46 protein-coding genes are annotated in these 51,586 nt (G+C 67.2%); 25 read left to right on the top strand and 21 right to left on the bottom strand.

The annotated features are described in order from the left end of the window. Window positions 1-339 precede the first annotated feature (339 nt). Window positions 340-735 carry a DUF488 domain-containing protein gene (locus AB4061_RS22185; RefSeq protein ID WP_441637537.1) on the top strand — a complete coding sequence of 132 codons (396 nt, stop codon included), beginning with the start codon at window positions 340-342 and terminating at the stop codon, window positions 733-735. Window positions 736-860: 125 nt separating this feature from the next. Here AB4061_RS22185 and AB4061_RS22180 read toward each other — a convergent pair whose 3' ends face one another. Together AB4061_RS22180 and AB4061_RS22175 are read right to left on the bottom strand one after the other, a co-directional pair. Then, window positions 861-1,031, bottom strand: a complete 171-nt coding sequence (locus AB4061_RS22180; RefSeq protein WP_441637535.1) for a hypothetical protein — start codon at window positions 1,029-1,031, stop codon at window positions 861-863. A gap of 222 nt (window positions 1,032-1,253) precedes the next feature. Beyond that, window positions 1,254-1,970, bottom strand: a complete 717-nt coding sequence (locus AB4061_RS22175; protein WP_441637533.1) for a GntR family transcriptional regulator — start codon at window positions 1,968-1,970, stop codon at window positions 1,254-1,256. 304 nt (window positions 1,971-2,274) lie between these two features. Here AB4061_RS22175 and AB4061_RS22170 point away from each other — a divergent pair, with 304 nt between their 5' ends. The 3 genes from AB4061_RS22170 to AB4061_RS22160 all read left to right on the top strand — a co-directional run bounded on the left by AB4061_RS22170 (window position 2,275) and on the right by AB4061_RS22160 (window position 6,544). Beyond that, complete coding sequence (locus AB4061_RS22170) at window positions 2,275-3,522, top strand: nucleoside recognition domain-containing protein (protein ID WP_441637531.1); 1,248 nt, start codon at window positions 2,275-2,277, stop codon at window positions 3,520-3,522. 552 nt (window positions 3,523-4,074) lie between these two features. After that, on the top strand, window positions 4,075-6,174 hold the full coding sequence (locus AB4061_RS22165) for an FUSC family protein (RefSeq protein WP_441637529.1): 2,100 nt from the start codon (window positions 4,075-4,077) through the stop codon (window positions 6,172-6,174). A 91-nt stretch (window positions 6,175-6,265) separates the two neighbouring features. Further along, entirely contained in the window at window positions 6,266-6,544 is a 279-nt protein-coding gene (locus AB4061_RS22160; RefSeq protein WP_183032748.1) for a DUF1488 domain-containing protein, read from the top strand. 4 nt (window positions 6,545-6,548) lie between these two features. Here the strand turns inward: AB4061_RS22160 and AB4061_RS22155 are convergent, their stop codons facing one another. Next, complete coding sequence (locus tag AB4061_RS22155; protein WP_441637551.1) at window positions 6,549-7,019, bottom strand: universal stress protein; 471 nt, start codon at window positions 7,017-7,019, stop codon at window positions 6,549-6,551. Window positions 7,020-7,085: 66 nt separating this feature from the next. Further along, window positions 7,086-7,928: a L,D-transpeptidase gene (locus AB4061_RS22150; RefSeq protein WP_441637527.1), complete on the bottom strand. Its 843-nt coding sequence runs from the start codon at window positions 7,926-7,928 to the stop codon at window positions 7,086-7,088. A gap of 290 nt (window positions 7,929-8,218) precedes the next feature. Here AB4061_RS22150 and AB4061_RS22145 point away from each other — a divergent pair, with 290 nt between their 5' ends. Together AB4061_RS22145 and AB4061_RS22140 are read left to right on the top strand one after the other, a co-directional pair. Further along, window positions 8,219-9,013 (top strand): DUF1835 domain-containing protein, encoded by a 795-nt coding sequence (locus tag AB4061_RS22145; protein WP_441637525.1) that lies wholly within the window; start codon window positions 8,219-8,221, stop codon window positions 9,011-9,013. 23 nt (window positions 9,014-9,036) lie between these two features. Beyond that, window positions 9,037-9,675 carry a TetR/AcrR family transcriptional regulator gene (locus tag AB4061_RS22140; protein WP_441637523.1) on the top strand — a complete coding sequence of 213 codons (639 nt, stop codon included), beginning with the start codon at window positions 9,037-9,039 and terminating at the stop codon, window positions 9,673-9,675. A 49-nt stretch (window positions 9,676-9,724) separates the two neighbouring features. On the opposite strand, the gene kefC is transcribed toward AB4061_RS22140, so the two are convergent. Both kefC and kefF read right to left on the bottom strand, forming a co-directional pair. Beyond that, window positions 9,725-11,539 carry a glutathione-regulated potassium-efflux system protein KefC gene (gene kefC, locus AB4061_RS22135; RefSeq protein ID WP_441637521.1) on the bottom strand — a complete coding sequence of 605 codons (1,815 nt, stop codon included), beginning with the start codon at window positions 11,537-11,539 and terminating at the stop codon, window positions 9,725-9,727. 10 nt (window positions 11,540-11,549) lie between these two features. After that, the gene (gene kefF, locus AB4061_RS22130; protein ID WP_441637519.1) at window positions 11,550-12,131 is read right to left on the bottom strand and encodes a glutathione-regulated potassium-efflux system oxidoreductase KefF; all 582 of its coding nucleotides are present in this window, start codon (window positions 12,129-12,131) and stop codon (window positions 11,550-11,552) included. Between the two features lie 417 nt (window positions 12,132-12,548). Between kefF and AB4061_RS22125 the strand changes: the two genes are divergently transcribed. Further along, window positions 12,549-13,247, top strand: a complete 699-nt coding sequence (locus tag AB4061_RS22125; protein WP_441637517.1) for a GNAT family N-acetyltransferase — start codon at window positions 12,549-12,551, stop codon at window positions 13,245-13,247. Window positions 13,248-13,328: 81 nt separating this feature from the next. Here the strand turns inward: AB4061_RS22125 and AB4061_RS22120 are convergent, their stop codons facing one another. The 3 genes from AB4061_RS22120 to AB4061_RS22110 form a co-directional block, all read right to left on the bottom strand. Further along, window positions 13,329-13,820 (bottom strand): Lrp/AsnC family transcriptional regulator, encoded by a 492-nt coding sequence (locus tag AB4061_RS22120; protein ID WP_043352404.1) that lies wholly within the window; start codon window positions 13,818-13,820, stop codon window positions 13,329-13,331. Between the two features lie 411 nt (window positions 13,821-14,231). Beyond that, complete coding sequence (locus AB4061_RS22115; RefSeq protein WP_441637514.1) at window positions 14,232-14,789, bottom strand: EF-hand domain-containing protein; 558 nt, start codon at window positions 14,787-14,789, stop codon at window positions 14,232-14,234. Window positions 14,790-14,951: 162 nt separating this feature from the next. Then, window positions 14,952-15,563 carry a type II secretion system protein N gene (locus tag AB4061_RS22110; protein WP_441637512.1) on the bottom strand — a complete coding sequence of 204 codons (612 nt, stop codon included), beginning with the start codon at window positions 15,561-15,563 and terminating at the stop codon, window positions 14,952-14,954. A 226-nt stretch (window positions 15,564-15,789) separates the two neighbouring features. On the opposite strand from AB4061_RS22110, the gene gspG reads away from it, so the two are divergent. The 11 genes from gspG (at window position 15,790) to gspF (ending at window position 27,522) form a co-directional block, all read left to right on the top strand. Further along, a complete protein-coding gene (gene gspG, locus AB4061_RS22105) occupies window positions 15,790-16,257 on the top strand; it encodes a type II secretion system major pseudopilin GspG (RefSeq protein ID WP_441637549.1) in 468 nt (155 codons plus the stop codon). Between the two features lie 36 nt (window positions 16,258-16,293). Next, a complete protein-coding gene (locus AB4061_RS22100) occupies window positions 16,294-16,788 on the top strand; it encodes a GspH/FimT family pseudopilin (protein ID WP_441637510.1) in 495 nt (164 codons plus the stop codon). Beyond that, entirely contained in the window at window positions 16,785-17,213 is a 429-nt protein-coding gene (gene gspI / locus AB4061_RS22095; protein WP_441637508.1) for a type II secretion system minor pseudopilin GspI, read from the top strand. The genes AB4061_RS22100 and gspI overlap by 4 nt, the downstream gene beginning before the upstream one ends. Before the next feature lie 67 nt (window positions 17,214-17,280). Continuing rightward, the gene (locus tag AB4061_RS22090; protein WP_441637507.1) at window positions 17,281-17,952 is read left to right on the top strand and encodes a PulJ/GspJ family protein; all 672 of its coding nucleotides are present in this window, start codon (window positions 17,281-17,283) and stop codon (window positions 17,950-17,952) included. After that, window positions 17,949-18,980 (top strand): type II secretion system minor pseudopilin GspK, encoded by a 1,032-nt coding sequence (gspK, locus tag AB4061_RS22085; protein ID WP_441637505.1) that lies wholly within the window; start codon window positions 17,949-17,951, stop codon window positions 18,978-18,980. The genes AB4061_RS22090 and gspK overlap by 4 nt, the downstream gene beginning before the upstream one ends. A gap of 391 nt (window positions 18,981-19,371) precedes the next feature. Further along, window positions 19,372-20,775, top strand: coding sequence for a type II secretion system protein GspL (gene gspL / locus AB4061_RS22080; RefSeq protein ID WP_441637503.1), 1,404 nt, complete (start codon window positions 19,372-19,374; stop codon window positions 20,773-20,775). Window positions 20,776-20,798: 23 nt separating this feature from the next. Then, complete coding sequence (locus AB4061_RS22075) at window positions 20,799-21,416, top strand: type II secretion system protein M (RefSeq protein WP_441637547.1); 618 nt, start codon at window positions 20,799-20,801, stop codon at window positions 21,414-21,416. Next, the gene (gene gspN, locus AB4061_RS22070) at window positions 21,416-22,255 is read left to right on the top strand and encodes a type II secretion system protein N (protein ID WP_441637501.1); all 840 of its coding nucleotides are present in this window, start codon (window positions 21,416-21,418) and stop codon (window positions 22,253-22,255) included. The genes AB4061_RS22075 and gspN overlap by 1 nt, the downstream gene beginning before the upstream one ends. 53 nt (window positions 22,256-22,308) lie before the next feature. Next, window positions 22,309-24,741 (top strand): type II secretion system secretin GspD, encoded by a 2,433-nt coding sequence (gene gspD / locus AB4061_RS22065; protein ID WP_441637499.1) that lies wholly within the window; start codon window positions 22,309-22,311, stop codon window positions 24,739-24,741. An 8-nt stretch (window positions 24,742-24,749) separates the two neighbouring features. Continuing rightward, the gene (gene gspE / locus AB4061_RS22060; RefSeq protein ID WP_441637497.1) at window positions 24,750-26,288 is read left to right on the top strand and encodes a type II secretion system ATPase GspE; all 1,539 of its coding nucleotides are present in this window, start codon (window positions 24,750-24,752) and stop codon (window positions 26,286-26,288) included. A gap of 16 nt (window positions 26,289-26,304) precedes the next feature. Then, the gene (gene gspF, locus AB4061_RS22055) at window positions 26,305-27,522 is read left to right on the top strand and encodes a type II secretion system inner membrane protein GspF (RefSeq protein ID WP_043350441.1); all 1,218 of its coding nucleotides are present in this window, start codon (window positions 26,305-26,307) and stop codon (window positions 27,520-27,522) included. Between the two features lie 96 nt (window positions 27,523-27,618). Here gspF and AB4061_RS22050 read toward each other — a convergent pair whose 3' ends face one another. Then, window positions 27,619-29,505 (bottom strand): NYN domain-containing protein, encoded by a 1,887-nt coding sequence (locus AB4061_RS22050; protein ID WP_441637495.1) that lies wholly within the window; start codon window positions 29,503-29,505, stop codon window positions 27,619-27,621. Between the two features lie 327 nt (window positions 29,506-29,832). Between AB4061_RS22050 and AB4061_RS22045 the strand changes: the two genes are divergently transcribed. Next, entirely contained in the window at window positions 29,833-33,426 is a 3,594-nt protein-coding gene (locus tag AB4061_RS22045; RefSeq protein WP_441637493.1) for an indolepyruvate ferredoxin oxidoreductase family protein, read from the top strand. 612 nt (window positions 33,427-34,038) lie between these two features. Here the strand turns inward: AB4061_RS22045 and AB4061_RS22040 are convergent. The 7 genes from AB4061_RS22040 to AB4061_RS22010 form a co-directional block, all read right to left on the bottom strand. Continuing rightward, a complete protein-coding gene (locus tag AB4061_RS22040; protein WP_441637491.1) occupies window positions 34,039-35,049 on the bottom strand; it encodes a M35 family metallo-endopeptidase in 1,011 nt (336 codons plus the stop codon). Between the two features lie 63 nt (window positions 35,050-35,112). Beyond that, window positions 35,113-35,745, bottom strand: a complete 633-nt coding sequence (locus AB4061_RS22035; RefSeq protein WP_441637489.1) for a hypothetical protein — start codon at window positions 35,743-35,745, stop codon at window positions 35,113-35,115. A gap of 225 nt (window positions 35,746-35,970) precedes the next feature. After that, the gene (locus tag AB4061_RS22030; protein ID WP_441637487.1) at window positions 35,971-36,405 is read right to left on the bottom strand and encodes a hypothetical protein; all 435 of its coding nucleotides are present in this window, start codon (window positions 36,403-36,405) and stop codon (window positions 35,971-35,973) included. After that, window positions 36,402-37,019, bottom strand: a complete 618-nt coding sequence (locus AB4061_RS22025; protein WP_441637485.1) for a DUF4166 domain-containing protein — start codon at window positions 37,017-37,019, stop codon at window positions 36,402-36,404. Before AB4061_RS22025 ends, AB4061_RS22030 begins: the two co-directional genes overlap by 4 nt. Next, the gene (locus AB4061_RS22020; RefSeq protein ID WP_441637483.1) at window positions 37,010-38,521 is read right to left on the bottom strand and encodes a TIGR01777 family oxidoreductase; all 1,512 of its coding nucleotides are present in this window, start codon (window positions 38,519-38,521) and stop codon (window positions 37,010-37,012) included. Before AB4061_RS22020 ends, AB4061_RS22025 begins: the two co-directional genes overlap by 10 nt. Before the next feature lie 93 nt (window positions 38,522-38,614). Further along, on the bottom strand, window positions 38,615-39,163 hold the full coding sequence (locus AB4061_RS22015) for a GbsR/MarR family transcriptional regulator (protein WP_150991189.1): 549 nt from the start codon (window positions 39,161-39,163) through the stop codon (window positions 38,615-38,617). Between the two features lie 78 nt (window positions 39,164-39,241). Then, complete coding sequence (locus AB4061_RS22010; RefSeq protein ID WP_043350459.1) at window positions 39,242-39,856, bottom strand: HD domain-containing protein; 615 nt, start codon at window positions 39,854-39,856, stop codon at window positions 39,242-39,244. 159 nt (window positions 39,857-40,015) lie between these two features. Here AB4061_RS22010 and AB4061_RS22005 point away from each other — a divergent pair, with 159 nt between their 5' ends. The 4 genes from AB4061_RS22005 (at window position 40,016) to AB4061_RS21990 (ending at window position 43,642) form a co-directional block, all read left to right on the top strand. After that, window positions 40,016-40,435 (top strand): GNAT family acetyltransferase, encoded by a 420-nt coding sequence (locus AB4061_RS22005; RefSeq protein WP_441637481.1) that lies wholly within the window; start codon window positions 40,016-40,018, stop codon window positions 40,433-40,435. Window positions 40,436-40,462: 27 nt separating this feature from the next. Then, window positions 40,463-40,876 carry a VOC family protein gene (locus AB4061_RS22000; RefSeq protein WP_441637479.1) on the top strand — a complete coding sequence of 138 codons (414 nt, stop codon included), beginning with the start codon at window positions 40,463-40,465 and terminating at the stop codon, window positions 40,874-40,876. Then, a complete protein-coding gene (locus AB4061_RS21995; RefSeq protein ID WP_441637545.1) occupies window positions 40,873-42,264 on the top strand; it encodes an MFS transporter in 1,392 nt (463 codons plus the stop codon). The genes AB4061_RS22000 and AB4061_RS21995 overlap by 4 nt, the downstream gene beginning before the upstream one ends. Before the next feature lie 145 nt (window positions 42,265-42,409). Beyond that, window positions 42,410-43,642, top strand: a complete 1,233-nt coding sequence (locus AB4061_RS21990; RefSeq protein WP_441637477.1) for an MFS transporter — start codon at window positions 42,410-42,412, stop codon at window positions 43,640-43,642. A gap of 16 nt (window positions 43,643-43,658) precedes the next feature. Here the strand turns inward: AB4061_RS21990 and AB4061_RS21985 are convergent, their stop codons facing one another. Further along, window positions 43,659-44,561, bottom strand: coding sequence for a DODA-type extradiol aromatic ring-opening family dioxygenase (locus AB4061_RS21985; protein ID WP_441637475.1), 903 nt, complete (start codon window positions 44,559-44,561; stop codon window positions 43,659-43,661). Window positions 44,562-44,872: 311 nt separating this feature from the next. Here AB4061_RS21985 and AB4061_RS21980 point away from each other — a divergent pair, with 311 nt between their 5' ends. Both AB4061_RS21980 and AB4061_RS21975 read left to right on the top strand, forming a co-directional pair. Continuing rightward, a complete protein-coding gene (locus AB4061_RS21980) occupies window positions 44,873-45,226 on the top strand; it encodes a hypothetical protein (RefSeq protein ID WP_441637473.1) in 354 nt (117 codons plus the stop codon). Between the two features lie 218 nt (window positions 45,227-45,444). Further along, complete coding sequence (locus tag AB4061_RS21975) at window positions 45,445-46,761, top strand: MFS transporter (protein WP_441637471.1); 1,317 nt, start codon at window positions 45,445-45,447, stop codon at window positions 46,759-46,761. 63 nt (window positions 46,762-46,824) lie between these two features. Here AB4061_RS21975 and AB4061_RS21970 read toward each other — a convergent pair whose 3' ends face one another. From AB4061_RS21970 to AB4061_RS21960, 3 genes are all read right to left on the bottom strand, one after another. Then, entirely contained in the window at window positions 46,825-48,144 is a 1,320-nt protein-coding gene (locus AB4061_RS21970; protein ID WP_441637543.1) for a DUF3999 domain-containing protein, read from the bottom strand. Window positions 48,145-48,188: 44 nt separating this feature from the next. Further along, window positions 48,189-51,044, bottom strand: coding sequence for a DUF2339 domain-containing protein (locus AB4061_RS21965; RefSeq protein ID WP_441637469.1), 2,856 nt, complete (start codon window positions 51,042-51,044; stop codon window positions 48,189-48,191). A 170-nt stretch (window positions 51,045-51,214) separates the two neighbouring features. After that, window positions 51,215-51,568 carry a DUF2314 domain-containing protein gene (locus tag AB4061_RS21960; protein ID WP_150991201.1) on the bottom strand — a complete coding sequence of 118 codons (354 nt, stop codon included), beginning with the start codon at window positions 51,566-51,568 and terminating at the stop codon, window positions 51,215-51,217. Between the last annotated feature and the right edge of the window lie 18 nt (window positions 51,569-51,586).

The following is a 51,586-nucleotide window of genomic DNA, read 5'->3' as shown; positions in this document are numbered from 1 at the left end:
GGTTTTTTTCCTTCAGCTCGCTGCGCCATGCGCGCCGCCAACCACCCCTGCCGACCCCGCAACCCTTGTCCCGTCTGCTTTGCAGCGGTGTTTCGTGTTGCGAGGGGGCGAATCATAGGGGACCCCCTCGGCCTTGGCAAGCGTTTTCTGAAATGATTCTGGCATCGACAGAAAAGCGCCGCAAAAGACCCGTGAAGACTGGCCGGCACCACCAAGCCACGGCACTAGCCCCCAGCCACCTGACTGCGGCAAACTATGGCCGCCGGACAGGCCCGGGCGGCACACGACAGGGTCCGCCGCTGCGCCCGCGGATCACTCTATATAGAAGGAGGAACTTGCATGACCATCCGCATCGTGAAACTGGGTTCGCCCCGACTGCCCGACGAGGGAATCCGCATCGGCACCGTACGCAGGCCGCCCCGGGGCGTGCCGAAAGCCGAGTTTGCCAAGCGGGACTACTACGACGTGTGGTTTCCGAACCTCTCGCCCTCCGCCGAACTGGTTGCACAGGCCTTGGACATACAGGCTGGAGGGGACGAAAAGGCATGGCGGGCATTCGAGCGGCACTTTCGTGCGGAAATGGCACGCCCGGAAGCCAGCAGGACACTGGATCTGCTGGCCGCGATGTCACAGCAAACGAATTTCTCGATTGGCTGTTATTGCGAACACGAGGAAAGATGCCACCGCTCTATATTGCGCGCCCTGCTGGCGGCGCGCGGGGCCGCGCTATCTTAGAGGCCATATCCAAAAGATGCTGGCGTCGTTGCGCTGCCTTGGCCGATCCACTTGTACTGTCTGCGGCCGCGCGCCTAGCCAGAACCGCTTCGCTTCATTCTGAAACGGCCTCTTAGGCCGTGCGCTCAAACCGGCTTTTGGCCCCGCACGCACTGGCGGCGGAACAAGGGGCGCAGGCTGGGCCAGCGGATAGGCAGGAGCGGGGTGCAATGGCGCACAGCGTCGCGCTCGGCATAGTGGGCCAGCAGTTGCTCGCCAACCGACTGCCGGAAATAGGTGGGCGTCGGGTAGTCCATGGTCAATCCCTATTGTGGTTCATCAGGATTGACAGTATACCGAATTTTGGTGCACCGCGTCATGTCGAGGCTCGCAAACGCCCCATTCCGGGGCGTTGGGTAGCTGCAAGAGCGCCCCGAAATGCCAATGGAATCAACGAAAAGCAGCGCCACAGGAGCGACAGGTGCTGACTTGACCCGGTGCGGGATCGCTTTCGTATATCGAATACTATCTACCAGCACTCAAGAACCCGCAGCGCCGGCCTCGGCCACATCTTCGGCTGCCTTGGCAGCGCTGTAGACGTGCCGCGTTGCCAACAGCGCCGCCAGATCCGCATCGCCGGCGATGACGGCCTGCAGGATCTGCGCGTGCTCTTCCCAGTTCTGCCGGGCACGCGTCACGTTGGCCGGCGCGAACAGCAGGCCCGTGCGCTCCCTGAGCGTACGCACCATATCCTGCAGCACGCTATTGGCCGCGATATTGCCCAGCACCTCATGGAAGCGGGTGTTCAATTCGATGAAGCGCTCCGAGCGTCCGCTCGCGGCGGCCTCGGTGCCCTGGCGCAGCACTTCGCTGAGCTCGGCGATCAGGGCAGGATCACGGCGCTGGGCAGCCAGCTTGGCGTTTAGCCCCTCCAGGGTTGCCCGCACTTCGACCATTTCCTTGGCGATGTTCGGCGACAGCGTCGCCACCGAGGCGCCCCGCCGGGGCTCGATGCGCACCAGGCCTTCGGCGGCAAGCGCGCGCAGCGCTTCCCGCACGGGGATGCGCGACACGCCGAGTTCAGTGGAAAGCTTGTTTTCGACCAGGCGCTCGCCCTGGTTGTATTGCCCGCCGAGGATACGCTCACGCAACGTATCGGTCACCAGGGCAAACAATGGGGAGTGCTGGGCGCCAAGGCTGGCGCCGGCGGAATCCGAACCAGGAAGTGCGTGTTCGGTACCATGGGCGTCGGACATAGGTTCTGGCTTGGTCAGCGAGACACTGTCCTCGGGTGTGGCGCGCGGGCGAGCCATCGCGGACGGGTGTCATAGGGATCAGGGACCGCGGCGCTGGCCCGGAAGGCTGAGGGGCAATGCGACCGCGGCGGTATTGTCCGCATTGTATACCGGCGCACTACGGTTTTTGCGCAACACATTGCCAGTGCCAAGGCTCACGCCAGGGCGCGCCGACGCTGGCAGCACGCGCCACCCATGTGCCGGGGGCACGGGTCCGGCAGGCTATGATGCGTAGCCTCTCCCAAACCCCGCCTGCGATTCGCCGATGGCTCTTAACCTGGTCTGGCTCTCCTTCTTCCTGCTCGCCTTCGTCGTCGCCTGCATTCGTGTGGCAACAGGCGATATCGCGGTATTTCCGGCGATGCTCGCAAGCCTGTTCGACAACGCACGCACCGCGTTCGAGATTTCGCTTGGCCTGGCGGGCGTCATGAGCTTGTGGCTGGGCATCATGCGCATTGGTGAGCGCGCCGGCGTCGTCGACGTCTTCGCGCGCGCGGTCAATCCGCTTTTGCGCCACTTCTTCCCTGGCGTTCCCCAGGGCCACCCGGCCCAGGGCGCGATAATGATGAATGTATCGGCCAATATGCTGGGGCTCGACAATGCGGCGACGCCGCTCGGCCTCAATGCCATGCGGGAGCTGCAGTCGCTCAATCCGCGCGCTGACACAGCCAGCAACGCGCAGATCATGTTCATCGTGCTGAACACGGCTGGCTTGACGCTGATCCCGACTTCGGTGATCGCCATGCGGCAGGCGATCGCGGTCAAGCAAGGCCTGGTCGGGTTCAATGCCGCGGATATCTTCCTTCCGACCCTGCTCGCCACCTGCGCGTCCTGCGTTGCCGGCTTGCTGGCAGTGGCCTGGGCGCAGCGGCTCAACCTGCTCAAGCCTGCCGTGCTGGCCGCCTTCGGGCTGCTGGCGGCGGCTGTCGGCGGACTCTTCCTCTGGCTGCGGCACGCGCCCCCGGAACAGGTGAGCACCGCCACCGCCCTGGCTGGCAGCGGCTTCATCCTGACATTGATCGTGGTCTTCCTGATTTGCGGTGCCGTGCGCGGCATCAATGTCTACGAGGCCTTCATCGACGGCGCCAAGGAAGGCTTTGGCGTGGCTGTGCAGATCATTCCCTATCTCGTGGCAATCCTGGTGGCGATCGGGCTGTTTCGGGTGACCGGCTGCATGGATGTCTTGATGCAGGGCCTGAGCACCGCTTTTGCCTGGCTGGGCCTGGACACCGCCTTCGTCCCCGCGTTGCCGGTCGGGTTGATGAAAATCCTGTCTGGCGCGGGCGCACGCGGACTGATGATCGACGTCATGAGCACCTATGGCGTCGACTCCTTCCAAGGCAAGCTCGCCGCGATCATCCAGGGCTCGACCGAAACCACCTTCTATGTGCTCGCCGTGTACTTCGGCAGCGTCAACATCCGCAACACACGGCACGCGCTTGCCTGTGCCTTGTTCGCCGATCTTGTGGGATTGTGCGCCGCGGTCGGCATCGCCTATCTGTTCTTCCGCTGAAACGGGCACGCCGTGTCGCGATAAACCAGATGAATTGCCGACAAACACTCGACAAAAACAGGGCAAAAGGTGAGAGAAAACGAGCTTCCGATGTATTAAACCGCCATTTTGTTGCTCACATACAACATGTTTGTGAAGCCAGACACGCTTGGTCTATATGCCGCTTGGTGCGACGCAGCAAATCATATATAGTGGAGTCTGTCTCCTCCACCACCTCGGTGGATTCCAGCCCGCGCACGAAACTGCGCGGGTTTTTTTTGCCCGCGTTTTGCCAATCGCCATGATTTGCCCTTGCTATGGCGGCTCACGGCACCGGCCGCAGCCGATCCTGCCCAGCGCACCAAAGAAGCTCAGCCACTGCACCAAGAGAAGGCCAAGCCGCACCGCTCCGGTGTAAAACCTCGAATTTCGCGCAGAATGTTGCGACGCAACATTCGATCCCGTAGAGTCAACCTGTCTCTTGCGCCTGGCAGGGCGAATCTCCGCCTCGCAGCGCCCACCCTTCTTGCCGACATGATTTCCGCGCTGCGCCCGCCCCGCCCCGATGCTTCGATGTTGCAAAGAGGCCTGGTCTACGCCTTCTCGTTCCTGGTCCTGGCCGGCACGGGATGGCTTACCGGGGAAGCTGGCTATCTGTGGGCGGCAACGGCTTCTATCTGGACCTGCCTGGCCGATCGCCGCGGCACCGCCGCCGAACGGCTGGCCGCACTGGGCTCCGTCGGCATTGGCGGTGCGGCCGCATGTGCCCTGGGCACCGCTGCAGCGGTGACGCCGTGGACGGCGCTGGCCTTGGTGCTTTTCGCTGGGCTGGCCGCCGGGCTGGCCGAGACCCGCGGCCCCGTGCCCGCGCTGTCGGCCAAGCTGCTCTACGTGGTGCTGATCGCCTCCTGCCTGCAACCGGCGGGCGAGGCCGAGCTGGCTGTGCGTGTGCTGGCCCGCAGCCAGGAATTCCTGCTCGGCGGCATCTTCGCCTGCGTCGTCAGCCTAGCCCTCATCCGATCCGCTCGCGACACGCGGCCGCGCGCCGAGATACTGGCGATGTTCGATGCGTTGCTGCGTTTTGCTTCCGATCTGGCGGCCGATGCGCCCGTAGGCGATGYGACGGCCATCAAGCGCGACATCCGCGAACGTATCGAGGCTGCGCATCAGGCGATCAACATGCGGCGCAGCCTGCGGGACCCGCTTGGGCTGATGCACTATGCCTACGTGGTGAGCTTGGCCGATGCCATGTTCGCCCTGTTGATCGTTGCCGCCGAACTGCGCAGCCGGGCCGATGACGCAGGCCCCAAAGCCGGTGACACGGGCAGTGCGGAGCACCTGCCGCTGCGCCACTTGCTGCGCTGCGTCACCGATGTCCGGGAGCAGGCCTGCGAAAGTCTGGCCCATCACGCGCCTGACCTGCCGTCGCTATGCGCGGCGCTGGCCGGCGAACTGCGCCGCCTGCATGCACMGCTGGCCAATGCCGGGGCGCCGCCGTTGTACCAGGCTGCGTTGAGCGCACTGGCCCGGTATCCGGCCTTCGGCGACTGGCGCCGCGAGTACCGTTGGCCACGGCGCACCGTGCGCCGGACATGGCAACGCTGGCGCGCCGTGGTTGCGGAGCACACCGCCCGCGATGCCCGCGTGGCCCGCCATGCGGTGCGGCTGGCACTGGCTGGCAGCCTGAGCCTGATGCCGGCGCAGTTCTGGAGAGTCGATCACGGATACTGGGTGGCGGTCACCGTCATCATGGTGCTTAGCCCCCAGTTGCAAACCACGCGCAGGATCTCGTTCCTGCGCTTCGCGGGATCCCTGGCCGGCGCGCTGCTGGCCTGTGCCATCGGCCTGGCTCACCCGTCGGCGCCGCTGGCCCTGGCAATCAGCGCGGCCTGCCTGGCGGCCGCCTACACGTGCCGGCTCGCCGGCAGTCCCGGTGCCTTCGCGATGTGCCTGACGCCCGCGGTAATCCTGTTCTCGTGGGTCGGGGCCCCAGCGGCGGACAGCAGCCACTTTGCCGCGCTGCGGGGCATCGACACGGCGCTGGGCTGCCTGATCGCCCTGGCCAGCTACTACGTGCTGGCGCCGCGGGCCGAGCTGTCGCGGGTGTATCGCCATAGCCTCGACGCCCTGGTGGCAAACGCAGCGTACCTGCGGGCAGCATTTGCCGGCGCCAGCGCGTTCACTGCCTCGCCCACGCGCTCGCCCGCACCGACGCAGACACGGCTGGAAACCTTGCGCATGGCGGCCGGACGTACTTCCAGCCGGGCGGATCAAACCTTGCAGCAGGGCGCGGCAGAACTCGCTCCAGAGCTGGCCCGCGAGTACGCCCAGCTGCACCTGGCCTTGCGGCGCATGGCAGCGCTGGCTGGCTTGGTGCGCGCCGGGCTAGAGGGCCAAGCGGGCAAAAGCCAGCCGGAACCGGCCACGCAGGCAGTCCTGCAAGGCCTCGCCGCGCAGCTGTCCGACCTGGCAGCCAACCCCGGCGCAGGCGTGACTTCGCTTGCAAGCGGGTTCCTGCCTGATTCCGCGGCGCCGCTGGACCGGTTTCTGGTTGAACAGGCCGGCTTCGCCTCGGCCCAGATCAACGCCGCCCATGCAGCCGTGGCCGCCGTGCACCGGCTGGCTGGCAGCCAGCCCAAACCCAACGGCCCGCGTTTGCCATATCCGGGTTGATGACGGTCAAAGCCCAGCACTCCGCGTTCATCGCGGATCGGAACGATCTCCTAGAATGGTTCCATCCCTCAGTGACCGGTGTGAGCACGCCATGCCCGAAATATCCTTTCCCCGCAGCGTTCCCACCTACTGTGCGGCTAGCCTGACCCTCTCCTGCCCCGCCACTGTCAACGGGCAACCCACCTTGTATTCGATCACGGCCGAGGCGCTCGAGACCCATTTCGGCGCCCGCTCCCCACGCGAGGAGGACCTGGTGCGGGCGTTTACCAGCCATCGGCAGCGCATCGAACGCATTGCCGAAGGCCTGTTCGAACTCACCCAGGCGCGGGAAATCCTGTTACGCAGCGGGCACATCCGATTCGCGGGCTGAAGGCTCAGCCTTCCGCCGCCTGGCCGCGCACCAGGAGCACCGGCACGCTGGCCTGCCGGATCACGGACTCGGCCACGCTGCCCAGGACCAGCCTGCGCACGCCACGCCGGCCGTGGGTGCCGATCACGATAAGGTCTGCGCCCCACTCGGCGGCTGCATCGTTTACCGCACTGGCAATGTCACCCCCCACGGCCTGCTGGGCGACCAGCCGCGTTTCGTGGCGCACGCCCTGCGCGCCGAGGCGTTGCGCGGCAGCGGCCAACGCGCGCTCGCCGCTGTCAGTCAACGCTTGCAGCACAGGCGTCGGGTCGTAATACGCGACATCGAACATAAGCTGGCCGTTGTCCACGACATACAAGGCGAGGACTTGCGCGCCCCCGGTGCCCGCGATCCGGATTGCCTCGGCAAGCGCCAGGTCGGAGGTCGCACTGCCATCCACTGCCACCACAATCTTCTTATAAGCCGCATTCGTCATTGCCATTTTCTCCCTAAGAACAACGGATAGTGGCGGAAGCGGCATCGCATTCCGCCGGATTCGATACTACTCACCCCCGTGCGGCGCAGACGTTGCGTGCGCGCCCGAGTCCACGATCACGAGGTAGCGCCCCGGCCGGGCTACCGGCGCCCGGCCCGGTGCCAGGATCCAGAGCGAGTCACCGCGCTGCGCGGCAGCCAGGTAGTCGGCATCCAGCAGCCCATAGTGGTCAAGGAGGCGATTCAGGGTGGCGGGGATCCGCACGCATCCCTTGGAAGCCGGGTGGCCCAGCCGAGATTCAAGCCGGTCCGGATCGGTGGCATGCATCTGCAAGCGCATCTGGCTCTCCCCGCCCTTGCCCCAGCCACGTTGGGCATCGACCCAGCCGAAGTCATAGATGCGCATCCCGCTGACGCCGTAGCCGCGGATGCCGTTTTCGTTGTAGGTACCCTCGGCGCGGAAATCCATGTTGTCCATGCTGTGGCTGAATACACCGGTCGGCGTGATGAAATGATCGAAAGTGCCTGGCTTGCCTGTCGAGACGGGCGCGGCGCCCACCCACTGCCAAGGCGCATCGTCGGCGGGCCGCGCGAACAGCATGGCGGCCTGGACGCGCGGGTTGCGATCGACCAGCACAGCCCAGTCACCCGCGTCGGCCTCCCGCCCGTCTGCCTGCAGCGCGGACGCCAGCAAGCCGGCATACCGCACGGCGACGGCCGCCGGGAGGCTGAGATGGCGGGACACCTGTTGCGCAAATGCTTGCCGGACCATGCTGAGCTCATTGGCGGCGGCGAGTGGTGGCTGGAACGCCACCAGCGCGGCTAGCGCCAATGGCGCCAGAGGTCTGAAGCGAGCGAGCCAGCGCCGAAACCCTTTGACGCGGGCCCGCCCGAGGCGAGCGCACGGCATGATTGCCTCCTTAAGACAGGCGTTGCGGCTAAACGCCATGGTTGACGTTTAGCCGGCGCGGCGCCTTGCGCAGGATCAAGCTCCGCGCACGCAAAGCGCTCCGACGGCGCCGCCGCCGTCCCGAAACGGTGGACGGTCTACTTATATAGACCGCGAAGGCAACGACTATTTCCGTTGTGTATGCCAGACGCCGCTTCCCGGGGACGAAGGATCGCCAGCGCACCGGGCATTGCGGCTCAGCCGCCGCGTTTCGTGCCTTACGCAGGTCGCATCCATATACAATCACGCCCATGCAATACATCCATGTCGTCAACGGCGACGTAGCGGGCAACACGCTACGGCAAGCCCTCGCCCAGGCCGCCAGGCCCGACCCGGTCGTCGTGCTTCGCGACGACCTCGCCGTCGGGCCGCTGGCCGACGTCGATAGCAGCGGGCTGATCCGCTCCGGTTTCTGGCAGCGCGTGGCGCCGCACAGCGACATCGACTTCGCCGCCGAGATGCACCAGGCGCTGGACCAGCTGCATGGCCTGCGCAAGGACGAGCTGGAGGTTGCCATCTGGCATGGCCAGAGCGCTTCCGACCAGCTGATGCTGCGCCGGGTGGTGTTTCACCTCTACCAGTCGCCCCAGCGCATCAATGAAGTGGCCATGGACCTGCGCGAGCTGGAAGCACCCGCACGCGGCAACCTGGCCGCGATCGGCATGTATCCCGCGGCCCGGCTGGCGCGGCGCTTCTCCACCATCGCCCCGGTCTCGGTCCTGCGCCTGGGCCGCCTGGGCTATGAGTGGCAGCAGAACGTCAAGGAAAACGCCGACGTGCGCCTGTGGAAGGGCAATACGCTGGTGCCAGCGGCCTACCACACGGTCGACGAAGTGATCCTGGAGCGCGCCCCGCTGGAATGGGCGCCGGCCGCGCAATTGGTGGGCGGCGTGATGGGCGCCATCGAAGGCCTGCTGGCCAGCGACTGGTTTGTGTTCTGGCGCTGCCGCGAGCTGATCGGCGCCGGCCAGCTGGTGCTGCGCGGCAATGCCGAATCCCTGCAGACCTGCGAGCTGCGCCGCAACCTGTCCGCCGGCGGCGAGTAAAAAGAAAAAAGGCGAAGGTCTCCATGGCCCGTACCAAGGCACCCGATTTCGAGGCGCAGCGCGAGCAGATCCTGGACCTGGCTGCCGCCGCCTTTGCCGCCAGCAGCTACCCCAGCACCTCGATGGCCGACCTGGCCGCCGCCTGCGGCACCTCCAAGGCCCGGCTGTACCACTATTACGAGAGCAAGGAGGCGATCCTGTTCGATCTGCTCGACCGCTACACGCGCCGGCTGATGCTGATCGTGACCGAGGTCGAGGCGGAGGCGGAACGCCAGGGACGCAGCGAGCTGGATAGCTTCTCCAACCTGATCCGGGCTTTCCTGGCCGAGTACGAGACCTCGCAGACCCGGCATGTCGCCCTGATCAACGACGTCAAGTTCCTCGCCGAGGAGCAGCGCGACCAGATCCTCAAGCGCGAGCGCGACGTGGTGGCCGCCTTCTCCCGCCAGTTGCGCCGGGCCTATCCTGAGCGCGTCAACCGCGACAACCAGGCCGCGCTGACGATGACGGTGTTCGGCATGATCAACTGGACCTTCACCTGGCTCAAGCCGGGCGGCAAGCTGTCGTACGCGGAGTTCGCCGAGATGGTGATCGACCTGCTGGCGGGCGGATTGCCCGCCGCCCGCGCAGAGCCCGCGGCGCGGCTGCGCGGTGTCGAGTAACACATATTCATAGGCAATGCCGGCGCCATTACAGCGCCGGCATTGCATCTCAGGACCAGTCTTCCTCTTCCCGCTGGCGGCGCTGATCGCGGTCCTGACGGAACATCTCCTCCAGTTCGTCACGCGCCTGGCGCGCCAGCGAGACCAGCTTCTTCTGGTCCGTGTAGTGCGGGTAGAAGCGCTCGATCGCCGCGATGTTATGCCGGCGAAAGCGCAGCGCGACCGAGCGGGCCTGTACGGGATCGTAGCCCAGCCCCTCCAGCACGCGACGGCCCAGCAACAGCGAGCCCTCGAACACTTCGCGCTCGAACAGATGCACGCCGCGGTCCTTGAGCTGGTAGACGTGCGACACATGGCGCGCCCGCGCGTAGATCTGCAGGTGCGGGAAACGCGCGCGCACGCTGTCGATCAGCGCGAGGCTGTCCTCCATGCCATCGATCGCCACCACCAGGATGCGGGCCCGCTCCGCGCCCGCGGATTCAAGCAGGTCCATGCGCGTGGCATCCCCGTAGAACACCTTGAAATCGTACTGGCGCAGAAACTCGATCTGGTCGGGATCGTGGTCCAGCACGGTCACGCCGATCCCTTGCGCATAGAGCAGGCGGCCGATGATCTGGCCAAAGCGGCCAAAGCCGGCGATCAGCACGGGGTTGTCCTGCGGCGCGATCACGTCGTCCGGGCGCCGCGCCAGGCGGGCCAGCCGGGGCGCCACCAGCCGGTCGAAGGCCAGCAGGAGCAGCGGCGTAGCCACCATCGACAGCGCCACCACCAGCACCAGCAGCGCTTCGATGCGCGCCGGCAGCAAGCCGGCGCCGCCCGCCACGCCAAACACCACGAAGGCGAACTCGCCGCCCTGTGAAATCAGCAGCGCAAACAATAACCACTGGCCGCGCGCGATGCCAAAGCGCGGCGCCAGCAGGGCAAGCACCACCGTCTTGAGCAACACGAAGCCAACCACCAGGGCCGCCACCTGCACTGGTGCCTGCATCAGCACGCCGAAGTCGATCGACATGCCTACCGCCATGAAGAACAAGCCCAGCAACAGGCCCTTGAAGGGCTCAAGGTCGGCTTCCAGCGCATGACGGTACTCCGAGTCCGCCAGCAGCACACCGGCCAGGAAGGTGCCCAGCGCCATCGACAATCCCACCGCGTCCATCATCAGCGCGATGCCCACCACGAGCAGCAGCGCGAAGGCGGTAAACATCTCGCGCATGTCGGTGCGCGCGATAAAGCGCAGCGCGGGGCGGACCAGATAGCGCCCGCCCACCACCACGGCGCCGATCACCCCGACCGCCTTTGCCGCCCCAAGCCAGCCCGCCGCGCCGGACGCGCCGGCGTCGGCGCCACCGGCAGCCAGCAGCGGCAACAGCGCGATCATCGGGATCGCGGCGATGTCCTGGAACAGCAGGATGCCGAAGCTGGCGGCGCCCGCCGGCGTGCCAAAGAGATTGCGTTCGGCCAGCGTGGCCAGCGCGATTGCGGTGGACGACAGCGCCAACCCCAGGCCCGCCACCAGTGCGACCTGCCACGAGGCCCCGACCAGCGCAGCGACGCCGCCGAGCAGGATCGCGCAGGCCGCCATCTGGGCGCCGCCATAGCCGAAGATCACGCGGCGCAGCGCCCACAGCTTCTTGGGCTCGAGTTCCAGGCCGATCACGAACATCATCAGCACCACGCCGAACTCGGAAAAATGCAGGATGGATTCGACGTTGGTCACCAGCCGCAGGGCCCACGGGCCGATCGCCACGCCGGCCAGCAGGTAGCCGAGCACCGCGCCCAGGCCAAAGCGGCGCGCCACCGGCACCGCCACCACCGCGGCCACCAGGAAAACCACCAGGGCTACCAGGAAATCATGTTGTTCCATGGCGCGCTCCTCAGCTTGCGGCGGCGTTGACGGCAACGCCACGGGCGCCGTCCGCGATGCCGCCCAGCACACCGGTGACCCGGCCGATATGGTCGGCCAGCGCCTGGGCATCAGCCTGGTTGGCATCGTGCAGCACCAGCGGCGAGAGCCAGCTCATGCCGCACAGCACGGCGGTCTGCTCCAGCGGCAGCATGTATTCCTCGATGCTGTGGCCGTGCGTGCCGTCGGGCCCGTAGGAGTCGGCGTGGCCACCGGTGCTGGCCACCACAAGCATGGACTTGCCACGCAGCGCCGTACCGCCGGGGCCGTAAGCCCAGCCGCTCTCCAGCACTTCGTCCACCCACAGCTTGAGCAGCGCCGGCATGCTGTACCACTGCACCGGGAACTGCAGCACCAGCGTGCCGGCCCGCGCGAGGGCGCGCTGCTCAGCGACCACGTCGATGTCGTAGTCGGTATAGCTGGTGTAGAGATCGTGCACGGTCACGCCGGGCAGGCTTTCCAGTGCCGCCGCCAGCGGACGATTGACGCGCGACAGTTGCGGCCTGGGGTGGGCGTAGATAACGAGAATCGGGGGCTCGGCCTTGGGGTCCACGAAAAATCCTGAGAAATCGGCTGCGCAACGGTAGCCGTGAGGCACAAAAAGATGTGCATAAAGCACTTATATCTGTGAATAACTGGGACTGCATCACCGCGAGGCAGGGCCAATCCCGTGCCCCGGCCTGGCGAAAGCTGATATGCGGCGTTGCAGCAAACCCACATCATCGGGCGGAAAGCGCCCTTCAAGCATCACACAACTCATTGATTTATATAGATTTAGTTGGAATTTACAAAATCGAACAAGGTTGATGCGATGCTCACCTTACGTGGAACTGACAAATCCACTACAATACTTTTTGCATTGCAGCAAGATAGTGTTTGCCCTTGTAGTCCGACCCATTTGTCGAAAGTGCATGGCTGAACACCCGCTGAGTGCTATTTTTATACCTGATTACGTCGCAAGGAAAACAAAGTGAATCCGCTCGAACTGAGCAAGGCCGTCGGGGCCGTATCCGACGAAGATCTCCGCCGTGCAGCCGCAGCAGCGCAAGCCTCGCATCGCCCCACCACCTTGGTGCGCGAGCTGGCTGCGCATCATCGCTCGCGCCTGCTGAAGCATTTCCTCGCCCTGGGCGAGGAGGATCGCCTGCTCCGTTTCGGCCAGTCGGTTGGCGATCATGTGATCGAAGCCTACGTCGACAGCATCGATTTCGACCACGACACCGTGTTCGGCGTGTACGACGAGCACCTGGAACTGATCGGCGTGGGCCACTTTGCCAACCTGCGCGACAACACGCAGGGCCGGGTTGCCGAGTTCGGCGTCTCCGTGTCGCAGAGCGCACGTGGCCGCGGCATTGGCAGCGCGCTGTTCGAGCGTGCGGCCATGCACGGCCGCAACAGCAATGTGCGCACCCTGTACATGCACTGCCTGTCGCGCAATGCCGCCATGATGCACATTGCCAAGAAGGCCGGCATGAAGGTGCAGTATGCGTACGGCGAGGCCGATGCCTACCTTGAGCTGCCGCCTGCCGATACCGTCAGCCGCCTGACCGAGGCGCTCGACGAGCAGGTTGCCGACCTCGACTACATGCTGCGCCGCAACCTGCGCGATGCGCGCCGTTTCGGCCTGCGCTTCTGGCGCTCGATGGTGCCGCAAAAGCACACCGCCTGAGCGAAGCCTGCCGGCATCGTACCGATGGCGCGCCCGCCCGGCGCGCCATTTTCTTTGGTGCCGGCGATCGCCGCGAGGCCCTCAGCCTCCTGGCACCGGCAAGGCCGTGGTGTCCTTGATGCATTCAAGGGCGAAGCTCGATCGTACGTCGATGACCGCCGGATGGGCCAGCAAGTGGTCCTTCATGAAGCGTGCGAAATGCTCCATGTCTTCCACGTAGACCTTGAGCAGCAGGTCCATCTCCCCGGTCATGGCGTGACAGGCGGCCACTTCCGGCCAGATCTCGATGGCAGCTCGGAACAAGTCCAGCGGCGCCTTGCCTTTGGGCGCCCCCCCGTGCTTCTCGAGCCGTACGTTGATATAGGCCAGCAGCCCCAGCCCGATCCGGCCGGGTTCCAGCAGCGCCGCGTACTGGCGAATCACGCCCACCTCCTCCAGTCGGCGGATGCGCCGCAGGCACGGGCTGGGCGACAGGTTCACGCGCTCGGCCACTTCCAGGTTGGTCAGCCTCCCGTTGGTCTGCAGCACCTCCAGGATCTTCCTGTCGATCTTGTCCAGCTCCACCTTGCTCACGATATTGTTGCTCCGCAATATGTTTGTCGGCAATTTTTTTGCGCAAATTTAGCAAACCGTGCACAAGTACGCAATTTTTTATGGTGACCTGTCTCCTGCGGCGTCCTTTCGCCCTGCGCGATCGCCTTCCGGGTGCAAGATGCCGCCGCGACGTACAGCCATGCACAGGAACGGGGCGTCGGAGACTGCCGTGGCAAATGCGACCCGATCGCCCCGGACGTTCCGGCCTTCAGGGCCGTGGACTATCCGCTGACCCGGCAGGTCGAGGGTTCCGAAGGCAAGGATGGTGCCAACGCTGGCCGGTGCCGCCAGCCACGGCGCAAAAAAAAAGCGCGGCCGGCAACGGTCGCGCTTTTTTCATCTGCCCACGGCGCGGCGCGCCGTGGATCCTGCCTCAATCAGTCACCGCGATCAGCCACCGCTGCTCGACGGCGCTGCCGGGTTGGACTGGCTACCGCGGGGCATCCGCTGCATCCGCTGCTCGTGCATCTTCTGCATGCCAGCGTGGATCTCGTCGAGCGTCAGCTTGCCATCGTGGTTGGTGTCGAACTGGTCGAAGTACCTGGCCAGGTGAGGCATCCCGGCTTGCACCTCTGCCTTGGTCAGCGCACCGTCGCCATTCTTGTCGGCCGCCTTGAAGCGGGCGTCGAGCTCGGCCCGCATCTCGGCACGGCGCTGCTCCATCATCGTCTTGCGATAAGCAGCCAGTTCGCTCTTGTCGAGCTTGCCGTCGTGATTGGTGTCGATCTTGTTGAACAGCGCGTCGGCCTCCGCCTTGGAGATCGTGCCATCGCCGTCGGTATCGACCGATTTGAACCACATGCCGCCGCCATGCTCCATATGGTGGCGTTCCGGGGCCGGCGCGGCGGGCGCAGTGGTCTGGGCGAAAGCTGCGCCGCCCATCGCCAGGAACACGGCCGAAGCGGCCATGAAATTCCGGATCGAACGTGCCTTGAGATTGCCTTGCATGTCTTTGCTCCTTTTTCGTCTCGGTGGACTGGTAGGAATTAGAGCGCACGCCAGGCTGGAAAGTTGGTCCACCTAATACGTTGTTACGCGGCTCACAGTTAAGCACCGCCGGCGTAAACCACTGAAAGTAACGTAAACAAGTTGGCGCAGCGCTGTTACAAGTCAGTCTTTAGCAGAGATAGGTTCGCTGCCGCCCTGGGACTGCTGCTGCGGCAAGGACTGCGGCGGCGGTGCGGGGATGGGCGTGGCGGGCACCGGCATCGGCGTGGATAGCGGCGCCGCCGCGCCTGCCGGCAAAGCCGGCTGCGCGGCCGCCGCGGGACCGCGCGTGACGATGGCCGGGACCGGCAGCGCAATTTCCTGGCGCACGCCATTGCGCTCGATCACGACCCCGCGATCGCGGATTTCCGTCAGCCGGAGCTGCGGCGACAGCGCGGTGCCCGCGCGCACCGCCTTGGGCGGGCCGCCATCCAGCGAGACAATGGCCGCCCCGGCACCGCTGCCAATGTCGGCAACCACACCGATCAACTGCACATCGCGCACGCCGGACTGCGCGTTGCCGCCAAACAGCGTGCCGGCCGCGCCGGTCTCCACCGCCTCGGTCTGCGCCACGCGGGCCGCGTTCGGCACGGCAATGGTCTGCATCGCGCTGAAGATGAGCGCCCAGCGGGTGGCCAGGGCGCATAGCGCGACGAACAGCACGAGCGCGGCCAGCCGCGGCAGCCAGAGGCTGGAGGGGTTGAAGCGAAGGGCGGGCCGCAAGGAGAGTTGCACGGAAGTGGGCTGGTAGGCATCAAAACGCCAAGCCTACCAGAGCCGCATGACAGCTGTCTGCCTCCGTCAGGCCCGCGCCGTTTCGCCGCGGGTGAACATGCAAGCACTCGCTCGCAAAGTCGTCATGAAGTGGCGGTTATACTGTTTGACCACTGGATCGCCACCACGCGGATGCAACGCGGATGTGAGCAGGCGCTCCGCCAGATATTCCATAAGGCTAACCATGATGCGCAGGAACGTTGCCACCCTTCCCGACTCTTCCCCCCGCCTCGGCCGCCGCCGTGTCCGCGGCTTTACCCTGATCGAAATCATGGTCGTGATCGTGATCCTCGGCGTGCTGGCCGCGCTGGTGGTCCCGAAGATCATGAGCCGCCCGGACGAAGCCCGTATCGTCGCTGCGCGCCAGGACATCTCCTCGATCATGCAGGCGCTCAAGCTGTACCGCCTGGACAACAGCCGCTATCCCACCACGGAGCAAGGCCTCGCGGCACTGGTGGCCAAGCCCACCACCGAGCCCGTGCCCAACAACTGGAAAGGTGGCGGCTACCTGGAAAAGCTGCCCAAGGACCCCTGGGGCCATCCGTACCAGTACCTGAACCCGGGCGTGCGCGGCGAGATCGACGTGTTCAGCTTCGGCGCCGACGGCCAGGCGGGCGGCAGTGGCAACGACGCCGATATCGGCAACTGGGAATAAGGAACCACTGCCATGATCCGGGCCAGGCGCGCAGCCATGAGCACCTGGCCACAGGCAGGGCAAGCTCACGGCCATCGCGGCCGCGGCTTCACCTTGCTGGAACTGCTGGTGGTGATGGTGATTGCCGGCATCGTGATCTCGCTGGTAGCCGTCAATGCCGCGCCCAATGAGCGCGGCCGCGTGCTCGACGACGGACAGCGCATTGCGCGGCTGTTCGAGCTCGCCCAGGAAGAAGCCCAGCTGCGCGCCCGGCCGATCGCCTGGGAGGCCGATACGGTCGGCTGGCGTTTCCTGCAAGCCACGCCGGCCGGCTGGTCCCCGCTCGCCGGGGACGTGTTCGCGCCGACCAAATGGCGCCTGCAGCTCGACAGCGTGGCCGTCACCGAAGGCGGGCGCGGCAACGGCGGCGCGCGCCTGGTGTTCGGGCGCGAGCTGATCGAGGGTCCCCAGCATGTCGTGCTGGTGCGCGGCGGCATCCGTATCGACGTGGCCAGCGACGGTGCCGGCCGCTACTTTGCCAGCACGCCATGACGCGCCGCCCAAAATCGCCTCCCTGTRCGCGCAGTGCCCGGCGCGTGCCGGTGCGCGGCTTCACCCTGATCGAAGTGCTGGTCGCCCTGACCATCCTGGCCGTGGCGCTGACCGCCGCCATGCGCGCGATGGGATCGATGATCGAGGCGGGCTCCGCCTTGCAGACCCGCATGCTGGCCGAGTGGAGCGCCGAGAACCACCTCGCCACCCTGCGCCTGTCCAAGACCTGGCCCGAGCCCGGCACGCGCGGCTACGCCTGCCCGCARGGCGGCGTGGAGCTGTACTGCGAAGAAACCATATCGGGCACGCCCAACCCCTCTTTCCGCCGCGTCGAGATCGCGGTCTACCCGTCCGGCGCCGACAAATCCGTGCGCCTGGCCTGGCTGGTCACCATCGTTCCCAATGAAACGCGCAACCTGCTTTAAACGCGTTAAGCGCCCTAAGGGCCTCCAGGGCCTTCAGTGCCTTGGGCGGCCACGCCAGGCCGTGGCCATGCGCGGCTTCACGCTGCTTGAAATGCTGGTGGCGATCACCTTGCTGGCGGTGATCGCCGTGATCGCGTGGCGCGGCCTGGACGCGATGACGCGCGGCCGCGAGCGCCTGACCGACCACGACAACCGCCTCAATTCGCTCAAGCTGCTATACGGCCAGTTCCAGTCCGACTGCGAGCACCTGACCAGCCCGACCCTGCTGCAGGGCAGCCCGGTAGAGCTCGGCAACGGCCAGTTGTTGATGGTGCGCGACCGCCGCGACGAGGGTCGCCCAAGCCAGTGGCAAGTCGTCGTCTATCGCCTTAACGGCAGCACGGTGGTGCGCGCGGCCAGCCCGCCGGCTGACAACCGCAGCGCCGTGCAGGCCGCGATGATCGCGCTGCGCCAGGCGGGCGGCGGCGGCAACCTGGCACGGCCGCTGGTTGGCGATGCCGACAGCCTGTCGGCGCGCGTCTGGGTCGAACCCGGCGGCTGGCAGGCCGAGAACGGCCGCGTCGCCGCCGCGCTGCTCAGCGGCAACGCCAGCGCCAGCGCGGTAGCCGCCTCCGGCGTGAGCGCCAGCCTGGGCGTCGCCACCACGGCGGTGCGCGCAATCGAGCTCAACCTCACAGCGCGCATGGGCGACGGCGACACGCCGCGGCGCTTCCAGAAAATCTGCATGACCGGCCTATGAGCAAACGCCCCGCTCCCCTTGTGCCGGCCGGCCGCCGCCAGCGCGGCGCCGCCGTGGTCACGGCCCTGCTGGTGGTCACGCTGGCGGTTGTGGTGGTATCCGGCATGCTCTGGCGCCAGCAGGTGCAGATCCGCTCCATCGAGAACCAGCGCCTGCTGGCCCAGGCCAGCTGGATCGAGCGCGCGGCCGTCGACTGGGCCCGCCTGATCCTGCGCGACGACCAGCGCCGCACCAGCGTGGACCAGCTCGGCGAGCCCTGGGCAGTGCCGATCGCCGAGACCCGTCTGTCGGACTTCCTCGGCGCCGGCCTGCGCACCGACCAGGAAGGCGAAACCTCCTTCCTGTCGGGCCGCATCCTTGACGCCCAGGCCCGCTTCAACCTCTCCAACCTCGTGCTGTGGACCGCCAGCGAGTCCCAAGGCCGGATCGCCACCATCGACGCCCCCAGCCTGGCGATCTATCGCCGCCTGCTGCAGACGCTGGGCCTGAACGCCTCGCTCGCCGAGCCGACCGCCCGCTACCTGGTCAGCGCCGCCGGCGCCAGCAACGGCGGCAGCAGCGACAGCCAGCGCGGGCTGCGCGCGCCCGACGACGTCAACGACCTGCTCGCCATTCCGGGCTACACGCCGGAGATCGTGGCCGCGCTGGCGCCCTTCGTCGACATGCTGCCCGAGCGCACGCTCGTCAATGCCAATACCGCCGAGGCCGAAGTGCTGGCCGCCGTGATCGACAAGCTGCCGCTGGACCGCGCCCGCGAAGTGGTGCGCCAGCGCGACCGCGCCTATTTCAACAACATTGGCGACCTGCAGACGCAATTGCGCACGCTGGCGCCGCAGGCCGACCCCAACGCGGCCACCAGCACGCTCGACGTACGCACCCACTACTTCCTGATCTACGGGCTGATCCGCCACGAGCGCGCCAGCCGCATGCAGGTCTCGCTGGTCTACCGCGGCGAAGCGCTGGGCAATGCCAACACCACCCGGGTGGTCTGGGTGCGCGATATCGACCGGATGCCGGAGCAGCGCTGATGCGCGCAACCCCTCGTCCGTGTGGCCGTCGTGGCTGGCGGATTTTGGGATCATGCTGTCGGGTCGCGCGGGGCGAAAAGGGTTACCGTAGGTGGCCACAAGGGGCAGGCCCGGGCCTCCCAGGCGCCCCGTGAAACACCTGCCGGCGCCCTTCCCGGACGTTCGGCCAGCAGTATCAGACAGATACGTATTGACGCCAATTCGTCACACAGGCAAGGTATGCTCCGGCCCGGCGGAAGCGGTAGTCCATGGCTCCGGTCGCCCGCCTGTCCTGTGCCGCCGGCAGTATCGCAGCCGGCATCAGCCATGCAAGCAGCGCCGTCCGCTGCATGGGCCGCATGCCCCCGCTATCGTTCATTGACGCCACGATCGGCGCTGTAGCAAGGAAATCTTGAGCACCACCCTGTACGTCCGCCTGCCGCATCGGCCGCACGACCAGCCGCAACCCTGGCACTTCGGTGCCGTGCCGTTTGCCCTGGTCCGCACGGCCGTGGCCGACCGTAGCCACCGGCAAGGCCCTCAGGCGGCAGGGCAGTTGTTGCGCGAAGGCCACGCCACCATCGCCGAACTGCCTCCCGCCGAGCGCCTGGTCCTGATCATGGCGGCCAGCGACGTGCTGCTTACCGGAGCCACGGTGCCGCCGCTCGCGCCGGCGCGGCTCAAGCTGGCGCTGCCGAACCTGGTCGAGGAAGTGCTGGCCACCGATGCCCAGCCTTGCCATATCGCTGTGGGCCCGGCCCTCGACGCGCTGCAGGGCAAGGCGGCCAGCGGCTCGCGCCGGCGCTTGCTGATGGTGACGGACCGCGCCTGGCTGCGCGCCGTGCTGGACGCCTTTGCCGAGCATCGCCACCGCCGCCGCCACGTGTTGCCGGCGCAGTTGTGCCTGCCCCAGCAGCCCGTGGCGCAGCCCGCCGAGCCCGGCGCGGATTCCGTCGCCCCCCCTTCCGCGGCCAGCGCGGCCCTGGCCACGCTGGCGCTCGAAGGCGCCTCGCTGACCAGCGCATCGCCCTTGTTTGAAACGGAAGGCGTACCTGCGCCAGCCGAGCTTTCGCGCTATTGGCAACTGACCGTGCGCAGCAGTGAGTACGCCGGCTACGGTCTGCTGCTAGGCTCCGAGGCACTCGCCGCCTGGCAGGGACTCGCCCCCGCCGGTGACTGGTACGCATCAAAGGACGCCTTGGCGCAGGTGGCGCCGCCGGGCGCGCACCCGCTGGACTGGCGGGTATGGATCGAAGGGGCGCAGGCCAGCCTGCGCGAGCCCGCGCTCGACCTGGCCCAGTTCGAATTCGCCCAGGGCCGTGCCGACCGCTGGAACCTCAAGGCCTGGCGCCTGCCGCTGGCGCTGGCTGCCGGCCTGGTGCTGGTCCAGTTGATCGGCATGAACGTGCATTGGCTGCTGCTGCGCCAGGAGGCGCAGCGCCTCGCGGCCGGCCAGGAACAGACGTTGCGCAGCGCCTTTCCGCAGATCCCCGTGGTCATCGATCCGCCGCTGCAGATGCGCCGCCAGGTCGAGCAGCTGCGCCTGGCGAGCGGGCGCAGCACGCCAGACGATTTCCTGCCGCTGGCCGACCGCTTCGGCCAGGCCGCGCGCCAGCTTGCGCCGGACGCGCTGCTGGCGCTCGAATACCGCGGGCACACCTTGTTCGCCACGCTCAAGCCTGGCACCGACACCAACGCGCTGCGCAGCGCGGCACGCCAGTCCGGGCTGGCCATGGAAGCCGACAATAGCCCGCCCGACGCCGCGCGCGCCAACGCACCGGCCGGCACGCGCTGGTCGATCAAGCCCAGCCTGTGAGCGCGGAGCGCCAAGTGAACCCGATGAAAGACACCGCATCCAAGCCCGGCCCCCGCGCCACCCAGCGCAGCCCGGCTGGCCGCGCGCGCGCCGCGGACCGGCTGGCGCGCCTGCGCCCGCGCGTGCCGCAGCGCTGGCAGGAACAATTCGACGCCTTCTGGTCGGCGCGCAACCCGCGTGAGCAAGCCATCCTGGCCGGCGGCAGCGCCGTGCTGGCGCTGGTGATCGGCTACACCGTACTCTGGGAACCCGCCGCCAACGGCCGCGACAAGCTGCTGCGCAGCCTGCCGCAACTGCGCAGCGACTCGGCGGAGATGGAAACGCTGGCCCAGGAAGCGCGCGGCCTGGCGGCCAGCCCGGCTCCGTCGCTGCGCGGCGAGGCGCTCAACCAGGCCTTGCAGGAGAGCCTCGCCCAGCACGGCCTCAAGGCCACCCGCCTCAATGGCACCGGCGACAACAGCGTGCAGGTGCAGCTCGACAAGGTGCCGTTCGGCTCCGTGGCGAGCTGGCTGCAGGACGTGCGCCAGCAACAGCGCCTCAAGGTGATCGATACCCGCATCGTCTATGTGGGCGCCACCGCCATGGTGAACGTCACCGCCACCCTGCAAGGCCCCGCGGCAAATCCGGGCGGGCGCGGCTGATGGCGCGCCTGGAAGCCCTGAGGCTCGCCCGCCGCCGCGTTGCCAGCCCCCGTGGCTGGCAACGCGCGGGCTGGCTGGCGCTTGGCTGCGTCACCGTGACGCTGACCGTGCTGGCGGCATTTCCCGCGGCATGGATCGCCGATGGCATCGCCAGCCAGAGCCAGCGCCGCGTGCTGCTGGCCGATGCCGATGGCTCGTTGTGGAACGGCAGTGCCACCCTGGCCCTGTCGGCCGGCGCTGGCAGCGAAACCGCCACGGTGCTGCCCGGGCGGCTGCAATGGTCGGTGGCCTTCTGGCCGTTGCTGACCGGCACGCTGCGTATGGTGGYCAGCCACACCGAGGCCATGAGCGGCCCGGTCGCCGTGACGGTGACCCCGCTCGGCTGGACCGCCCAGGCCGGCGCGGTCCGCATGCCGGCAGCGCTGCTCGAGGGTGTCGGCGCTCCGTTCAATACCCTGCGCCCCGACGGGCTGATGCGCATTGACTGGTCCGGCCTGCAAGGCCGGTTCTTTGCCCATACCGGCGAACCGGGCGAACCGGGCAGCGTGGGCGGCATGACCGGCCACCTGACCGTGCGCCTTGACCAAGTATCATCGGCCGTCAGCCGGGTGCGCCCGCTTGGCAGCTACCGCGCCGAGATCGACTGGTCGGGCGCCGACGGCAAGCTGCAACTGACTACCCTCGCCGGGCCACTGCACCTGCAGGGCAGCGGCATCCTGGGCCGCCAGGCGCGCTTCGAGGGCACGGCCRACGCCGACCCCGACGCCGCTACGCAATTGGTAGGCCTGTTGAGCCTGCTGGGACGACGTGAGGACAATGTGACACGGCTGCGCTTCTGACCCCGGCATCGGCGCGAAACCTTCGCGCCGATGCCCGCAGCCCGGAACCGAATATGAAAACCCAAGCCCTTCGACCTTCGCTCAAGACCCGCTGCGCCCGCGCCACCGCGCTGCTTTGCGGCCTCTCCCTGCTGGCACCCGCGCCGCTGTGGGCCCAGCAACCGAGCCAGCCGGCGGCCCAGCCAGGCCAGCCGCCCGACCTGACCCCGCGCAACCGCGACCAGGTCGTGCTCAACTTCGTCAATGCCGACCTGGAATCGGTGGTGAAAGCGGTGGGGCAGGCGACCGGCAAGAACTTCGTCATCGACCCGCGCGTGAAGGGCTCGGTAAACCTGGTGACCGAGCAGCCGGTGTCGCGCTCGCAGGCGCTGGAAACGCTGGGCTCGGTGCTGCGCATGCAAGGCTATGCGATGGTCGAGAGCAACGGCTTCACCAAGGTGGTGCCGGAAGCCGACGCCAAGCTGCAGGGCTCGCCCATCGTGGTCGGCAGCGGCAGGTCCCGCGGCGACCAGGTGGTGACCCAGGTGTTCCGCCTCAACTATGAGTCGGCCAACAACCTGGTGCCGGTGCTGCGCCCGATGATCGCGCCGAACAACACCATCACCGCCTACCCGGCCAACAACACGCTGGTCATTACCGACTACGCTGAGAACCTGCAGCGCCTGGGCCGCATCATCGCCGCCATCGACGCGCCGGCCTCGGGCGAGGTCGAGCTCGTGCCGCTCAAGAATGCCATCGCCAGCGACACCGCGCTGGTGCTGCAAAAGCTGCTGGACCCGGGTTCCGCCGGCGCTGCTGGCGGGGCCGTGGCAGGCGCCGACGCCAGCCTGCGCACCTCGGTGGTGGCGGAGCCGCGCARCAATTCGCTGATGATCCGTGCCTCCAGCCGGGCACGGCTGCAGCAGGCGCGCCAGTTGATCGAGAAGCTCGACCAGCCCTATGCGCGCCCAGGCAATATCTGGGTGGTGCCCCTGAAGAACGCGGAAGCTACCAAGCTGGCGCAGACGCTGCGCGCCATCGTCGCGGCCGACAGCTCCTTCAACACCAGCCAGTCCGGCACGCAGGGTGCAACCGGCGCGGCGGGCGTCGCCGGCGGCACCGGCCTGCTCAACACCTCGACGCCCAACACCGGCCAATACACGGGCGGCAGCACCGGCAGCTCGCGCAGCGGCTCGGGATCCGGCGGTGGCAGCTCGGCCTTCGCGAACTCCTTCGCCACCAACACGCTGCCGACCACCGGGGGCATCATCCAGGCCGACCCGGCCACCAACTCGCTGATCATCACGGCCAGCGAGCCCGTCTACCGCAACCTGCGCGCGGTGATCGAAGACCTCGACATGCGCCGCGCGCAGGTCTATATCGAGTCGATGATCGTGGAAGTGTCTTCCACCCAGACCGGCCAGCTGGGCATCCAGTGGCAGGGCCTGCTCAACTCGCGCAACAGCAACACCAACGCCTTTGCCGGCACCAACTTCGGCACGGGCGGCCAGAACATCATCAACCTGACGGGTGCCGCCGCCGCGATCAACGCGAACGGCGCCGCCGCCATTCCGAGCGTCTCGGGCCTGGTGCCCGACCTGGCCGGCCTGAACCTCGGCATCGTCAACCGGGCGATGGGCCTGGGCGCGCTGCTGCATGCGCTTGGCGCCGACGGCAGCGTCAACCTGCTGTCCACGCCCAACCTGATCACGCTGGAGAACGAGGAAGCCAAGATCCTGATCGGGCAGAACATCCCGGTCACCACCGGCTCCTACGCGCAGACCGGCAGTTCGGCGTCAGTCACGCCATTCCAGACCTTCGACCGCAAGGACGTCGGCATCACGTTGCGGGTCAAGCCGCAGATCACCGATGGCGGCCTGGTGAAGATGCAGATCTACCAGGAATCGTCGTCCGTGGTGCAGGGCACTGCCGCCCTCACCCAGGGCCCGACCACCAATGTGCGCTCGATCGAAACCAACGTGCTGGTGGACGACGGCCAGATCATCGTGCTGGGGGGCCTGATCGAGGACACCTACGGCGATGGCGTGCAGAAGGTGCCGGGCCTGGGTGACCTGCCATGGATCGGCGGGCTGTTCCGCTACGAAAACAAGAACCGCGGCAAGACCAACCTGCTGGTGTTCCTGCGCCCGTACGTGATGCGCACCGCCGGCGCCACCGACCGCCTGACGCAGGACCGCTATGACTATATGCGCGGCCTGCAGCAAGGCTTCGCCTCGCCGAACATCATGGTGCGCGACGGCAATACGCCGATCCTGCCGCCGGCGGACGCGCCCATGGCACCGTTCGTCGATCCGCGCTCGCGCGGGCCGGTGCCGGGTCCGCTGCCGCTGGAGCAGACGCTGCCGCAATCGCAGCAGCAGCAGCAGCAGCAACAACAACAGCAAAGACAGCCGCAAGCCCAGGCGCCCGCGGCCAACGGCACGCCGCTGCCGCCGGGCGTCAATCTTGGCAACGCCACGGTGGACGCCGTCCGCCCGGTGAACTGAGACTCGCCATGGCCACAAGCATCGCCCCCGCCGCCGTGCCCGACGAGCCGCTGGAGCCGCCGTCGACCATCGCCGCGCGCCTCGTCACGTACGGCTTCGCGCGCGAGGCCCGCCTGCTGATCGCGCACCAGCGCACCGACGGCCTGGAGGTGTGGGTCAGCCGCGCCACCTCGCCCGCAGCGCTGGCCGAAGTGGCGCGCGTGCACGGGCCGCTGCGCCTGCGCGTGCTGGAGCCCGATGCGCTGGAGCTCGCCATGTCCGAGGCCTACAACCGCCAGGACAGCGGCAGCGCCGCGCAGGTGGTTGGCGAGGTGGAGGGCGAAGTCGATCTGTCGCGGCTGATGCAGGACATTCCCGCCGTGGAAGACCTGCTGGAGTCCGAGGACGACGCCCCCATCATCCGCATGATCAACGCGCTGCTCACCCAGGCCGCGCGCGAAGGCGCCTCCGATATCCACATCGAGCCGTTCGAGTCATCCTCGGTGGTGCGCTTTCGCGTGGACGGCACGCTGCGCGACGTGGTGCGCCCGAAGAAGGCGTTGCACGGCGCGCTGATCTCGCGCATCAAGATCATGGCGCAGCTCGACATCGCGGAAAAACGCCTGCCGCAGGATGGCCGCATCACGCTGCGCGTGGGCGGGCGTCCCGTGGACGTGCGCGTCTCCACGCTGCCCACCGGCCACGGCGAGCGCGCGGTGCTGCGTCTGCTCGACAAGGAGGCCGGCCGCCTGGATCTCGCCAAGCTCGGCATGGCGCCGGGCACGCTGGGCGGCTTCGATCACCTGATCCGCCAGCCGCACGGCATCGTGCTGGTGACCGGGCCGACCGGCTCGGGCAAGACCACCACGCTGTACGCCGCGCTGTCGCGGCTCGATTCGCGTACCACTAACATCATGACGGTGGAAGACCCGATCGAGTACGACCTCGACGGCATCGGCCAGACCCAGGTCAACCCGCGCATCGACATGACCTTCGGCAAGGCGCTGCGGGCCATCCTGCGCCAGGATCCGGACGTGGTGATGATCGGCGAAATCCGCGACCTGGAAACCGCGCAGATCGCGGTGCAAGCCTCGCTGACGGGCCACCTTGTGCTGGCCACGCTGCACACCAACGACTCGGCTTCGGCGGTGACGCGGCTGGTCGACATGGGCATCGAGCCGTTCCTGCTGTCGTCGTCGCTGCTCGGCGTGCTGGCGCAGCGGCTGGTACGCCGGCTGTGCCAGCACTGCAAGCGCGAGGAAGTGATCGAAGTCACACCCGACGAAGCCGACGTGCTGCTGGCGCAAGGCAAACCGCTGCAACACGTGTGGCATGCGGTGGGCTGCGACAAATGCGGCCACTCGGGCTACCAGGGGCGCATGGGCGTGTATGAGCTGCTCAGCGTGGATGACGAGATCCGCACCATGATCCACCGCCAGTCGGCCGAATCCGAGATCAAGAAGGTGGCTCTGGAGCGCGGCATGCACACCATGCGCCGCGATGCGCAGCGCTGGATCGACTCGGGCGCGACCGCGCTGGAAGAAGTCTTGCGCGTCACGCGCGACTAAGGGCGAGCCCAGAGACATGCCAGCCTATCGTTACGAGGCCGTCGACGCCGCCGGCAAGACCGATCGCGGCGTCATCGAAGCCGACAGCCCCAAGCAGGCCCGCGGCCAGTTGCGCGCGCGCGGGCTGACACCGCTCAATGTGGATCCGCTGGCAGGCGTCGGCGGCGTGCAGAAAAGCAGCACCGCTGCCTTCGTGCGCCGGCTCTCCACGCAAGAGCAAGCGCTGTTCACGCGCCAGCTCGCCAGCCTGATCGTGGCTGGCCTGCCGCTGGACGAAGCACTGGCGGCGCTGGCCGACCAGGCCGAGCGCAGCTATGTGCACGAGCTGCTGGCCGGCATCCGCGCGGACGTGGTCGGCGGCAGCTCGCTCTCGGTGGCGCTGTTGCACCATCCGCGCGATTTTCCGGATATCTACCGCGCGCTGGTTTCCGCCGGCGAGCACTCGGGCCACCTCGGCCTGGTGCTGGAGAAGCTGGCGGACTATATCGAGACGCGCAACTCGCTCACCGCCAAGATCCGGCTGGCCTTTACCTACCCCGCCATCGTCACCGTGGTGGCGTTCGCCATCGTGATCTTCCTGCTGTCCTATGTGGTGCCGCAGGTGGTGAGCGTCTTCGCCAACACCAAGCAGAAGCTGCCGACGCTGACCATCATCATGCTGGCGCTGTCGGATTTCGTGCGCAACTGGTGGTGGGCCGCGCTGGCGTTCATCGTGGCGGTGAGCCTGGGAATTCGCAGCCTGCTGCGCCAGCCCGGCGTGCGCCTGGAGTGGCACCGCTGGCTGCTGACCGCGCCGCTGGTCGGCAAGCTGATCCGCGGCTATAACACCGCGCGTTTCGCCAGCACGCTCGCCATCCTGGTATCCGCCGGCGTGCCCATCCTGCGCAGCCTGCAGGCAGCCGGGGAAACGCTGACCAACGAGGCGCTCAAAGCCAATGTGGATGACGCCACCACGCGGGTGCGCGAAGGCGCCTCGCTGGCGCGCGCGCTGGCGGCGCAGAACCAGTTTCCTTCCGTGCTGGTGCATTTGATCCGCTCCGGCGAAGCCACCGGCAACCTGCCGATCATGCTGGAGCGCGCGGCGCAGGGCGAAGGCGCGGAGCTGGAGCGCCGCACGCTGTTCCTCACCAGCCTGCTAGAGCCGCTGCTGATCCTCAGCATGGGCGTGGTGGTGCTGCTGATCGTGCTGGCGGTGCTGATGCCAATCATCGAGATCAACCAGTTGGTACGGTAGTCCCATAGACGCGGTAGTCATGCGGCTGGCGGCGCAAGCCGGCTGAAATGCAAAACGGCGCCTTGCGGCGCCGTTTTGCGTTCTGACGAGTGCGGCTTATTCGGCAGCCTTCGCCGTCTTCTTCGGTGCGCGCTTGGCCGGTGCGGCGGCGGCTGCCTTCTTGGCTGCGGGCGCAGCCTTTTTGGCGGGAGCGGCAGCCTTCTTGGCCGGCGCAGCAGCCTTCTTGGCGGCTACAGCGGTCTTTTTGGCCGGTGCGGCAGCCTTCTTGGCGGGTGCGGCGGTCTTCTTCGCACGGGCCGGGGCCTTGGCTTTAGCCTTGACGTCAACCACGGGCTCGACCGGCTCGGCAACCTCGACCACCTCGGCGATTTCCACAACCGGAGCGATTTCGACGACTTCGACGACCTCGACGACCTCGGCAACCTCGACCGCTTCCACAACCGGCGCCACCTCGGCAATCTCGATGACTTCGGCGGCTTCGACAACCGCCGCGACCACGGTGGAGGACGGCGCCACGAAGATCGAGCTGTCGATCGGCCACGGGATCTCGCTCAGCGTGACCTCAGGCTTGGGCGGCTTGCGGCGGCGGCCACCGTTCGATTCGCCGTTTTCGCCAGCATCGGCGTCGTCCTGCTCGTCCTCGGACTCGGCGCCGTTGTAAGCCTGCTCCACGCGCTCCAGCACGTCCATCGGATCGACCACGAACGTCGGGGCGGTTTCGCTAGCGGGAGCCGGGGCAGCAAATTCGGGTACCGGCGCGGGCTGCACAGGCAGTGCGGCCTGCTGCGCACGCTCCGGCCGTGAGCCTTGTTGCTGCGGGAAAGGCTGGCGATCACCACCACGCCGCTTGTTGCGGCGATTCTCGCGCCGCTCGCGGTTGTCACGGTTCTCGCGGTTCTCAGCCTGAGGGCTTTCCGCCTGGGCATTCTCGCCCACACGGCTCTCACCCTGGCGGTTCTCGGGCTGACGGTTCTCACCCTGGCGGTTCTCGCCCTGACGGTTCTCGCCCTGACGGTTCTCGCCCTGACGGTTCTCGCCCTGACGGTTCTCGCCCTGACGGTTCTCGCCCTGACGGTTCTCGCCCTGGCGGTTCTCGCCCTGGCGGTTCTCGCCCTGGCGGTTCTCGGGCTGACGGCTCTCAGGCTGACGGTTCTCGGGCTGGCGGCTCTCGGCCTGGCGCTCGTCGCCCTGGCGGGGCTCGGCTTCGCCGGACTTCGAACGGCGCTTCAGGCGCACCCACAGCGTCTTGTTGTTGTTGCCGTTGCGGGTCTCGACTTCGAACAGGCCCGTCGCGGCTACCAGCTCGGAGAGCTTGCCATAGCCGTAGTTGCGCGAGTCGAACTCGGGTGCCTGCTTGGCGATGTGGTTACCCATGCCGCCGAGCGTGGCCCAGCCTTCTTCGTCGGAGACCGCTTGCGAGGCGCTTTGCAGCAAGCGCACCAGGCGCGAATCCTGGCGCAGCTCGCCGCTGTTGCGCTTGCGCGCGGGCGCGGCGGCGCCGTCGGCTTCCGTATCGGTGTCGGTATCGGCGTCGCTGCGCAGCACGTCGGCAAAGATGAACTTGTCGCAGGCCGTGACGAAGGGCTTGGGCGTCTTGCGTTCGCCAAAGCCGTACACGGTCAGGCCCTGCTCGCGGATGCGCGAGGCCAGACGGGTGAAGTCGCTATCGCTGGAGACGATGCAGAAGCCGTCGAAGCGGCCCGTGTACAGCAGGTCCATCGCGTCGATGATCATCGCGCTGTCGGTGGCGTTCTTGCCGACCGTGTAGCGGAACTGCTGGATCGGCTGGATGGAGTGCGACAGAAGGCGCTCCTTCCAGCCGGCCAGGTTGGGCTTGGTCCAGTCGCCGTAGATCCGCTTGACGGCGGCTACGCCGTACTTGGCGACTTCGGCCAGCAGGCCTTCGACGATGGCGGGCGCCGCATTGTCGGCGTCGATCAGCACGGCCAGGGTCGCAGTGCCCTGGCGGGAGGAAATAGTCATGTTGGGTCCTGGAGGCCGGTCGGCCTCGGATGGGGCGGGTTGCACCGGGGCACAATCCCTGGAGATATGGCGCACGGTCCGCATCTGCCCGTTTGTTGCGTAAACCTGTTTGCAACGCAGTGTACACGCGAAGCGTGTCCATTCGGGAAAGCACGCCTGTGGCGGGCGCGCTTTTTGCTGCGTCGCAAGGTGCCGCCCCCTTGGGGGCGGTGCTACCATGCTGCAACGAGACACGGCCGTTTTCCGCCTTCACAAGAGGCGGCGTACGGTCGCCCACAACTGAAGTGAGTCGGCGATCCCGACTGCATGCCCCATAGAGGAGCACCTATGAATGCCCCCCTGACCCCTCCGGTCAGCGACGCCATCCGCCGCGCGCTCGCAAATGTTTCCCTGGAAGACAAATACACGCTGGAGCGTGGCCGCATTTATATCAGCGGCACGCAGGCGCTGGTACGCCTGCCGATGCTTCAGCGCGAGCGCGACCGCGCCGCCGGCCTGAACACGGCCGGCTTTATCTCTGGTTACCGCGGCTCGCCGCTAGGCGCGCTGGATCAGGCGCTATGGAAGGCCAAGCAGCATCTGGCCGCGCACGACATCGTGTTCCAGGCGGGATTGAATGAAGACCTGGCTGCCACCTCGGTATGGGGCTCGCAGCAGGTGAATATGTATCCGGACGCCAAGTTCGAGGGCGTGTTCGGCATGTGGTACGGCAAGGGCCCGGGCGTGGACCGCACGAGCGACGTCTTCAAGCACGCCAACTCGGCCGGCTCCTCGAAGCATGGCGGCGTGCTGGTGCTGGCGGGCGACGACCACGCCGCCAAATCGTCCACGCTGGCGCACCAGTCCGAGCATATCTTCAAGGCCTGCGGCCTGCCGGTGCTCTATCCCTCGAACGTGCAGGAGTATCTCGACTACGGCCTGCACGCCTGGGCCATGAGCCGCTACTCCGGCCTGTGGGTGTCGATGAAATGCGTGACCGATGTGGTGGAGTCGTCGGCATCGGTGGAGCTGGATCCGCATCGCGTGGAAATCGTGCTGCCGCAGGATTTCATCCTGCCGCCGGGCGGCCTGAATATCCGCTGGCCCGATCCGCCCCTGGAACAGGAAGCGCGCCTGCTCGACTACAAGTGGTACGCCGGCCTGGCCTATGTGCGCGCCAACAAGATCGACCGCATCGAGATCGATTCGCCGCATGCGCGCTTCGGCATCATGACCGGCGGCAAGGCCTATCTCGACACGCGCCAGGCGCTGGCCAACCTGGGCCTGGACGACGAGACCTGCGCGCGCATCGGCATCCGCCTGTACAAGGTGGGCTGCGTGTGGCCGCTGGAAGCGCATGGCGCGCGCGCCTTCGCCGAAGGCCTGCAGGAGATCCTGGTGGTCGAGGAGAAGCGCCAGATCATGGAGTACGCGCTCAAGGAAGAGCTCTACAACTGGCGCGACGACGTGCGCCCCAAGGTCTACGGCAAGTTCGACGAAAAAGACAATGCAGGCGGCGAATGGTCGATCCCGCAGAGCAACTGGCTGCTGCCGGCGCACTATGAACTGTCGCCCGCCATCATCGCCCGCGCCATCGCCACGCGCCTCGACAAGTTCGAGCTGCCCGCCGACGTACGCGCGCGCATTGCCGCGCGCATCGCGGTGATCGAGGCCAAGGAAAAAGCCATGGCCGTGCCGCGCGTGGCGGCAGAGCGCAAGCCCTGGTTCTGTTCGGGCTGCCCGCACAACACCTCCACCAACGTGCCCGAAGGCTCGCGCGCGCTGGCCGGCATCGGCTGCCACTACATGACGGTGTGGATGGACCGCAGCACCAGCACCTTCAGCCAGATGGGCGGCGAAGGCGTGGCATGGATCGGGCAAGCGCCCTTCGCCGGTGACAAGCATGTGTTCGCCAACCTGGGCGACGGCACCTACTTCCACTCCGGCCTGCTGGCGATTCGCGCATCGATCGCGGCAGGCGTCAACATCACCTACAAGATCCTCTACAACGACGCAGTCGCCATGACCGGCGGCCAGCCGATCGACGGCAAGCTGTCGGTACAGGACGTGGCCTTCCAGGTGGCGGCCGAGGGCGCGAAGAAAATCGTCGTCGTCACCGACGAGCCTGAAAAGTACAGCGCCGCCATCAAGCTGCCGCAAGGCGTGGAAGTACACCACCGCGACGAGCTCGACAAGATCCAGCGCGAGCTGCGCGAGGTGCCCGGCGCCACCATCCTGATCTACGACCAGACCTGCGCCACCGAAAAGCGCCGGCGCCGCAAGCGCGGCACCTACCCCGATCCGGCCAAGCGCGCCTTCATCAACGACGCGGTCTGCGAAGGCTGCGGCGACTGCTCGGTGAAGTCGAACTGCCTGTCGGTGGAGCCGCTGGAAACGGAGCTTGGCACCAAGCGGCAAATCAACCAGTCGTCCTGCAACAAGGACTTCTCGTGCGTCAACGGCTTCTGCCCGAGCTTCGTCACGGCCGAAGGCGCGCAGGTGAAGAAGCCCGAGCGCCACGGCGTGTCGATGGACAACCTGCCGGCCTTGCCGCAACCGGCGCTGCCCGGCCTTGAACATCCCTACGGCGTGCTGGTCACGGGCGTGGGCGGCACCGGCGTGGTCACCATCGGCGGCCTGCTCGGCATGGCCGCGCACCTGGAAAACAAGGGCGTGACCGTGCTCGACATGGCCGGCCTGGCGCAAAAGGGCGGCGCGGTGCTCTCGCACGTGCAGATTGCCGCGCACCCGGACCAGCTCCACGCCACCCGCATCGCCATGGGCGAAGCGGATCTGGTGATTGGCTGCGACGCCATCGTCAGCGCCACCGACGATGTCATCTCCAAGACCCAGGTAGGACGCACGCGCGCCATCGTCAACACGGCACAGACGCCCACCGCCGAGTTCATCAAGAATCCCAAGTGGCAATTCCCCGGCCTGTCGGCGGAACAGGACGTGCGCAATGCAGTGGGCGAAACCTGCGACTTCATCAACGCCAGCGGCCTGGCCGTGGCGCTGATCGGCGACGCCATCTTCACCAACCCGCTGGTGCTGGGCTACGCCTGGCAAAAGGGCTGGCTGCCGCTATCGCTGGACGCGCTGGTGCGCGCCATCGAGCTCAACGGCACGGCGGTGGAAAAGAACAAGGCCGCCTTCGACTGGGGCCGCCACATGGCGCACGACCCCGAGCACGTGCTGTCGCTCACCGGCAAGCTGCGCAACACCGCCGAAGGCGCGGAAGTGGTCAAGCTGCCCACCTCCTCCGGCGCCCTGCTGGAAAAGCTGATCGCGCACCGCGCCGAGCACCTGACTGCCTATCAGGATGCCGCTTACGCGCAGGCCTTCCGCGACGCGGTGAACCGTGTGCGCGCTGCGGAAAGCGCACTGGTCGGCAGTGGCAAGCCGCTGCCGCTGACCGAAGCGGCGGCGCGCAACTTGTCCAAGCTGATGGCCTACAAGGACGAGTACGAAGTCGCGCGCCTTTATACCGATCCGGTCTTCCTCGACAAGCTGCGCAACCAGTTCGAAGGCGAGCCCGGCCGCGATTACCAGCTCAATTTCTGGCTGGCGCCGCCGCTGTTGGCCAAGCGCGACGAAAAGGGCCATTTGGTGAAGCGCCGCTTCGGCCCGTCCACCATGAAGCTCTTCGGCGTGCTGGCCAAGCTCAAAGGCCTGCGCGGCGGCATGTTCGATGTGTTCGGCAAGACCGCCGAGCGCCGCACCGAGCGCGCGCTGATCGGCGAGTATCGTGCGTTGCTGGAGGAGCTGACGCGTGGTTTGAGCGCAGCCAATCACGCGACTGCGATCACGCTGGCCAGCCTGCCCGACGACATTCGCGGCTTCGGGCACGTCAAGGACGACAACCTGGCGAAGGTGCGTACGCGCTGGACGGCGCTGCTTGAGCAGTTCCGGCATCCGGAGACGGCGCAGCAGGTGGCTTGAGTTTTAGCTTGAACGGAGCGCCGCCGCGAGGGGGCGCTTCGGTTGTTGTCGGACCCCACATTTTCGGAAATGTGGGGTCTTTTTGTTTCTGTCGCGACATGCCCGGCATCACGATTTCGCCCGGGCTGGCGGTTGAGTCCAACGAAATGGAGGCAGAGGACCCGTGTTCCGCTTACTTCTCCAGTGGCTGCGGCCCGGGGCAGCAGGGATGCGGACATCGCGGGATGATTGAAATCTCCGCAACGTTGGTGAGGTGGCGCAGTTCCGGACCTGGCCTCAGGTCGTCGCTAAATCTACGGACAGCTGATTCTTCGATGTCCACCTTGTCGATACCCATATTCGAAAGCGTAGACAATAGGTTCTTTCGCCTCTGCTCCGCCAGCTTGGCTGACACACCTACGCGCGCATTCTGGCGAACATAGACCAGATACTTCCCTCCACTCGGGAGCCACAGCCTAAGTTGTGCCCGCCAATTTGCCAGACGCATGACCTCACTTGCCGATAGATCAGATCGACCATTTGAAAACACGGGCTCGTAGTCAACGTACCCCAAGGTGCACCCCATTGTGGGAAGTGAAAACAAGAATACGGTCGCAACGAGTAGCCGTTTCACTATGGCCTCCACACCGGCGTCAGTCCATCCCAATTTGGAATGTTTGCAACGTAGGCAGCGATACTATCCGCATTATTCAGGCAGAACTTATCACGAGCAGCCTGCTTTTGTGCCCACTTGATATTGCTCCATGAATCCTCCGTATTCATTGCTGCTGGAAAATGCGATACCTCATGAATCAAAGTCGTTAGTTTGGAATCATTGGCCGATGGAGTAGCCTTATTTCGATTAGCCTCATCCGGCATCGTGCAGAAAAGGTGTCCAATGAAAATTGAATACGTCCCGTCCGGCTTGCAGATGGAGGCGGCCGCTGGAATCTCATCACCCTTCGCGCGCGGCACGCACCCAACCCGGGCGAGCGCTTCCTTTGTTTGGCGCTCATAGTTCCTGTCAGTCAGCCCGCGCATGACCTCCCGCATCCGGGCCAACCCATCACGCAATGTCTCGCGCGTATCCTCCCTCGCGTTGCCAAACCAAAGCCTGACCTTGTCCTGATCCGCCCGATTCCACCGGTCCAGTTCGACCAGACGGTCAGCCAGCAGCCGCACAGCCTTGTCCCGCAGCCGGTTCATCGTGGCGTAGAACTCCGCGTTGCTCATGTTCTGGCAGATCAGCGTGGGATCGTTTTCAGACGTTTCCCTGGGCGCCCCCGCCACCAGTTTGTTCGATGTCTCCACCGGCGCGGCGGCAGCGCTATCCGCCAGAAAATGCGTGCGACCGCCACGGTTCACCTGAATGGTGAAGGTGTTCTGCGAGGCAATGACAATCGGCTTGACGGCACATTTGCAGTTGACGCGGGCGCCTTCCACCAGGATCTGCTTGTCCATCAGGCTGAACGCGGGGTAGCAATCATTGGTGACGGTGCCGCCGCTCTTGCACACCGGGCAGGTGGCAAAGTCCCCCTCGACGCCAACCCGCGCGCCGTGGTGCGTCATCTCCCCGGTGCCCATCAGCATGCCGTTGTTACTGGTGCGATCCCCATCGCGAAGCGCACATCGCAAATTCATCATAAGAAGACCCTCTCTAATAGCGTGTTCTTGCGGAAACTCGATAGCCGGCCTGAAGCCGGCCGTTCAGGCAACCGCCTTGCGCTCCGGCTTGTCGAAGAAAACCGCGATGGGCACGAAGTGCCATTGCGCGGCTTCGGGGTCGTAAAGGGCAACCTGGTTGATCTGCGCCCCCACGGAGACCATTCCGGGCATGCGCTGTATGGCCAGCGCCACGGCCTGATGCCGTTGCTGTTCCGTCCAGCTTTCCAGCAGGCAATGCGAATCCGCGTGCGCGAAGAGCCCGGCGTGTTCGCGCAGGCGTTCATACTTGGCAATGCCTTGCTGGTCGATCTCGAGCTCGATGGCATCGTGCCGCGCTGGCGGGATCTCGTCGGTCTGCATCATGCAAACGCTGGCGAGCGCCCCTTTGCGCCGGACCACGATCCGGCCGTCGCTCGCGGCCCAGCCGCAGTGCAGGTTGATATGGAGCTTTCCGCCGCTATCCCGGATCAACGTCCGGGGATCGAAAGCCGCCGCATGCGCGACGTGATAAGGCTTGCCCGGGCTAGACACGAACGCCGCGTTCAGCAGTGCGTCAAAGGGCGAGATATGGACGGCCAGTGCCGAGCCGGCATCGGCATTGCCCTCCTCCACGAATTCGCAAGAGGCGTTGCACCAGTCCGGCTGGCCGTCTCCTGGTGCGTAGTTGATCAGCACGAACAGGGYTGGCCGGGTATGCAGAACAGGCCCGCATGGGCGAAAGGGCGTGTTGGGCAGCGCCATAAAAGTGCACCTCCTATAGGTTACATTTGGGGTGCCTCAACCTATACCCAACACGGTGCGATGAAAGAATAGGAAATTTCTCCTTTTGCTTGGGAATTGCGCGAAGGCAGAGCAATGCCGGGAGATGGAAAGGGTTAAGGCATTGCTAACGCAGCGATATCAGCGGTCCCGATGCTTCAACGCGAACAGGGTCATCCCCCAGAACGGCACCCACCAGATCAGGTCGCTGCACAGCACGAACAAGCCACTGCGCCATGCGAACACGCCGGTCAGCGCGCCGTGCAAGAAGCCCAGCGGCCCCAGCGTCTTGCCCACCAGTCCCACCACCACCAGCGGCCAGTAGCGCAGCATGTCCTGCGCCGCGATCCAGTAGCCCAGCGCGTAGACACCCACCATCATGCCGATGCAGCGGATCATGGCGTCGGGCGTGGCCGGCATGCCCAGCCAGTCGAAGATCTGCGACGGCCACAGGCTCAGCGCAATCGCATAGAGCAGGTTATAGAGCGCTGCCAGCCGCAGTACGGCGGGCATCCACGCCGGTACGCGGGGCAGGCTGACGGACGCATTGCGCCCGATGGTTGAATTGGACCTCATGCCACATTCTCCAGGTTAGGTTCAGGTTCGGGTTCAGGTTCGGGTTCGGGTTCGCGGATGGTCAGCACGCCGTCATAGCGCAGCAGGTAGCCCAGGCGTGGCGCCCATATGCGCACGTCGCAGCGATAGCTGTGCGCATCCCGTGCGCGTTCGCTGGCCAGCACGTGCAGCCACGGCACGGTCAGGCCGAACAGGCTGACGCCGCGGCTGGCCTGCCACAGCCGGCCGGTGCCATCGACACGCGTTGCCAGCACGATTGCCAGCGGCCCCATGCGCTCCGTCACCTGCCCGGCCCGCGCGAGCCGCATGTGGCTCGCCACGATGTGCCCGCCGATGCTGCGGTGCCAGCGCTCGCCGGCGGGCTCCGGCGAGATGCTCACAAGGGTCGCCGCCGCCGCCGCGGGCCGGGGCAGCGCCGACAGCCGCATCAGCGCGCGCAGCCAGCGCCGCGCGCTCCAGCGCACCCTTAGCGAGCCGCGCAGGTGCACGCCCTCGGCACGATGCACGCGCTGCAGCACCGGCGGCAGGCTGGCAAGGGCGGCACCCAGCATGGTCCCGTACAGGCTTTGCGGGCCACCATCCGTGCCATGCGCGGCCGACGTGCTCATCGACATGCCCGCCCGTTGCCGAGCAGGTCCTCCAGCGCCAGCTGCAGGGTCGGGAAGCGGAAGGCATAGCCCTCCTGCTGCAGGCGCGCAGGCGCCACGCGCAGCCCGTCGAGCAGCAGCGTGGCCTGCTCGCCCAATGCCAGTCGCATCGGCCATGCGGGCGTAGGCATGAAGGCGGGCCGGCGCAGCAGCGCAGCCGCCGCGCGCACGAACCCGGCCTGGCTCGGGGTATCCGGCGCAACCAGGTTATAGATGGCGGCAACCGCCGGGGCGGCTTGCGCGGCGTCACCCCGGCAGAGCCAGGCGATCACGCCGAGCACGTCGTGAATGTGTACCCAGCTCTGCGCTTGCCGGCCGCTGCCCATCGGGCCGCCGAAGCCGAGCCACACCGGCATCAGCATGGCGGGCAGCGCGCCTTGATGGCCATAGACCACGCCGAGGCGCAGGATGGCTAGCGGGATGCCGAGCGGCGTCACGGCGCGGGCCGCGTCCTCCCACTGCTGGCACAACTGCGAGGCAAAGATGTCCTGCGGCGCGCTGGCCTCGGTACGCTGGCTCAGGTCGTCGTCACCCTGGATGCCGTAGAAGCCCACCGCCGAACCGTTGATCATCAGGCGCGGCCGGTGCGCCGCAGCGGCCAGCCACGCCGCCAGCGCGCGCGTGGTGGCCACGCGGCTTTGCACCAGGCTGTGCTTGCGTGCGGCACTCCAGCGCGGGCCGAGGATGGGCGCGCCGGCAAGGTTGATCACCACATCGAAGCGCACAGCCGGATCGATCTGCGCCAGCGAGCCGACGCATGCGGCGCGGCCGTCGAACAACTGCGCCGCCACGCGCGGGTTGCGCGCCCAGATCGTCACGCGATGGCCATCGGCCAGCAGCGAGCGCACCAGCGCCTGCCCGATAAAGCCGGTGCCGCCGGTCAGCAGGAACGATTGCGCGCGCCGGGAGGGATCGGCGCCGGCGAAATCGAACGACGGCGTAGCGCCGGCGCGGGCCGCCAGCGAGCGGCTTGCGAACGCATCGCGCACGCCAGAGGCGGCCACGCCGAGCGCGAATACGCTCAGCACCCAGCTTTGCCAGCCTTGCGGATTGAGGTGCAGGCCCGATGGCAGGTCCCACCAGGCTTGCGAATGCCAGGCCAGCAGGCCAAAGATCACGCCGCCGTTGATGGCCAGCACGGTATGCGTCACCCGCTCGCTCGGCGGCAGGCTGCGGGTCTGGTCTTCCACCACGAAGTCGCGCAGCGTGAGCAGGATCTCGATGGCGACGATGGCCCATAGCGGCACCAGCCAGGCGCCGCCCCAGGCAAACCACGCCAGGCCGCCAAACAGCACGCCATACAGCACCGCCCGGATCGCGTGCAGGCGCAGCTCCGGCGCGGCGTTGTGCTGCTGCGGCAAGGCGCAGCGCAGTTCATGATGCCAGACGGTATCGAAGGCACCCATCAATCCCTGCACGATCAGCAGGTTGAGGATGACGGTGTACAGCGTGCCGCTGGTGGGGTCCATCTCAAGCATCCTTATTTACATTAATTTCTGTCTTAAGAGAAATATCTGGCCCAAAAAAGCGGCCACCGCGGCGGCCTGCTTTTCATGCCTGTGCTACTTGCCGGCTTCGCGGGCGCGCTGGTCGCCACGCACCAGCTTCTGGATACGCGCGCCGAGCTTCATCACCTTGACCAGGGTATCGGGCGAGAGGCGCAGCATTTCGTCGCCCCAGCTGCCCAGCGTTTCCATCAGCTGCAAGGTGGCGATGATGCGCTTTTGCACTTCCTTGCTCTCCTTGGCGAACGCGGGATTGTTCACGCATTCGTGCAAGGCGTCGATGGTGGGATCGAACTCGCGCTGCTTGCGCTCGCGCACCACGGTGCGGAACAGGTCCCACACATCGGTGATGGTCTCGAAGTGATCGCGCCGGTCGCCCATCATGTGCACGGTGCGGATCAGCTTCCAGTTCTGCAGCTCCTTGAGGCTGTTGCTGACGTTGGAGCGTGCGACGTTGAGCGTGTCGGCGATTTCCTCGGCCGGCAGCGGGTGCTCGGCAAGGAACAGCAGGGCGTGAATCTGCGCGACGGTGCGATTGACGCCCCACTTAGAGCCCATTTCGCCCCAGTGCAGGACAAAGCGTTGTGCGACCGGTTGAAGTTCCATGCCTGACAGTTTATCTGTTCGGAAATTTCCGTCAAGACAGAAATTCAACTTCCTGCAGTCAACCTATGGTGGCCAGGTTCAGGCCGGCTGCGCCAGCGTGCTCTCGTTTTCCTTCACGTACATGGAGTTGCGCGGGCGGGCGAACACGCGCCGCACCATCGGCTCGAAGAACGACAGCGGCAACGTGTCGTAGTCCTGCATGAAGGCCGCGCCGTCGTACTTGGCGCAGAATTCCGCGGTGCGCTCGAACAGCGCGGGCTGGTCGCGGAATTGCTCGCGCAGGTTGCGGTCCAGGCCCAGGTGATGAAAGAAGTAGTAGCCCTGGAACACGCCGTGCTTCTCCACCATCCACAGATTCTCCGGGCTGACGAAGGGCTTGAGGATGGCGGCGGCGATGTCGGGATGGTTGAAGCTGCCAAGCGTGTCGCCGATATCGTGCAGCAGCGCGCATACCACGTACTCCTCGTCGCGCCCGTCGCGGTGGGCCAGCGTGGCGGTCTGCAGGCAGTGGGTCAGGCGGTCGATGGGAAAGCCGCCGCAGTCGCCGTCGAGCAGCCGGAGGTGATCGAGCACGCGGTCGGCCAGCGCCTGCGCGAAGGGCATGAACTCGGCGGATATCGCCGCCCAGTCCTCGCGCGTGCCTTGTTCCATGTGGCTGAAGGTGGCGCGGGCGTGCGTGGTCGTTTCGCTCATTGTGGGGTCTCCGTGCAGGGTGATCCTGCTAGTTTTGCTTGTTTTGTTTGTGATGAACAACGATTGAACAAACATCGAGCAACGATTCTGGCACAGGTTTGGGGGCTACACTGTCAAGGACTTAACATTGCCGCCGCCTGCCGCGGCGCATCGATCCGCATGCAGATCCGCCCTTACCTGGCCGCCGACGAAGCCGCCATCATCGACCTCTGGCAAGCCTGCGGCCTGACCCGGCCATGGAATGACCCGAAGAAAGACATTGCCCGCAAGCTGACCGAGCAGGCCGAGCTGTTCCTGGTGGGCGAAGTCGAGGGTCGCCCGGTGGCATCGGCCATGGTCGGCTTCGACGGCCATCGCGGCTGGGTCTACTACCTGGCGGTGCACCCGGATCACCAGCGCCGCGACTACGGCCGCCGCCTGATGGCGCACGCCGAGCAGTTGCTGATCGAGCGGGGCTGCCCCAAGATCAACCTGCTGGTGCGCAGCGGCAACAGCAAGGTCATCGACTTTTACCGCAGCCTCGGGTACGCGCAGGACGAGGCGGTCAGCCTGGGCAAGCGGCTGATTCCGGATATCTGAGCGCTGGGAGCGCTGGGAGTTTTGGCCATGTTCCGCATCCTTGGCATCGATCACCTCGTCCTGCGTACCGGCAACGTGACGGCGCTCATGCGTTTCTATGTGGACGTGCTTGGCTGCAATGTCGAACGCGTGCAGGCGGAATTCGGCCTGATCCAGTTACGTGCGGGCAGCGGGCTGATCGACCTGGTAGCGTTGGACGGCCCCCTGGGCCGTGCCGGCGGCGCCGGGCCGGGCAGGGAAGGCCGCAACCTCGACCACTTCTGCCTGCGCCTCGATCCATTCGATGCCGACGCGATCGGCGCCCACTTGCGCGCGCACGGCGTGGAACCGGGTCCTGTGGAGATGCGCTTCGGCGCCGAAGGCAAAGGCCCCTCGATCTACGTGCACGACCCGGACGGCAATATGGTGGAGCTCAAAGGGCCGCCCACGGGTAAGCAATAGCCGCCAGCCCATGTGACTCAAGGTGGGCATTCCGCCTGGATGCCCGCTACAATTCCCGCTCACCCCCTCGCCGCCAAGCGCGCCATCCGCCTCCTCGCGGCGGCCATTGCGCGGCGGTACATACCGCGTCCAGGCGCGCCATGACACGACAAGACGCCCCACCCGGCCCACGCGCCATCTCGCCACGCCAGCTGGTCTGGACCCTTGGCATCACCGAAACGATTTCCTGGGGCACGCTGTATTTCGCCTTCACCGTGTTCATCGGGCCGATGAGCGCGACGCTGGGCTACTCCAAGCCCTTCCTTGCCGGCGGCTATTCGCTCGGGCTGCTGGTCTGGGCGATGTGCTCGTTCGCGGTGGGCCGCCTGCTCGACCGCGTGCCGGCGCGCGCCGTGATGTGCGCGGGTTCCGTGCTGGCCGGCTCCGGCCTGCTGCTGTGGGCATGGAGTCCGAACCAGGCGGCCTTCCTGCTGATGTGGATACCCATCGGGCTGGCCATGGCGACCACGCTGTACGAGCCCGCCTTCGTCGTGCTGCGCCAGGCCTTTGGCGATGGCTACCAGAAGTCCATCGTCACCGTGACGCTGATGGCGGGCTTTGCCAGCACCATCTTCGTGCCGCTGGCGCAATGGCTGGTGCTGCACCTGGGCTGGCGCGAGACGCTGCTGTGCTTCGCCGGGCTCAACCTCTTCGTTTGCGCGCCCTTGCACGCCCGCCTGCGCTATGCGGCGCATGCCACCTACGCGGCCGCGCCGGCGCCAGCCCCGCTGGCGGATGCCGCGCAACCGGGCATCGCCGGGATCGCGCTGCGCCAGCCGGTATTCTGGGCGGTGGTGCTGGCCTTCACCGCGCTGGCGGTGATTGCCTCGCTGCTGGGCGCCCACCTGATCCCGATGCTGACCGAGAAGGGCTTGCCGCTGGGCGAGCAACTGGTGGTGGCGGCGCTGATCGGCCCGGCGCAAGTGGTGGGCCGCCTGGTGATGATGCGTTTTCCCGTGCGCCACCCGCTGCGGCTGTCGCTGCCGGTCTATCTGGTGATGAGCCTGGGCCTGCTGTGCTTTGCGCTCGGCTATGGCAAATGGCTGATGCTGGCGGCGGTGCTGTATGGCTGCGCCAACGGCATCAACACCATGCTGCGCGCCATGGCCATGCCGGAACTGATCTCGCGCCACCATTACGCCACCCTCAACGGCCTGATGATGACGCCGGTGCTGCTGATGCAGGCCGCCGCGCCTTGGCTGGGCGCCTTGCTGTGGCGCGCCGCGGGCGGCTACTGGCTGATGCTGTGGGTGATGGTGGCGCTGGCGCTGACGGCGCTGGCGGCTTTCGGCTTTGCCCTGCACCAGCGCGGGCTGCTGCGCGCGTCCAGCCACGCGGCGGCGGCGTAGCCGGCCACGCTGGCTGGCCGGCTGCGCCGCCGGTCATGCGCCCGACGCACCGATATGCGACGATGCAGGGCTCGATTACCCTGCAGCGCCCGCCAGGGCACCTCCCGCGCTGCCCCCGGCGCGGTTGACCGTGCCCGCCGCCAATATGCCAGATTCTGCTTCCCCCGACCTGACCCAGCCGCCCTCCTCCTCCTGCGCAACGCTCGCCGCCGCACCAGTCTGCGCGCGGCGCGTGGAGCACGCCGCGCGCGCCACCATGGCGCTGTTTTTTGTCAACGGCGCCACCTTTGCCACCTGGGGCGTGCACATCCCGACCATCAAGGCGCGCTTCGGCTTGTCGGATGCGGTGCTGTCGCTGGCCATGCTGGCCGTGGCCGGGGGCGCCATCGCGGCGATGGGTCCGGTGGGGCGCTGGGTGGGGCGCGTGGGCAGCGCGGCCGCTTGCCGACGCAGCGGGCTGGTCTACGCCCTGGCTACCGTGGCCATCCTGGCCATGCCGGAGTTTGCCTTGCTGATCCTGGCGCTGATCGCCTTCGGCATGGCCAACGCGGCCTTCGACGTGGGCATGAACGCGCAGGCCGCCACAGTTGAAGCCAGCCGCGCGCGGCCCATCATGTCCGCGCTGCACGGCATGTTCAGCCTGGGCGGCATGGCAGGCGCGGCGGTTGGCGGCGTGCTCCTGGGCCTGGGCGTGCCGCCGCTGGCGCACGCCCTCGGCATGGCGGTGCTGACCGCTGCGGTCACGGCGGGCGCGGCGCCCTGGCTGCTGGACGACCATCCCGTGCCGGCACCTTCCGCGCATCACCGCGCGCATGCGGTGCGCGCGCTCTGGCTGCTGGGCCTGATGGCGTTCCTGGGCCTGGTTGGCGAGGGTGCGATGTATGACTGGTCCAGCGTCTACATGCGCGAGGTGGCGCTGGCGCCGGACGCCTGGATCAGCGCCGGCTATGCCGCCTTCTCCGGTGGGATGGCCTGCGGCCGCTTTGGCGGCGACCGCCTGCGCGCGCGCTGGTCGGATGCGCCCACGCTCGGCGCCAGTGCCTGGGTAGCGTTCGCGGGGATCCTGCTGGCGCTGTCGTGGCCAGCGCCGGCGGCATCCCTGGTCGGCTTCGCGCTGATGGGCCTGGGCGCGGCGAACATGGTGCCGATCTTCTTCGTGGCGGCTTCGCGCCTGCCGGGTGTGGCGCCGGCGGAAGCCATCTCGCGCGTGGCGCGCTTTGCCTATATCGGCTTGCTGATGGGGCCGGTGATGATTGGCGGCGTGGCCCATGTCAGCAGCTTGCAATACGGACTGGGGGTGGTTGCCCTCACCATGGGCTGGATCGCCGCGGCGGGCGCGCGCCTGGCGCGCCCTTACCTATTGGCCCGCAAGGCATGACGCCCGGGGGGCTGGCTCAGGCAGCCTCGCTCCACGCCGGGGCAGGGTGCGTGCCGGCCCCTTCGAACACGAATGTATCCATCGCCAGCACGCCATAAGTGACCTCATCGGCCACGCGTGCCACGCGCGCCACGCCGGCCGGCGCCTGCTCGGCGGGCACGCCTTCATGCGGGCCCAGCGCCGCGCCCAGCGCCACGAAGAACGGCAGCAAATGCTCGTCGGCGGGATGGGCGCGGCGCGCATACGGCGCCTGCGCGCGATAGTCCGCTAAGCGCGTGGTGTCACCGGTAGCGAGCGCATCGTCCAGTGCCTGGATCATCCAGCCGCGGAATGCCTCCACATAGGGCTCGACGGGCGAGCCGTGCTGCTCGCGCCGGCCCCCGGCACCGAAGACTTCCTGCAGGTTGTGGGTAAAGCTGCCCGAGCCGAGCACCAGCACGCCCTCGTCGCGCAGCGGCGCCAGCGCCCGGCCGATCTCGATCTGGGCTGCGGGGGGGAGATAGGGGTTCAAGGCCAGCTGCACCACCGGGATGTCGGCATCCGGGAAGAGATGTCGCATCGGCATCCAGGCGCCGTGGTCCAGCGGGCGCTCATCGTCCTGCAGCACCACCGCGGCGCCGGGGACTTGCGCGGCCTCGACCAGCGCCTTGACGCGAGCGGCCAGCCCCGGCGAGCCCGGGGCGTCGTAGCGCAGTTCATACAGCGCGCGCGGGAAGCCGCCGAAGTCGTGCCAAGCCTCCTGCCGCTCGCGGGTGCCGACCACCAGGGTGCTGTAGATCCAGTGCGCCGAGACGACCAGCACGGCGCGCGGCTTGCGCGCCCTGAGCACTTGGCCGAGGGCGTCGAAGGCGGCGCCGCTCGGGCCCGGCTCGAGGGCAAGCATGGGCGAACCGTGGGAGATGTAGATGGCGGGAAGCATGATGGCGGCCTTCAAATCCTTTTGATAGCAGTGTTTAGTTTGACAAGACTGCCCTGCCCCAGCGCCACCCATTTGCGGACACCTCCATCAAAAAACTTGAATTCACGCGGCGCCACCGCACTTCCCACCACCGCATGCGCACCCTGCCCACCCCGCGAGCGTGGGGTGCACCACACGACGCTTTAAAGATTCGGACACGCGGCGGGCAATCGGCTTATGATTCCAGCACGGGGTCCGGTCCAGCTTTGCGCGGCGCAATGCGTTGTCCGCGCGGGCCCGGGCAAACCCCGCATGACTGGATACGACGCGCCATGAAGCGTGTCAGGCTGGAGAACACCGTGGTCAAGCGCACAGCCCACAGGCCCTTGCTGCCCCATGCGAACTGGTGGCAGCCAGGCGTGTATGCCAGCGGACCGGCTGTGCTCCTATGGATCGCCGCCCGCCTGCCCGCCCCCCTGCTGGTGGATGTATTCAACGCGCCTGACGCCCCGGCGCTGCTCAACCATGTGGGCGATTCCGTCTTCGTGGCCGGGTGGGTCGGCAGCGCCCTGTGGCTGTGGCTCACGCGCCAGCGGCCGGATACGCCAGAATCGCAACAAGACGCCGGCCCGGGCGAGACGCCCGATGCCCGCAGCGCGCGCCAGCATCACGCCAGCCAGCCCTGAATCCCCGCCATCGCGCCACCAGGATGCGGGCACGCGCATGCGTGCTTCACGTGGAACATTCCATGGGGCGCTGGCCGCTCAGCCGGCCATGCGGACCTGACTCCACACGCTGCCATCCTGCTGGCCAATTAAAGAATCGCTTACTATTCTGCCTTTCAGAACGCATGCCCGGTTTCGGGGCAGGCCTCCCGCCGATTTCCCACCGCATCAAACGCCACATGCAAGCCAACGCTGCAATACCTCAAGTCCACGAAATATCCAAAACCCAACGACGAAAGGCCATCCTTGCCGCCACCATCGGCAACGGCCTGGAGTGGTTCGACTTCACCGTCTACAGCTTCTTTGCGCTGATCATTGCCAAGCTGTTCTTCCCCACCGGCAATGACCTCACGTCTTTCCTGCTGACCGTCGCCACCTTCGGCGTGGGCTTCTTCATGCGCCCAGTCGGCGCCATCGTGCTCGGCGTCTACGCCGACCGCGTCGGCCGCAAGGCAGCGCTGACCCTGACCATCCTGATGATGGCGCTCGGCACCGCCATCATCGGCCTGGCGCCCACTTATTCGTCGATCGGCATGTGGGCACCGGCGCTGATCGTGGTGGCCCGGCTGATCCAGGGCTTCTCGGCCGGCGGCGAGGTTGGCGGCGCCACCGCCTTCCTGATCGAGCACGCCCCCGACGAGGAGCGCGGCGCCTACGCGAGCTGGCAGCAGGCCAGCCAGGGCATTTCCTTCATGTTGGGCGCTGCCATGGGCGCGCTGGTGATCAACGGCCTGGAGCCGGAGCAGATCGACGCCTGGGGCTGGCGCATCCCGTTCCTGTTCGGCCTGCTGATCGGCCCGGTCGGGATGTATATCCGCTCGCACCTGGAAGAGCCGCCTGCCTTCGAGGCCCGCCGCGCCGAACGCGCTGTCAGCAAGGTCAAGTTCTCGCCGCTCACGCAGGTGCTGCGCGACCATCCGCGCGAAGTGCTGGCCGGCCTGGGCGTGACCATCCTGTGGACGGTCTGCACCTACGTGCTGGTGTTCTACATGCCGTCGTACGCCAAGCAGCAGCTCGGCCTGCCGCTGGGCGCCACCTTCCAGTCGACCGCCCTGTGCGGCGCCATCATCCTGGTGCTGTGCCCGCTGATGGGCATGCTGTCCGACCGAGTGGGCCGCAAGCGCATGCTGGGCACCGTGGCGCTGATCATCGGCGTGCTGGCTTATCCGCTGTTCCACTGGCTCAACGTCTCGCCGACCACCCAGACCCTGCTGATGGTCCAGGTGATCCTGGGCATCCTGCTGGCGGCCTTCACCGGCCCGGCGCCGGCCGTGCTGGCCGAGCAGTTCCCCACCGAGGTCCGCTCCACCGGCCTGTCGCTGGCCTACAACTTCGCCGTGACCATCTTCGGCGGCTTTGCCCCGCTGATCGTGACCTGGCTGATCGCATCGAGCGGCAGCAAGCTGGCGCCGGCCTACTACGTGATTGCCGCGGCTGCGATCAGCTTTATCGCGCTGCTGTTCATGCACGACCGTACCGGCAAACCCTTGCAGTAATACCGCCCTACGTCGCATTGGATTGGAAAAGGCCAGCCGCAAGGTTGGCCTTTTTCTTTGCGCTCAGTCCGGCGGCGCCTGCGGCGCGCCCAGCACCCGCAGCAGCCGCCAGGCCATCAAGCCCAGCACGCCGACCGCCAGCAGCAGCGCACCCCACAGGATAAAGCGCCGGTGGCGCTGGGTGTCCGAAGGCACGGCCGCCGGCGGCGATGCCGTCATGCCTGCGATCCGGGCGTCGGCGATCACCGGTGCGGGCCCGGCCAGCAGCTCAGCCCGCGCGAGCGCCCCGGGTTCTTGCGCCGCGCCTGCCGGCTCCCCCACCGCCAGCGAGAACGGCCGCGCGCCGCGCGCGACAAAGGTCACCACGGCGGGGCGCCAGCCAAGCGCCAGCACCGGCATGCCGGCGCCAAGCCCACCGGCGCGGGCATCCACGCTCAGGCGCCACTGGCGATCCGTGTTGCGCCCGATCGCCAGTTGCGCGCTTTCCTGCTCGGTACCCGCCGCCCCGGAAAGACGGTAGAGCTGTGCGCTGCTGATCATGCGCCAGGATGCCTGCGCATCGGGCCGCGACCACAGCGTGGCCTGCACCACCGTGTTGGTCTGCGGCAGGCGAACGCGCACGCGCTCGGCCGGAAAGCGTCCGCCGCTGTCGAACAGGTAATCGCCCCCAGGCTTGGCCTGCGTGGCAACGATGCCATCGCGCCATTGCAGCGCCAGCGGCGAAGGCTGGCTGGCCGCCACTGTCTCCACCTGCACGCGCGCCGGCACGGGCGGCGCGCCCTGCCACTGCAGCCGCAGGTAACGCGCCCGCAGGCGCCCCAGCGTAACGCGGTCCTGGCTCAGCGTGCTGCCCTCGCGGCTCAGCCGCAACAGCTGCGCGCCGCCCGCGGCCTGCCAGTGCTGCAGGTCGTCGCTGCTGGCAACGTCCACCCTGCCCAGGTAATCGCCATCCGGCAGGCCGATCACCACCGCGCTGGCGTCGTCGCGCAACTGGCTCAGGTCGATCAGCCATGCTCCGGCAGTGCCGGCTGCCGGCGGGGCGCTGGCGGCGCGCAGCGCGCCGTCGGTCCCGATCACCACGCCCAGGGGCGCGGACTGCCGCGACTGCGCGGCCGGCAGCGCGAACCACGGCACCTCGCGCAGCGTGCGTACCTCGGCCGCCGGCTCGGGCGGCAGATCGAGCGCGTAAGGCAGCAATTCGCCTGTTGCGTTGCGCACGCGCAGGTCAGCCAGCCCGGGGCGCGTGCTATGGGCGTAGACATCGGCGTCCAGGGTCACGGCGTAGTACGCCGCGTCGCGTTCGGTCGCCAGCGCGAACCGCTCAGCCCGCGCGGGCAGCGGCAGCAACAGCGACGACAGCAGCGATGGCAGCAGCGCGGCCATCAGCATCGGCAGCACCCGCCCGCCTGCGGTTCGGAAAACCGCCGTCACGTCGCCTCCTCCTGCTTTGGCGGCAGGGGCGAGAAGTAGCCGATCAACAGCAGCAGCACGCCCACGCCGATAAACGAGATGATCCGCTCGATGCCCTTGACGAAGGACAGGTCGAGCAGGAACAGCTTGACCACCGTCACGCCAAGCAGCGCGCCCCCCACAAACCACAGCGCGCGCGAGCCGCGGCGGGTGGCCGCCACCATGGTGATCAGCGCCAGCACGGTCCAGAACATCGACAGCGACGCCTGTACCAGCGTGGAGCCGCCCAGGCCCTCCAGCGTGTAGGGCACGCCGGCCCAGTGGTGCAGGGTGCGCAGGAGCACGGCGTTTAGCCACAGCAACACCGTGGCGATCGCGGCGTACCCGAGCACGCGTGGCCGCGTGGCCAGGCCCGCGGCGGCAAGCCGGTGCTGCCACAGCGCTACCGCCAGCATAGCAAGCAGCTGGGCGACATCGAGCGGGTTGAGCAGCGGCAGGTAGGAAAGCGGCGCGGCATCGCCGTCGCTGGACACGCTGGCAATGCTCCACAGCCACAGCAGCGCCACCAGCGGCAGCGCGCCATATAGCAGGTAGGCACGCTGGAAACGCCCCACCGGCCAACGCAGGCGCCAGCCCCAGGCCGAGAGCAGCGCCAGCAGCCCGCCATAGCCATAGGCCCAGGCGCTCCAGCTCCAGGCGCCCTCCGGCACATAGGCGCGCAGCCGCCAGTAAGCCTCGGTGGACAGCAGCACGCACACGGTCCAGAACAACAGGGCATGCATGGGCGCCAGCAAGGCATCGCGCTCATCATCCTGTTGCCGCCACAGCAGCAGCCAGGCCGCGCCAAACACGGCCAGCCAGGCGAGCGCGCCAAAGCCGAGCAAGGGCGACGCCGACTGCACGATGCAGCTAAGCACGGCCAGGACCGCCAGCACCGGCGCCATGCCCTGCGCCGGCACGCTGGCCAGCGGCCACGCCAGGACGCGCCGCGCCAGGTGCGCCAGCCACGCGCTCAGCACCATGAACAGCGCCAGCATGTCGAGCAGCGCGCGCACTTGCCAGCCCCGCACGCTGTACCAGTGCAGGATTTCGATCACGCCGCCGCCCAGCCACCACAGCAGCCCCCACAACGCCGCCCCCTGGCCAAGCGGCGCGCATGGCGCGGACCAGGCACGCGCCTCGGGCCGCCCGTGCAGGCGCCAGCCGCTGAAGACACCGGCCACCGCCAGCAGCAGCGTGCCCACGTAGCGGCTGTTCAGCACCGGCCACGCCAGTTGCGTGGCCTCGAACAAGCTGCCCGCGGCAAACGCCGCACCGGCCGCCAGCTGCAGCAGCAGCCCGCTGGCCAGCGCAAGGCGCCGCTGCTGGCGCACCCCCACCCACACCACGGCAGCGCCTTCCACGGCCCATACGGCGCTTGTGGTGCGCTCGTCGAACGCCAGCGGCACCGCCAGCGACGCAAAGATGMCGCCCAGCGCCAGCACGGCTTCAAACAACAACCCCAGGCGATCGCGGCGCGCCGCCAGCCACGCCGCCAGGCCAAGATAGAACGCCGCGAGCGCCACCGCGCTCCATGCCATGGCAAAAGGAATGTTGCGCACCAGCGCGGCCTGCAGCCCCATGGCCAGCAGCGGCGTGCCAAACACCAGCGTGCCGTCCACGTAGTCCTTCAGGCTGACCTGCCGGCGCAGCGCATAGCGCAGCGCGATGCCCGTATACATGAGGAAAAACAGGATCAGGAACGGCTCCGTGGTGGCGAGCAGTTCGGGCCGGTAGTTCAGCGCGCCCCAGGCCGTGCCAATGCCGAAGGTAAACGCAAAGCCGAGCAGGTTGAGCTGGCGCCAGGCCCGGAACCAGGCGATGGCAAAGATGCCGGCATTGAGCAGCGCGTAGTAGCCAAACAGCATCACATGGCTGCCGCCGCCCGTTGCGATCAGCACCGGGGCAAGGAAGCCGCCGGCGCTGCCGGTAAAGGCCAGCGCCGGGGCGTTCTGCAGCACCGCGAGGCCGCCGGCGAGCGCGCAGATGGCCACCATCAGCGGGAACGCGGCCGCGGCCGGCAGCAGGCCGTAGAGCTTGGTGGCGGCGAAGACGGTGAGATACAGCACGCCCACGCCACCGCCCTGCAACACAAGCGCATAGGCGGCGCGCCGCTCGCGCAGGCGCCAGCCCGCCATCAGCAGCACCACCGCGCCAGCCGCCACGCCAGCCAGCCGGAACTCGACCGGCAGCATGGCGTTGTCGGAGGCATACTTGAGCAGGAACGCCACGCCGAAGAACAGGATCAGGATGCCCACCCGCACCACGCTGTTGCCGCCAAGCAGCCAGCCGCGCGCGGCGGATATCGCACGCTCGACGAAGTCGGGTTCGCGCGGCCCGAGCGTGGACGAAAGCGGTGGTTCAATGTGGCGCGCGCTTGCCGGTGCGGGAGCAGGCGCCGATGCCGGAACGGGCGCGGAGATCGGCGCAGGCGCCGCCTCGACCGGGATCGGGATCGCCGCCGGGGGGAACGGCGCTGGCACGGCGGCGCTGGCAGCCGGCTCGAAGGACGGGAATTCGCTGGCTGCCACCGTACCCGGCGCTGCGCCAGGGGCCGATGTGGCTGATGTGGCCGATGGAGTGTCCACGCTCTCGCCGCGCAGGCTCGCCAGCTCGCGCTTCAGCGTGGACAGCTCCTGCTCAAGCCGCAGCACGCGGGCTTCGAGCGGAGCCGCCGCCGCGCCCCGCGCTTCGCCGTCAACAGAGGGCCGGGTGGGCCGGTCGCTGACCATCCAGCCAAAACCGAAGCCCAGGACCGCGCCTGTCAGCGCACCACCAAACCCGGCCGCCACCATGCCGAGCACCAAGCCAATCACCCCGAATATCCAGCGCATCAGATGAGGTTTCGCCTAAGAAGGTTGGGGAAGGCGGCGGCCGTTGGTGCGGATACTGCGTTTGCCGGCACCAGTAACCGCCTGCATCATGCGCGCCCAGTGTACCGCCAGGCCGACATTTCCAGGCGATTCCAGGCGATATGCGCCGGCTGGGCGCTTAGCCGGGGTGGTTATTCTTCTTCGCCCTCTTTATGGATATTGATCACATGCCGCGCCTCGAACCAAAGCGGCATGCCGGGTGCCATTTCCTCTGTGCAATAGGGCTGGTTGTCCAGCTCGCCACTGTAGAGATCGCCCTCGCGGCCGGTCACGATCACCCACATGCGCTCCACATGCTGCTCCTCGCGGTCCTGCTCGTCGGCGGTGACGATGCGAAAGATCAGCTTCACCAGCTGGCCGGCCTGCAAAGCCTGGCGCTCAGCCAGCGCCGGCACCCAGAACGTCTCGGGGTGCGCCTCGCCGATGACCTCGCCGTCGTCGAGCTGCCAGCCGTCTTCTTCGATGGTCGCCAGTCGTTTTTCCATGTCAGTCCTCATCATAAA

Origin of the sequence: Cupriavidus sp. YAF13, from assembly GCF_052113425.1 — a bacterium.
Lineage (GTDB): Bacteria > Pseudomonadota > Gammaproteobacteria > Burkholderiales > Burkholderiaceae > Cupriavidus.
The sequence above is the reverse complement of the archived record's forward strand: the minus strand, read 5'-3'. Positions and strand labels throughout refer to the sequence as shown.

Coding starts and splice junctions, on each gene's coding strand:
- AB4061_RS22185 (WP_441637537.1), top strand. CDS start 340: ATGACCATCCGCATCGTGAAACTGGGTTCGCCCCGACTGCCCGACGAG.
- AB4061_RS22180 (WP_441637535.1), bottom strand. CDS start 1,031: ATGGACTACCCGACGCCCACCTATTTCCGGCAGTCGGTTGGCGAGCAA.
- AB4061_RS22175 (WP_441637533.1), bottom strand. CDS start 1,970: ATGTCCGACGCCCATGGTACCGAACACGCACTTCCTGGTTCGGATTCC.
- AB4061_RS22170 (WP_441637531.1), top strand. CDS start 2,275: ATGGCTCTTAACCTGGTCTGGCTCTCCTTCTTCCTGCTCGCCTTCGTC.
- AB4061_RS22160 (WP_183032748.1), top strand. CDS start 6,266: ATGCCCGAAATATCCTTTCCCCGCAGCGTTCCCACCTACTGTGCGGCT.
- AB4061_RS22155 (WP_441637551.1), bottom strand. CDS start 7,019: ATGACGAATGCGGCTTATAAGAAGATTGTGGTGGCAGTGGATGGCAGT.
- AB4061_RS22150 (WP_441637527.1), bottom strand. CDS start 7,928: ATGCCGTGCGCTCGCCTCGGGCGGGCCCGCGTCAAAGGGTTTCGGCGC.
- AB4061_RS22145 (WP_441637525.1), top strand. CDS start 8,219: ATGCAATACATCCATGTCGTCAACGGCGACGTAGCGGGCAACACGCTA.
- AB4061_RS22140 (WP_441637523.1), top strand. CDS start 9,037: ATGGCCCGTACCAAGGCACCCGATTTCGAGGCGCAGCGCGAGCAGATC.
- kefC (WP_441637521.1), bottom strand. CDS start 11,539: ATGGAACAACATGATTTCCTGGTAGCCCTGGTGGTTTTCCTGGTGGCC.
- AB4061_RS22115 (WP_441637514.1), bottom strand. CDS start 14,789: ATGCAAGGCAATCTCAAGGCACGTTCGATCCGGAATTTCATGGCCGCT.
- gspG (WP_441637549.1), top strand. CDS start 15,790: ATGCGCAGGAACGTTGCCACCCTTCCCGACTCTTCCCCCCGCCTCGGC.
- AB4061_RS22100 (WP_441637510.1), top strand. CDS start 16,294: ATGAGCACCTGGCCACAGGCAGGGCAAGCTCACGGCCATCGCGGCCGC.
- AB4061_RS22090 (WP_441637507.1), top strand. CDS start 17,281: ATGCGCGGCTTCACGCTGCTTGAAATGCTGGTGGCGATCACCTTGCTG.
- gspK (WP_441637505.1), top strand. CDS start 17,949: ATGAGCAAACGCCCCGCTCCCCTTGTGCCGGCCGGCCGCCGCCAGCGC.
- AB4061_RS22075 (WP_441637547.1), top strand. CDS start 20,799: ATGAAAGACACCGCATCCAAGCCCGGCCCCCGCGCCACCCAGCGCAGC.
- gspE (WP_441637497.1), top strand. CDS start 24,750: ATGGCCACAAGCATCGCCCCCGCCGCCGTGCCCGACGAGCCGCTGGAG.
- gspF (WP_043350441.1), top strand. CDS start 26,305: ATGCCAGCCTATCGTTACGAGGCCGTCGACGCCGCCGGCAAGACCGAT.
- AB4061_RS22050 (WP_441637495.1), bottom strand. CDS start 29,505: ATGACTATTTCCTCCCGCCAGGGCACTGCGACCCTGGCCGTGCTGATC.
- AB4061_RS22045 (WP_441637493.1), top strand. CDS start 29,833: ATGAATGCCCCCCTGACCCCTCCGGTCAGCGACGCCATCCGCCGCGCG.
- AB4061_RS22040 (WP_441637491.1), bottom strand. CDS start 35,049: ATGATGAATTTGCGATGTGCGCTTCGCGATGGGGATCGCACCAGTAAC.
- AB4061_RS22030 (WP_441637487.1), bottom strand. CDS start 36,405: ATGAGGTCCAATTCAACCATCGGGCGCAATGCGTCCGTCAGCCTGCCC.
- AB4061_RS22025 (WP_441637485.1), bottom strand. CDS start 37,019: ATGTCGATGAGCACGTCGGCCGCGCATGGCACGGATGGTGGCCCGCAA.
- AB4061_RS22020 (WP_441637483.1), bottom strand. CDS start 38,521: ATGGACCCCACCAGCGGCACGCTGTACACCGTCATCCTCAACCTGCTG.
- AB4061_RS22015 (WP_150991189.1), bottom strand. CDS start 39,163: ATGGAACTTCAACCGGTCGCACAACGCTTTGTCCTGCACTGGGGCGAA.
- AB4061_RS22010 (WP_043350459.1), bottom strand. CDS start 39,856: ATGAGCGAAACGACCACGCACGCCCGCGCCACCTTCAGCCACATGGAA.
- AB4061_RS22005 (WP_441637481.1), top strand. CDS start 40,016: ATGCAGATCCGCCCTTACCTGGCCGCCGACGAAGCCGCCATCATCGAC.
- AB4061_RS22000 (WP_441637479.1), top strand. CDS start 40,463: ATGTTCCGCATCCTTGGCATCGATCACCTCGTCCTGCGTACCGGCAAC.
- AB4061_RS21990 (WP_441637477.1), top strand. CDS start 42,410: ATGCCAGATTCTGCTTCCCCCGACCTGACCCAGCCGCCCTCCTCCTCC.
- AB4061_RS21985 (WP_441637475.1), bottom strand. CDS start 44,561: ATGCTTCCCGCCATCTACATCTCCCACGGTTCGCCCATGCTTGCCCTC.
- AB4061_RS21980 (WP_441637473.1), top strand. CDS start 44,873: ATGAAGCGTGTCAGGCTGGAGAACACCGTGGTCAAGCGCACAGCCCAC.
- AB4061_RS21975 (WP_441637471.1), top strand. CDS start 45,445: ATGCAAGCCAACGCTGCAATACCTCAAGTCCACGAAATATCCAAAACC.
- AB4061_RS21970 (WP_441637543.1), bottom strand. CDS start 48,144: ATGGCCGCGCTGCTGCCATCGCTGCTGTCGTCGCTGTTGCTGCCGCTG.
- AB4061_RS21960 (WP_150991201.1), bottom strand. CDS start 51,568: ATGGAAAAACGACTGGCGACCATCGAAGAAGACGGCTGGCAGCTCGAC.